The sequence below is a fragment of the Microbacterium sp. SA39 genome, assembly GCF_000967865.1.
Lineage (GTDB): Bacteria > Actinomycetota > Actinomycetes > Actinomycetales > Microbacteriaceae > Microbacterium.
In genome coordinates, this window is the sequence record NZ_JXRU01000025.1 from 57,089 (window position 1) to 105,545 (window position 48,457).

The window sequence follows — 48,457 nt, forward strand, 5'->3', positions numbered from 1 at the left end:
CATCATCGACATCGCGCTCGAGGGCGCCCGACTGTGCCGCAAGTTCGAGAAGACCATCCCCGACACGAAGGTCTACTACGAGTACTCGCCGGAGAGCTACACCGGCACCGAGCTCGAGTTCGCTCTCGACATCTGCAACCAGGTCATCGAGGTCTTCGAGCCGACGCCCGACCGCAAGGTGATCATCAACCTGCCGGCCACCGTCGAGATGGCTTCGCCGAACATCTACGCCGACTCGATCGAGTGGATGAGCCGTCGCCTCGCCCATCGCGAGAACGTCATCCTGTCGTTGCACCCGCACAATGACCGTGGCACCGCGATCGCTGCTGCGGAGCTCGGGTACATGGCCGGCGCCGACCGCATCGAAGGCTGCCTCTTCGGCAACGGCGAGCGCACCGGCAACGTCGATCTCGTCGCGCTGGGCATCAACATGTTCACTCAGGGCATCGACCCGCAGATCGACTTCAGCGACATCGACCAGGTCAAGCGCACGGTCGAGTACTGCAATCAGCTGCCGGTGCCCGAGCGCAGTCCCTGGGCCGGCGACCTCGTGTTCACGGCGTTCAGCGGGTCGCACCAGGACGCGATCAAGAAGGGCTTCGAGGCCATGGAGGCGCGCGCCGCCGCTGAGGGCGTCACGGTCGATGAGATCGAGTGGGCCGTGCCGTATCTGCCGGTCGACCCGAAGGACCTGGGGCGCTCGTACGAGGCTGTCATCCGCGTCAACTCGCAGTCCGGCAAGGGCGGCGTCGCCTACCTGCTGAAATCGGACCACGCGATCGATCTGCCGCGCAAGCTCCAGATCGAGTTCTCCGGCGTCGTGCAGGCCAAGACGGATGCCGAGGGCGGCGAGGTCACGAGCGACCAGATCTGGTCGATCTTCAACGACGAGTATCTGCCGGCCGACGACAGCGCCGCGAAGTGGGGCCGCTTCGAGCTGCTCGCGACCCAGACCCGCAGCGACATGTCGGGCGAGGTCGTGCTCGATGTCGTGCTGCGTGACGACGAGCAGCAGCTTGCGGTCGCCGGGTCGGGCAACGGGCCCGTCGCCGCGTTCGTCGAGGTACTGCGTGCGCAGGGCTTCGACATCACGGTCTACGACTACGTCGAGCACGCTCTCAGCGCAGGCGGCGACGCGCAGGCCGCGGCCTACGTCGAGCTGCAGGTCGGCGACCAGCGCCTGTGGGGCGTCGGCATCGACGGGGACATCTCGACGGCATCGCTCAAGGCGATCGTGTCGGGCGTGAATCGCTCGATCCGCACGCGTCAGCAGGAGCTGGCCGCGGTCTGACGGGTCGCCGCGTTTCGTCTCGCTGCGCTCGCTCAACGACCTTGGCCTCCGGGTGTCGGTCGTTGAGCGAGGAGCGAAGCGACGAGACGAAACGTCGTGGTCAGTCGCGCGGCTTGACGATCGGGATCGCGCCGGTCTCGGCGGCGACCTTGCGGCGGTAGATGCGTCGCTGCTCCGGCAGCGAGACGTCGAAGCTCACTGCGAGCACTCGGATGACTGCGGTCACCACGATCCCGAGGATCGCGGCGAGCGTGATCGGCATGCCGAAGCCGTTCGCGATCACGATGAACGTGCATCCCGCGCCGGCCGCCACGGCGTAGAGCGAACCGACGTGCATGATCGAGGTCGGCAGGCCCATCAGCATGTCGCGCAGCACGCTGCCGCCCACCGCCGCGCAGACCCCGATGAAGACGGCAGGGACGGGCGGGATGCCGAACCCGAGCGCCTTGCTCGTGCCGAAGGCGCCGAACATCCCGATCACGACGGCATCGAGCACGACGATGACCGTGTTCAGCCGGTTGAAGAGTCCGGCGAGCAGCATCCCCAGGAGCGCTGCTCCCGTGGCGGTCACGAGGTACCAGTTGCTCTGCAGCGTCGCCGGGGTCTGACCGAGCAGGATGTCGCGGATCAGGCCGCCGCCCATGCCGATCATGATGCCGATGATCGCGACACCCAGCCAATCCAGCCGACGCTGCCCCTGGAAGCCCGACGCGAACAGCGCGCCCTGCACCCCGCCGAGGCCGACGCCGAGGAGGTCCGCCCAGAGCGGAATGGTGAAGAGCGGTTCGGTCACCCGTTCATTCTCCCGCACGGAGGATAATCGGAGGGTGCCCACCTACCGAGACGAAGTGGTGATCCTGCGCACCCACAAACTGGGTGAGGCCGATCGCATCGTCACCATGCTGTCGCGACGGCACGGCAAGGTCCGCGCAGTGGCGAAGGGCGTGCGGCGCACCTCCTCGAAGTTCGGCTCGCGGCTGGAGCCCTTCATGGTCGCCGACGTGCAGCTGTACCAGGGTCGGTCGCTCGACATCGTGCAGCAGGCCGAGTCCCTGGGCTCCTACGGCACCGACATCGCCGCGCACTACGACCGCTTCACGTCTGCCAACGCCATGGTCGAGACGGCGGACCGGCTGAGCGACTCCGAGGCGACGCCCGAGCAGTACCTGCTGCTCGTCGGTGGCCTGCGCGCTCTCTCGCGCGGCGAGCACGTGCCGCGCAGCATCCTGGATTCGTATCTCCTCCGTGTGATGTCGCTCTCCGGCTGGGCACCTTCGCTCGACGATTGCGCGCGGTGCGCCGCGCCGGGCCCGCACAGGCATTTCGTCGGCCAGCTCGGTGGAATGGTATGCGCGAACGACGCACCGGCGGGCAGCCCTCGCATCGCCGAGCGCACTCTGACGCTGCTGCGCGCCCTGATCGAGGGCGACTGGGAGCTCATCGACGCCGCACCGCACGCCGACACGGCCGCCGCCTCCGGCCTGGTCGGGGCCTACGCCCAGTGGCATCTCGAGCGCGGCATCCGCTCGCTCTCGCACGTGACCGACATCCGAGGAGAAGTCCCGCGGTGACCCCGAAGCCCTACACGCACAAGGATGCCGTCGCGTATCGCCCGCTCGACTGGACGGGTGTGCATCCGCCGGCGTTCCGCGCGGTGCCCGAGCACGTCGCGATCGTGATGGACGGCAACGGCCGCTGGGCCAACCGTCGCGGACTCACCCGTGTCCAGGGACACAAGGCGGGCGAGGAAGTGCTGCTCGACGTGGTCGCCGGTGCCATCCAAGCGGGAGTGAAGCACCTGTCGGTGTACGCGTTCTCGACCGAGAACTGGGCGCGGTCGCCCGAGGAGGTCCGCTTCCTCATGGGCTACAACCGTGACGTGCTGCACCGTCGCCGTGATCAGCTCAACGAGTGGGGCGTGCGGGTGCGCTGGGCCGGTCGCAAGCCGCGCCTCTGGGGGAGCGTCATCAAAGAGCTGCAGTACGCCGAGCAGCTCACCCGCGGCAACGACGTGCTCACCCTCACGATGTGCGTGAATTACGGCGGACGGATCGAGCTCGTCGACGCGATGCGCGCGATCGCGGCGGATGTCGCCGTGGGCCGGGTGAAGCCGAACGCGATCAGCGAGAAGATGATCCGTCGCCACCTCTACGTGCCCGATATGCCCGATGTCGACCTGTTCGTGCGGAGCTCGGGGGAGCAGCGCACGTCGAACTTCCTGCTGTGGGAGTCGGCGTACGCCGAGATGGTGTTCCTCGACACGCTCTGGCCCGACTTCTCCCGCGAGGAGTTGTGGCGCGCGATCGACATCTACCTGTCGCGCGATCGTCGCTTCGGCGGTGCCGTCGACACCCCCGACGCGTCGGCCTGAGCTCGGAGCCACCGCTCGGCCTCGCGGGGGTGCCGCAGGCGCACGATCGTGAGATGCGGGAAGCGCTCGATGACACCCGGCATCCGCTCCGCCCACTTGTGAAGCGTGTTCGTCTGCCAGAGGAGGATGTTCTCCTCGGGGTCGCCGGTGAGCATGCGCCAGATCGGCTTCTCGACGTTCCCGTTCCATAGCGGAGTGCGGAGGATGCCGCGGCCGAGGGTGCGGCGCAGCAGCCGTGATCGGACCACCCGGTACGGATAGTCGAGCCAGACGACGAGCTGTGCGCGCGACGGGAGGATCTCGTCGGTCCCCTTGCTCGTGTACTGCCACTCGGTCACCCAGCGATCCTCTGCAGCGAACGCGCGCACGTCGTCGAGGAACTCCGGCCGCGGCGTCCAGTTCGATCCGTGGAACAGCGCGTCGATCTCCACATGCCGCAGGCCCCAGGCATCCCCGATGCGCGCGGAGAGGGTCGTCTTCCCCGACCCGGACACGCCCGCGACGAGCACCCGCTCGACGCGGAGGGGGAGCGGATCATCGGCGGAGAGCATCCGGAAATCCTATCGACGCAACTCTGCTCTATTGTCGGGAGATGCGGAGAATAGGGGCGACGATCGCTGGGCTCGGCGTCGGGGCGATCGGACTGACGGGCTGTGCCTTCGGCGACTACCTCGCGTACGCGCCCTGCGAAGGGTACTCCGAGGAGCTGGCTCAGGTGATAGAGGAGACAGTCGGCGAACGGCCCACTGTCGGAGACATCTGGGCGGACGGCGCCAACAACCCTCTTTGTTGGCTCACCTTCACGTTGGAGCGCGATCTCACGTCCGGCGACCCAGAACGCGAGGAGATGGGCAATGCCATCGATGACCTTCGGGCGGGATGGCAGGACGACGTGCGTCTTGAGGTGATCTCAGGCTCGGGTGAGAGCTTCATCTTCGGGTGAACCCGGAATAGCTCACAGAACCATGCGGTTGGATGATGATGTGAGCGAACCCATCTCCATCGACATCTGGTCCGACATCGCCTGCCCGTGGTGCTACATCGGCAAGCGCAATCTGGAGAAGGGCCTTGAGGCCGTCTCCGCCGACGACGACGCCCCCGAGGTGAACATCACCTTCCACTCCTTCGAGCTGTCGCCCGACACTCCCGTCGACTTCGACGGCGACGAGATCGATTTCCTCGCCGGGCACAAGGGGATGCCGCGCGCGCAGGTCGAGCAGATGCTGTCGAACGTGACGGGCGTCGCGGCGAACGCCGGACTCGAGTACCGCTTCGATCTGCTCCAGCACACCAACACCGTCAAAGCGCACGAGCTGCTGCACTTCGCGAAGGCGGAAGGCCTCCAGCATGCGATGGAGGAGCGCCTGATGTCGGCGTACTTCACCGAGGGCAAGCACGTCGGCCGCATCGACGACCTCGTCGAGCTCGCGGTGGAGGTCGGTCTGGACGCGGATCGCGCCCGCGACGCTCTCGAGACCGAGAAGTACCTCCCGGCCGTCCGCCAGGACCAGGCGCAGGCTCAGGCGTACGGCATCCAGGGCGTTCCGTTCTTCGTCATCGACGGCCAGTACGGCATCTCGGGCGCGCAGCCGCCCGCAGCGTTCGAAAACGTGCTCCGGGATCTCTGGGCCAAGCGCGGCGAGTCCGAGGAAGAGCCTGCGGCCGTCCAGGCCTGACCACAGCGCCTTCCAGACACACGAGGCGGCGGGAGCCCTGCTCCCGCCGCCTCGACCTGTCTCCGGGCGTCAGAGACGTTCCTGCTTCGGGGCGAGCGGAAGCGGCTCCATCGGCTGGTCGTTCGCGGTGAGGTCGATGCCGAGATCACGGGCGTAGACGTTGCGCGTCGCGATCGTCACGTCGTCACCCGACTCGGTGAGCTCGAACACGCGACCGCCGCGCATGCGGTTGCGCTCGGCCCCGTCCAGACCGTAGGCGCCGAAGCCTGTTCCAGGGGCGTACCCGAGCTGGACGCCGTAGTAGTCGCCCACATAGTCGTTGATGTGATCGTGCCCGACGAACACGCCCTTGACGTCGCCTCGCTCGAGGATCGCATTGAACATCCCCGAGTTGAAGGGACCGGGGCACTCGTCCTCGTTCCGCTCTCCGACGATGCCGTGGCGCACGCGGCCGCGTGCGGCGTCGGCCTCCGTGCGGGTGTCCACTCCGCCCCACCACATGAAGCGGTGCTCCCACAGCGCGATGTGCAGGAACATCAGGCCGGGCAGCTTCGCCCCGCGACGCTTCTCGAGCTCCTGGGACTGCTGTCGGTACCAGGCGACCTGATCCATGCGCAGCCAGTCCCAGGTCGGGTAGCCGGCGAAGTCCTGGCCGTTGATCGCCTCAGGGGCGTAGCGCCCGGAGTCCATCAGCCACAGCGCGAACGCCTCGCGGTTCTTCTTCGCCGACGAGGCGATCGTCGCGATCGTGTTGCTCGTGCCGGTCACGCCCTGCGTGTTCTCGGCGTTCAGGTTGTAGTCGTACGACCGATAGATCGCGAGCATCCCCGCCTCGTCCACGCCGGACTCCGGCAGCGAGTCCTCGTCGTGGTTGCCGAAGGTGACCGCCCACGGGATCTGACGGCTCTCCATCGGCCAGACGACGTTGTTGATGGCCTGCTTCACAGCGAGTCGGGTCTCGCACCCACCGGTGATCACGTCGCCGTTGATCACGACGAAGTCCGGCGCCTCCTGGTCGAGGACCTTCTCCATCAGCTCCACCGTGCGACGGTCGGTGAGTTCGTCGTCCTGCGTGTCGTTGAACTGCACCACCTTGAAGGTGCCGTCAGCGCGGAACTGCAGAGCCCTGGCCTTGCCGGGTTTGGTCTGCGACGAGGAAGCTGCGGTCGCGGACGACGCGGCGTTCGCCGGGGCGGCGCCGAGCGGCAGTGCAGTGCCCAGAGCGCCGAGCGCTCCGGCAGTGAGGACGGTTCGCCGGCTGATCGGCAGTCGGTCGGGCATGGTCGGTCTCCTTCGTCTTCGGGCGACAGTCGCCGCGGTGAGACTAAGGAGGCGGGGTGGCGTCGAACCGACCAGCAGGTGAACGGGCTGCGGTCGACGGTGCCCTCAGGGCGGGTGCGCGGTTGACGCGCAGGTGAACGACCCGCGGCGCGCTAACGGGTCAGAGCCGCTTCGATCGCGCTGACGATCTCCGGGGCGTCCGGCTTCTGCTTCGGACGGAAGCGCAGGACCTCGCCGTCGGGCAGCACGAGGAACTTCTCGAAGTTCCACTCCACGCGGCCGGCCTTGCCACTGGCATCCGGTGCCTCTTTCAGCGCCTTGTACAGGTCGGACGCGTTGCGGCCGTTGACCTTGACCTTCCCGTTCACCGGGAACGAGACGCCGTAGGTCGTCGAGCAGAACTCCATGATCTGCTCGACGGACCCGGGCTCCTGCAGGAACTGGTTGCTGGGGAACCCGACCACGCTGAACCCGCGGTCGCCGTAGAGCCGCTGCAGCTCTTCGAGCTGTTCGTACTGCGGGGTCAGGCCGCACTTCGAGGCGACGTTGACGACCAGCACCACGTCGGCGCCGAGGTCGTCGAGCGTCTTCTCGTTGCCCTGGGCGTCGGTGAACGGGATCGAACGGAGCGCGGAATCGGTCATACTTCACAGCTTAGGTCGCAGCATCCGCATCGGCTCCGCGTCTGGGAGAATGGAAAGGACATGACTCTCGCCACCGCCCCCGCCCGCCCCCTTCGCATCGGCCCGATCGATCTCGACGTGCCGGTCGTTCTCGCGCCCATGGCAGGCATCACGAACACCGCCTTCCGGCGGCTCTGCCGCGAGTACGGCGCCGGGCTCTACGTCAGCGAGATGATCACCTCGCGCGCGCTGGTCGAGCGCAACGAGACGACGATGCGCCTGATCCGCCACCACGAGTCCGAGACGCCGCGGTCGATCCAGCTGTACGGCGTCGACCCGAAGACGATCGCCGAGGCCGTGCGCATCATCGTCGCCGAGGACCACGCGGATCACATCGACCTGAACTTCGGATGCCCCGTGCCGAAGGTCACCCGACGCGGCGGGGGAGCAGCGCTGCCGTGGAAGTCGAAACTGTTCGCCGACATCGTCGATCAGGCGGTGAAGGCCGCGGGCGCGATCCCGCTGACGGTGAAGATGCGCAAGGGAATCGACCGCGACCACCTGACGTTCCTCGACGCCGGACGCGCTGCGGAGGATGCCGGGGCGGCTGCTGTCGCGCTGCACGCCCGCACGGCGAGCGAGTTCTACTCCGGCCACGCCGACTGGAACGCGATCGGCGAGCTCAAGCAGGCCGTCACCAGCATCCCGGTACTGGGCAACGGCGACATCTGGTCCGCCGAAGACGCGGTGCGCATGATGGAGCAGACGGACTGCGACGGCGTCGTCGTCGGACGCGGCTGCCTCGGTCGGCCGTGGCTCTTCGGCGAACTCGCGGCTGCTTTCGGAGGCCCTTCGATGAGCTCAGGGACCGGCCCCGTGGTCGACGCGACGCTCGGATTCGTGGCGAACGCCTTCCGCAGGCACGCCCAGCTCCTCGTGGAGTTCTTCGAGGATGAGGACCGCGGATGCCGCGACATCCGCAAGCACGTCTCCTGGTACTTCAAGGGCTACCCAGTCGGCGGAGACATCCGCACCGGTCTGGCCACCGCATCCAGCCTCGCTGAGATCGACGATCTGCTCGGGCAGCTCGATCACGACGCGCCGTACCCGGGAGCGGATGCCGAAGGTCAGCGCGGCCGCTCCGGCCACCCGAAACGCACCGCCCTGCCGGACAAGTGGCTGGATTCGCGGGACATCGAGTCGTCGGCCTCCGAGATGATGCGCGGAGCGGAGATCGAGAACAGTGGTGGCTGATCCTCTGACGGGCGCGCGGGTCGACGGCTACGACGCCCGCGACGCGGAGCGCTTCTTCGCGGAGACCCACCGCTCCGAGCGCGATGACTTCGCCCGAGACCGCGCCCGCGTGCTGCACTCGGCGGCGCTGCGTCGGCTCGCCGCCAAGACCCAGGTGCTCAGTCCCGCCAGCACCGCCGACTTCGCTCGCAACCGTTTGACGCACTCGCTCGAGGTGGCGCAGGTCGGCCGGGAGCTCGCGACTGCCCTCGGGGTCTCCGCCGACGTCGTCGACACCGCATGCCTCAGCCACGACCTCGGGCATCCGCCGTTCGGTCACAACGGGGAGCGCGCGCTCAACGAATGGGCCGAGCACATCGGCGGCTTCGAGGGCAACGCCCAGTCGCTGCGGATCCTGACCCGGCTCGAGGCCAAGGTGCTCGACGGCGACGACCACTCCGTCGGACTCAACCTCACCCGCGCCAGTCTCGACGCGACGTGCAAGTACCCCTGGACCGTGGACAGCCCTGTGCCGGATCCGGGCGGGCGCCTGAAGTTCGGCGTCTACCCCGAGGACGAGGCAGTCTTCCGATGGATGCGCGAGGGCGCGCCAGGGCGGCTCCGCTGCATCGAGGCAGAGATCATGGATCTCTCCGACGACATCGCCTACTCCGTGCATGACTTCGAGGACGCGATCGTCAACGGCTACGTCGACGTGGCCCAGCTCGCGGATCCGCGCGGACACGATGCCCTCGTCGGACGCATCCAGCAGTGGGTGGGCTACGACTTCACGCGCGATGAGCTCGCCGACGCGCTGTATCGTCTGGCGTCGCAGTCGATGTGGCTCGCATCGTTCGATCGCTCGCGTCAGGCGCTCGCCCGCCTGAAGAACCTGACCAGCGATCTGATCGGCCGGTTCGCGCGCGCCTCCGTGTCGGCGACGCGCCAGGCCTACGCCGGACCGGCACTCGTGCGGTACAACGCGCACGTGGTCGTGCCGCGGGTCGTAGAGGCCGAGATCGCGGTGCTCAAGGGCATCATGGGCCAGGCGATCGTCACGATCGATGCACGCAAGGGCGTCTACAAGGAGCAGCGGCGCGTCCTCAAACGACTGGCGGACTCGCTCTGGTCGACGGACGCCCTCTGGTCGGCGGGCGCAGACATCCTCGAGCCCGCCTTCGCCGCAGACTTCGTCGCCGCGACGGACGACGGGGAACGCGCGCGCGTCGTCGTCGACCAGATCGCGAGCCTCACCGATCAGAGCGCCATCGACTGGCACAACCGGCTGGTGGGCGAGATCGACCCCGCCGAGGTCGGCATCTGGACTCCCCGGCACGCGCGTGCGCGGGTCAACGCGCACGCCGAGAGGCGGCCCGTCGCCGAAGGGGCGGTCTGATGCCGCGCATCCGGCAGGCCGACGTCGACGAGGTGAAGGCGCGCACCAACATCGCCGACATCATCGGCGAGCGGGTGTCGCTCAAGTCGGCCGGCGTCGGGTCTCTCAAGGGACTCTGCCCGTTCCACGACGAGAAGAGCCCGAGCTTCCACGTGCGGCAGCAGGTCGGCTATTACCACTGCTTCGGCTGCGGGGAGTCGGGCGACGTCTACTCGTTCCTCCGCGAGATGGATCACGTCAGCTTCACCGAGGCTGTCGAGCGCCTCGCCGGCCGCATCGGCTACACCCTGCATTACGAGGACGGGGGAGCGGCACCGGAGACCAGTGGCCGCAGCCGCCTGTACGCCGCGAACACGGCGGCGGCGGAGTTCTTCCGTGCGCAGCTGCTGTCACCGGATGCCGAGGCGGGGCGGCGCTTCCTGGGCGAGCGGGGCTTCGACGCGGGCGCCGCCGCGCACTTCGGCGTCGGGTTCGCCCCGCGGGGCTGGGACGGGATGCTCAAGGCGCTTACCGCGCAGGGGTTCACGCGCGATGAGCTGGTGACGGCCGGACTCGTCTCGACCGGACAGCGCGGTGTCTACGACCGGTTCCGCGGTCGACTGGTCTGGCCGATCCGCGACGTGTCAGGGCAGACGATCGGCTTCGGAGCGCGCAAGCTCTTCGACGACGATCAGGGACCGAAGTACCTGAACACCCCGGAGACGCCGATCTACAAGAAGGCGCAGGTGCTCTACGGACTCGACCTCGCCAAGCGCGACATCGCACGGGGCGACCCGCGCCGCGTCGTGGTCGTCGAGGGCTACACCGACGTCATGGCGTGCCATCTCGCGGGCCTGACGACGGCGATCGCGACCTGCGGCACGGCGTTCGGCACCGACCACATCAAGGTGCTCCGCCGCGTGATGGGCGATGACAACGCCTCGGGCGAGGTCGTGTTCACGTTCGACGGCGATGAAGCAGGGCAGAAGGCAGCGCTGCGCGCGTTCACAGAGGACGACCGGTTCAACGCGCAGACGTTCGTCGCCGTCGCCCCCGACAGCCTCGACCCCTGCGATCTGCGTCTGCAGCGCGGCGATGCCGCTGTGCGGGGTCTCATGGATGCCAAGGTCCCGATGTTCGAGTTCGCGATCGACCGCAAGATGAGCGGCTTCGACCTCGCGACGGTAGAGGGTCGCGTGGGTGCGCTCCGCGCAGCGGCGCCGATCGTGGCCGAGATCCGCGACCAGCTCCTGCGCCCCGGGTACGAGCGTGTGCTGGCGCGCCGCCTCGGCATGGATCCGACCGAAGTCCGCAGCGAGGTGGAACGGGCCGCGCGCGGCGCCGCACAGCAGCCCGCTCCGCGTCGGGATACCGTGCAGGCCGACTCCGCGACCGGCGGAGCAGGTGTCGCCCCCGTGACTCTCGCGTCCCTTCCGCGCACGGCCGACGTCGCCGTCGAACGAGACGCGATGATGGGGGCGCTGCAGTACGGGCACCAGATCGATCAGACCCTGCTCGACCGCGCGCTGAGCGCGCCCTTCCGCACGCCGGGACTCGACGCGGTGCGAGAGGCCGTGGCATCCGCTCCTGACCGCACGAGGGCCGGGTGGGTGACGGATGCCGTGAACGGCGTGCGCGAGCCGTACCGGTCCCTGGCGGGTGAGTTGCTGATGACGCCGTTCCCGGCGAAGAACGAGGAGGGGGCGGTCGCCTCGGCGACCGATCTCGCGCGCCGACTGATCCTCCGGCAGCTGGAGCGCGAGAAGCAGGAGCTGCTCGGCGCCGTGCAACGGGTCCCGGCCGAGTCCGACGGCGGCCGTGCCCTGCGGATGCGTTTGCGTGATATCGACGCCGAGCGGCAGCGCTTCGCCGAGTCGTAACCCGACCCGCGGCCACGCAGAGGGCAGGATGGAGACATGTCCCGCAGGCCAGAGTCTCAGAACGCGATCGAGTGCTCGGATCTGGTGATCGACCGGATCGGACACGGCTCGCCGACCCGAGCGGTCGACGGCGTGACCTTTTCGCTCGCGCCGGGTGAGCTCATCTGCGTCGCCGGTCCCACCGGCTCCGGGAAGTCCACCCTGGTGGCCGCTCTCGCGGGGTCGACGGATCCGTCGGTGAAGGTCGTCGGCGGCAGCGCTGTGGTGTGCGGCGTCGATGTCAGACGGCCCGGCAGGAAGCATCGCATCCTGACGTACCGCACCGGCTTCGTGCCCCAGGGCGCGGGGGCCGATCTGCCGCCTCGTCTGACCGTGAACGAGGTGATCGCGGAGCCGATCCTGATCCGGGAGCGCCGGGTCAACACGAAAGCGCTGTCGATCCGCGTCGCGACCCTGCTCGACGAACTGCACCTGCCGCTCGGCACCGCGGCGAAATTCCCGTACGAGCTGAGCGCCGGCATGCGGCAGCGCGTGGCGATCGCGCGGTCGTTCGTGCTCGAGCCGAAGGTCCTCATCGCGGACGAGATCCTGGCCAATCTCGATCTCGAAGTGCGTCCGGTGGTGTTCGACGCCATCACACGCCGTCGGAAGGAGCAGTCGATGGCCGCTCTTCTCGTCACCAACGACGCGGCGTTCATCCGCGAGCTGAATGCCGAGACGCTCATGCTCCGCGGCGGGCACGTGGTCGCTCGCGGCGTCGGCAAGGACCTGCTCTGGGCGCCCAACGCCGAGGCTGATTCCGGGCACTGAACTCGACACGCCCGACCTGCGCCGACCCCGCCCCGGTGTCACGACTGAGGTCCGGAGTTTGCTAAGCTTGTCCAGTTGCCCGCGCAGCGGAGCACATTCCTCGGTAGCTCAATTGGCAGAGCAGCCGGCTGTTAACCGGCAGGTTCTTGGTTCGAGTCCAAGCCGGGGAGCCAAGAAGGCCCGGAACTCAGACGAGTTCCGGGCCTTTCCCTTTTCACGCTCCGAGTTCGAGCTGTTCGACGATCGCGGCCACCCGCGTTCGAGCATCCGCCCGCAGTCCGCGCACCGGTCGCGGAAGGCAATCGGGCGCGACGAGGCCCAGGTATTCGGCGATGGCAGCGGTCACACGGTAGCCGCCGTACTCGATGAACAGATCCCACAGCGGCTGGAGGCGTGCCGATTCGGCGCTGGCAGCCGCCTGATCGCCCCCCTGAGCTGCACGGGTGATGGTCAGCGCCGGGTCGGGAAGCGTGCCGCCGATCACCGAGTACCAGGCGTCGCACCCGGCATTCAAGGCTGTCGCCGCGAACCAATCGCCGGAGACACCGATCGACACGGGCTCGGGGACGCGTTCGCGAATCGTCTGCACTCGTGCGACAGCATCCCTGGGATCCACGGGCACGCCGGGGATCTTGATCGAGGCCACGTGCGGCAGCGCGGCGATGCGCGCGTAGAGGTCGTCGCTGAACGCGACGTGCGTCGTGCGGGGATTGTCGTAGACGACGAGGGGCACCGAGAGTCCCGCGGTGACATCTTCGAACAGGCCGAAGACCTCATCGGCGTCGAGCGCCTGGTACGTCACCGGGGCGAGCAGCACGGCGCTCGCTCCGGCATCCTGTGCGTCATCCGCGAGCCTCTGCACCTCAGAGGTGCGAAGCGCACCGATCCCCACCATCACCGGTACGTCGCCCGCGAGAGACACCGCTGCGCGTGCGACGCGTCGACGCTCGTCGCGGTCCAGGTACATGAAGGAGCCGGTCGATCCGAGGGCGGTGATGGAATGAACTCCGGCGATGACGAGTCGTTCGATGAGACGCGCGTAGGCGGCCTCATCGAACGCGTCGTCGCGCAGCGGAGTCAGGGGGAAGGCGCTCAAGCCGGTGAACATCGCAGATCCTCTCCCGCGGCACGACCCTCGTAGGGGATTGCCGCTTCTGCGAGCGTAATGCGGAAGGACGGATGCCTATGCGGAGACGTCGGAGCGTCTGATCCTCAGCACGGCGTCGACCAGAGTGATATCAGAGCCATCCCGCCAGACTGCGGACCGGTCTACGAGAGCGCTCGTCTCCGTGGTCCATCCGTCGGCGAGCTCCAGTGAGGCGAGCACCTCGTCTGGCGTGGGCAGCGGCGGCCCGCCGTGCTGTTCGTGACTGAGCTTCGCGCCGGGAGGAGGGGCGCCGTGCCCGACGACGAGCAGCCGCCCGCCCGGTGCGACAGCGGATGCCGCGCGCCGGAGCACCTCCTCGCGGGGAAGCTCGACGGGGGAGTGCAGGAACGCGGAGGCGACCAGGTCGAAGCTCGATGTCGGCCGCCAGGTGGAGAGGTCGGCGTGGACCCAGGCGATGCGGTCGGCAAGACCCTTCCGCTCTGCTTCCGCCGCGCCGACCGCCAGCGCCGTCGTCGAGATGTCGATCGCCGTCACGCTCCACCCGTGCGCGGCGAGCCACAGCGCATCACCGCCCTCGCCGCAGCCGAGCTCGAGCGCCGTTCCCGGCGTGAGCGCCGCGACCTCGTGCTCGACGGCGGCGTTGACCCGCCCGCTCCACACCTGACCGCTCTCGTCGCGACTCGATCGGTAGCGCTCTTCCCAGAACTCGGCCGGATCGGATGCCGCCATCGCGGAATGCTCCGCCCCCCTCACCGTGCGACTCCCTTCGCGGCGACTCGCTCCGCCGCTGCGGCGACGTCGAGCGCGACCAGTTCACCGTTGACAGCGAGAGCGGCGGTGGCCGCGGAACCGGCGGCGAGGGGTACGAGCGCGGCGGGATTCGCGCTGTTGCCGACAGCCCAGACTCCTTCGATGGTCGTCCGGCCCAGAGCGTCGACCGCGGTCCAGGGCCCGAAGGGCGTATCGATACGGTCGGCGCCGAGCTGACGCAGTGGCTCGTCGAGCGCGACGAGAGTGGGCTCAGCGAAGATCACATCGACGGTCGCGATCGATCCATCGTCGAGGCCGAGACCGGCGAGCTCACCGGCTTCGCTGACGACGTGCGTGACGACGCGACTCTCCACGCGCATGCCGCGCTCCTCGAGCACGAGCCTTTCCTCTTCGGGGATCGACCCCACGAGACCGGTGAACACCGTGACGTCGCTCGAGTACGACCGCAGCATGTGTGCCTTGTGCAGCCCGGCGACCGAGCCGACGAGCACGCCGATGCCGCGTCCCGTCGCCTCGTACCCGTCGCAGTAGGGGCATGCGACGACCCCGCGACCCCAGTGATCGGCAAGCCCCGGGATGTCGGGCAGCCGGTCGCGGGCTCCGGTGGCCACGATGAGGCGGCGAGCGGTGGCGTGCGCGCCCGATTCCGTGATGACCTCGAAACCATCGGCGATCGCGCGTGCCGTCGAGACGCGTGCGTCGACGATCACACCGTCCACGGCGCGGACCTCCCGGTAGCCGTCGGCGACGAGGTCGAGCGGCGAGTAGCCGTCGCGACTCAGGACGCCGTGCATGTGCGGTGCGAACCGGTTGCGCGGCTGCTGGGCATCGAGGACCAGTACCCGGCGCCGCGCTCGGGCCAGGATGAGCGCGGCACTGAGACCGGCGGCACCGCCGCCGATGATGATGACGTCCCAGTGCTCGGCGGAGATCGCGGAGCTCGACGGCTCGAGAGGGGGATGGGAGGGGGAGATGGTGTCGTCTGTCATGTCCCCAGCCTGGACACCTGCTACAGTTTCAGCAAATATCAGTGCCGAATCGGCAAGAAAGGTTCATCGTGTCCGAGGACTCGCTCGCCCTCATCGGTCCGCGCCTGAAGAGCTGGCGCGAGAAGCGCAGCATGACACTGACGGAGCTCTCCGCCCTCACCTCGATCTCGCCGAGCACGCTCTCCCGTCTGGAGGCGGGCAAGCGGGCGCCGAACCTCGAGCTGCTGGTGCCGATCGCGCGGGCGCTCGGTCTCGGACTCGACGACATCGTGCCGCGCGCCGTGCCCGATCCCCGGGTGTCGCGCACGACCAGGGATGTCGGCGGCATCCGCTACGAGTCCCTCTCCCCGGCATCGAGTCCGGTGCAGACCTACAAGGTCACTTTCCCTGCGCATCCGGTCGGCATCGCCGCGGTGCCGCAGCCCAAGGTGCACGACGGTCAGGAGTGGCTCTACGTCATGTCGGGCCGGCTCCGCCTGGTGCTCGGTGACCAGGACGTGACACTCGGGCCGGGGGAGGCGGCGGAGTTCGACACCCGCGTGCCGCACTGGCTGTCATCCGCCGGTCCGGGGCCGACCGAGATCCTGTCGATCTTCAGCAAAGAGGGCAAGCGCATCCATCTGCGAGCGCGACCCGCCGGCTCCTGACACACAGAAGGCCCCGCCGTAGGGCGGGGGCCTTCTCATGTCTGCGGTCGGGTCAGCGCCCGGCGCCTTCGAGCGATCCCGTGGTCTGACCTGCCGGGTCCACGATGACGCACTGCAGGATGCGATCGTCGCCCTGCTCCCACGATTTCTTCGTCGGAGTGATCGTCGTCACATCGAAGGCGGAGTCCGCGTACGCGACGCCGATGAAGGACGTGTACGCGTCACCGATGCAGTCTTCGGAGGCGGCGTTGATGGCGTCTTCCGAGAACTCGCCGTCCTCCATGATGATCTCGTGATAGATCTCCTGGTCGTGCGGGTCGGTGCAGGGCACGACGTTGGCGTCCGTGAGCGTCCCGGTTCCGGTGTCGAGCATGCAGTCGCCCACCTTGACCGAGAAGACATCGACATTCGCGCTCTCGGTGACCTGCCCGGTCTCCTCGTCGCGGTCGGCGTCTCCCGAACCGCTGCCGAGAATGCTGTTGATGGCGCTGCATCCGCTCAGCGCGATGGAGAGCGCCACCGCGGTACCTGCGAGCATCAGCGCGCGTCGATTGCGCATCTTCATCATGATTGTCTTCCCCTCGAGAACGGTCCGATGGCGCAGATATGCCGATATTCCGCATGCGCTCACTCACGCTATCCGGCACGGATTCTGTGACGCAACTCCGAGGATGCTGTGATCGCGCTGGGAACGGCTCAGCCCTCGAGGTCGTCGACGCCCGGCATCCAGCTGACGCCCGCACGGCCCCATCCGCGCTTGCGCGCGATCTTCTGTACGGTCTTCCAGTCGCCGTCGGAGAGGCGATCGACGTACAGGATGCCGTCGAGGTGGTCGAACTCGTGCTGCATGATCCGCGCACGCCATCCGTCGACGTCGATCGTGACCGGACGCCCTTCGAGGTCGGTCGCGGTGAGGTGCACGCGCTCCGAGCGACGCAGCGGGAACCGCTCGCCGGGGAAGGACAGGCACCCTTCGGATTCGAGATCGGGGTCGGGGTCGCCGGGCTCGATCGGCGCGATCCACAGCACCGGATTGATGAGCACGCCGCGCCACGGCTGATCGTCGTCGTCCACGTACGCATACGTGTAGATGCGGAGCGGCACGCCGACCTGGGGTGCCGCGAGCCCGACTCCCGGAGCCGCATCCATCGTCTCGAACATGTCGGCGACGAGTGTGCGGATGTCGTCTGAGATCTCTTCGACAGGAGAGGCGGGGGAGTGAAGAACGGGGTCGCCCATGATGCGAATCGGAAGTACAGCCACGTCACAACCCTACTGTGCAGGGCACGGCAGGTAGGGTCTTAGTGTGACTGCTGGGGTGTGGACGAATACGGCTGAAGAGGTCGGCGATCAGCTCGTCGGCGCCTTCCAGAATCCGGGATTGCTGCTCGGCATCCCGCTCGCCCTCGCCGGCGCGGTCTTCATGTCGCTCGGCGCGCAGTACCAGCACCGCGGCGTCGAGAAGGTCGAGCGCCTGAGCGGATCCGACGGCACGTCGGGGCTCACCGGCGGCCAGCTCAAGGCTCTGCTGACCCGGCCCTCGTGGATCGCCGGCACGCTCATGCTGGCACTCGCGATCGTCTGTCAGCTCGCGGCGCTGGTGAAGGCGCCGCTCATCGTCGTGCAGCCGCTCGGCGCGATCGCCCTGGTCATCACGACGCTCCTGAACGCCCGCATCTCGGGTCACTCGCCGACACGGAAATCCATTACCGCGATCATCTGCTGCGTGGGTGGCATCTTCCTCTTCGTGTTCTTCGCTGCCATCTTCGCCACCGAGAAAGAGGTCACCGAGCGCGAGCTCTTCGTGATCCTCGCGCTCCTCCTGGTCGTCATCATCATCCTCGGCGCCTGCTGGCTGGTTCTTCGTCACCGCATGCGGGCGCTCTTCTACGTGATCGGTGCGGGAATCCTCTACGGCTTCGTCGCGACGCTCGCCAAGGTGGTCATCAAGCGCATCGAAGCCGGCCAGTTCGAGTGGATCACGGGGATCTGCGTCGTCGCGTTGCTCGCCGCTGCCGGCGTCGGCGCATACTTCGTGCAGACGGCCTACAGCTCGGGTCCGCCCGACCTCGTCATCGCGGGCCTCACAGTGGTCGATCCCCTGATCGCTGTGCTGATCGGCATCATCGTGCTGGGCGAGGCTGCTGCTGCGCCGTGGTGGGTCTTCATCATCTTCGCCATCGCCGGCGCCATCGCCGTCTGGGGAGTCGTCAACCTCGCCCGCTATCACCCGCAGGTGATCAGCGACAGTCAGGATCTGCCGTTCGTGCGCGGAAGCGATTCGTCGGCCGCCTCGTCTGACGAACCGGACAACCGCACCTCGTCCTGATTCGGCGGTCGAGTACGCCGGATCGGGTCAGTACGCCTGATCGATCAGGTCGGGCGACACCTCGGAGGCGGCGGACTCGTCGACGAAGAACACCGTGCGTTTGCGGCCCTTCGCACCGGCGACCGGCACGCTCGAATAACTGGCGCCGGCGAGAGCAAGCCCGAGAGCCGACGCCTTGTCGGCGCCGGTCAGCACGAGCCAGACCCGCTTGGACGAGTTCAGCACCGGACGCGTCAGCGTCACGCGCTCGGGCGGCGGCTTGGGGGAGTTGCGCACGGGAAGAGCCGCGGCATCCGTCACCGTCACCTCTTCACGGTCGGGGAACAGCGAGGCGATGTGCCCGTCGGGACCGACCCCGAGGAAGCAGACGGCGAACGACGGCCAGGGGTGTTCATCCGTGCCGTACCGGGCCAGCTCGGCAGCGTACGCCGCGGCCGACTCGTCGAGAGACAGACCGCTGTCGGAAGCGGCCGCCTCGTGCACGTTCTCTTCCGGGACCGGGATGTGATCCAGCAGTGCGCGGCGGGACTGCAGCGCGTTCCGATCGGCGTCGTCACGCGGGACGTATCGCTCGTCGCCCCACCAGAAGTGCACCAGGGACCAATCGATCTCCTCGATGCGCGGATCTTCCGCTGCCGTTCGCAGAACCGCGCCGCCCATCGAACCGCCGGTCAGGGCGATATGGGCGATGCGACCGTTCCTCGTGCGGGCCCGGACGCGCGTGAGGAACCGGTCGGCGACGCGGGTGGCGACGGCGGCAGGCGTGGCTTCCACCACGACCCGCTTCTCTGCGGACGATACCTGCATCGACTTCACTCTCCAGTCTCGGGCGGACCCAGCTTCTCCCAGCCCTCCGTGATCACTCGACCGTACAGGACATCAGGGTCGAGGCGACGCAGCTCCTCCGCGAGGCATTCGCGGAGCGTCCGGCGCGGCAGATGCAGGTCGTGATTCGGCTGATCCGGCTGGGTCAGCACGGCGACGCCGGGCGTCGGCCGCTCCAGCACGATGTCGCCGGCCTCGCGCGTGAGGCGGACTGACTTGATGCCCTCCTGCCAGCGTTCGGGGTCCTCGTACGACCAGCGCACAGGCACCTCGAGGGCCATCTGGAGCCAGGCGGCGAGCAGAGCCGTCGACGGAGAGGCTGCCGCTCCGCGGACCTCGACCTCGGTGATGGGCTCGTACGGCGGCTGGTCGAGGACGGCGGCGAGCTGTTCGCGCCAGTGCGTGAGGCGCGTCCACGCGAGGTCGGTGTCGCCCGGGGCGTGCGTGCGGCCGAGGAGTGCGAGCCGATCGCGCACATCGGGCGCGGTGGCGGCATCCGTGATCCGTCGCTGCGCGATCTTCCCGAGCGGAGACGTCGCCGGGGACTCGGGGGCCTCTTCGGGCCACCACGCGACGACGGGAGCGTCGGGGAGGAGGAGCCCGGTGAGCAGGCTCTCCTCGTTGCTGGCCGCGTCACCGAAGGCGCGGAGGACGACGACCTCGCTCGCGCCGGCGTCGCCACCCACGCGGATCTGTGCGTCGAGGCGGGACTCGCCGTCACCCGTGGTGAGGACGATGACGCGCATCGGGTGCTCGCGGGAGGCGTCGTTCGCGGCGTCGATGGCGGCCTCGGCGACGCCGTTGCGCGCCGAGATGACCAGCGTCAGCACGCGACCGAGTGCGACGGCGCCGCCGTCTTCGCGCACCTTGACGAGCTGCTTCGCGACCTGGCTGACGGTCGTGTCGGGAAGGTCGATGATCACGGGCGTCTCCAGACTCGTCCGTCGCGGGCCAGCAGGTCATCGGCGGATGCCGGTCCCCACGAGCCCGGAGCGTACTGCTCGACCGGGCCGCCGACGGCAGCCCAGTACTTCTCCACGGGGTCGAGGATCTTCCAGGAGAGCTCGACCTCCTCGTGCCGCGGGAACAGCGGCGGGTCGCCCAGGAGGACGTCGAGGATGAGGCGCTCGTAGGCCTCGGGGCTGGCCTCGGTGAAGGCGTGGCCGTAGCCGAAGTCCATCGTGACGTCGCGCACATTCGATCCGCTGCCCGGCACCTTGGAGCCGAAGCGGATCGTGACGCCCTCGTCGGGCTGCACGCGGATGACCAGCGCGTTCTGACCGAGCTCGGAGGCGTTGCCGCGACCGAAGAGGTGCTGCGGGGCCCGGTTGAACACCACCGCGATCTCGGTGACCCGGCGGCCGAGGCGCTTGCCCGTGCGCAGGTAGAACGGCACCCCCGACCAGCGGCGCGTGTCGATCTCGAGCTTGATGGCCGCGTAGGTCTCGGTCGTCGACTCGGGATTCATCCCGTCCTCGGCGAGGAAGCCGGTGACCTGCTCGCCGCCCTGCCAGCCGCCGTCGTACTGACCGCGGGCGGTGGCGAGGGAAAGGTCCTCCGGCACGTGCACGGCCGCGAGGACCTTCTCCTTCTCGGCGCGCAGGTGCTCGGCGGAGAGACTGATCGGCTCTTCCATCGCGGTGAGCGCCAGCAGCTGGAGCAGGTGGTTCTGGATCACGTCGCGTGCCGCACCGATGCCGTCGTAGTAGCCGGCGCGGCCGCCCACTCCGATGTCCTCGGCCATCGTGATCTGCACGTGGTCGACGTAGTTGCGGTTCCAGATCGGCTCGTACAGCTCGTTGGCGAAGCGGAGCGCGAGGATGTTCTGCACCGTCTCCTTGCCGAGGTAGTGGTCGATGCGGAAGATCGAGTCGGCGGGGAACGCCACCTCGAGCGCGGCGTTGAGCGCACGAGCGGACTCGAGGTCGTGGCCGAACGGCTTCTCGATGACGACACGACGCCAGTTCTCGTCGTCGTCGGCATCCTCCCCGACGAGTCCTGACTCCTTCAGCTGCTTCGCGACGAGCGGGAAGTCCTTCGGCGGGATCGAGAGGTAGTAGGCGTGGTTTCCCATCGTCCCGCGTTCCACGTCGAGCTTCTCGACCGTCTCGCGGAGCTTGCGGAACGAATCGGGATTGTCGAACTCGCCCGAGACGAACCGGATGCCCTGCAGCAGCTGGGTCCAGGTCTCCTCGCGGAACGGCGTGCGCGCGTGCTGCTTGACGGCATCGTAGACGACCTGGGCGAAGTCCTGGTCCTCCCAGTCGCGACGGGCGAAGCCGACGAGGGCGAACCCCGGCGGCAGCAGCCCGCGGTTGGCGAGGTCGTACACGGCGGGCATCAACTTCTTGCGTGACAGGTCGCCGGTGACCCCGAAGATCACGAGGGCGCTGGGCCCCGCGATCCGGTTGAGGCGGCGATCATCGGGGTCACGCAGCGGGTTGTGCCCGCGCGAGATGGGAACAGACATCGGTGGGGGATTCTCCTGCTGTTACTTCTGAGCGGCTTCGAAGAGGGCGAGCACGTCGTCGGAGGACTCGGTGATCGTCAGCGAGACGACGGGTCGGCCGTGCTCCGCGAGAACGTTCGCGTCGCCGGCGGCCTGCGCCTGGATGAGCTGACCGAAGGTGAACGGCCGCTCCGGGATCTCGAGATCCACATCGGTGCGCTCGAGGATCTGCAGGAACACACCCTGGGCCGGTCCGCCCTTGTGGTACTGACCGGTCGAGTGCAGGAACCGGGGTCCCCAGCCGAAGGTCGTCGGACGACCCGAGTCCGCCGCGACGAGCTCGCGCAGACCCTGGAGCTGCGGAACCTCGAGGCGGTTGACGTACGCCTGGATCGACACGTAGCCGTCGGCCGGAAGCTGCGCCCAGAGAGCATCGAGCACGCCCTCGACCGTGCCGGAGGCGGCGAGGGCCGGGTCCGAGACACGCACTTCGACACCGTTCTCGGTGAACGCCGGAGTGGTGGGCTCCGGACGGGCGTCGAGCAGTCCGCGGGCGGCGATCTTGGCCGACTCGACGTCGGGCTGATCGAACGGGTTGATGCGGAGGAGGTGACCCGCGATCGCCGTGGCGTACTCCCACACGATCAGCTGCGCGCCGAGCGTTCCGCTGACGAGTATCTCGCCCTCGTGGCGCTCGTGCAGGTGGAACTCGTTGGCGTCGTCGACGAGGCGGACGATCTGCAGATCGGCGGGCTTCGAGTCGAGCTCGGGGGAGACGGGGAGCAGGACGACCGGAAGGATGCCGGTGCCGTCCTTGCCCGTGGACTCCGCGATGAGCTGCTCGATCCAGTCGGGCAGGCCGTTGATGTGCGTGCCGTCGGTGATCAGGCCGAGCTTGTCGCGGCGCGGATTCGTCGCCGCGATCGCGGCACCCAGGCGGAGCGCGGGGTTCTCGGCGGAGTCGACGGCGACCTCGAGCAGCGAGGCCTCGGCCTCGTTCAGCAGCTCGTCGATGTCGACGCCCGCGAGACCGGACGGCACGAGGCCGAACGCCGTGAGGGCCGAATAGCGACCGCCGACGTTCGGGTCGGCGTTGAAGACGCGGTAGCCGGCTTCGCGCGCGGAGGCGTCGAGCGGTGACCCGGGATCGGTGACCACGACGATGCGCTCGGTGGGGTCGATGCCCAGATCGCGGAAGGCGGCCTCGAACGTGCGGCGCTGCGAGTCGGTCTCGACCGTGGAGCCGGACTTCGACGACACGACCAGGGCGGTGTCCGTGAGGCCCTCGTCGAGAGCAGCCAGCACCTGACCGGGAGCGGTCGAGTCGAGGATCGTGAGCGGCACGCCGGCCGTCTGCGCGATGACCTCGGGAGCCAGCGACGATCCGCCCATGCCGGCGAGCACGACGCGGGTGACGCCCTTGGCGTGCAGCTCGGAGCGGAGTGCGGTGATCTCGGCCACGAGCGGGCGCGAGATCGAGACGGCTTCGACCCATCCGAGACGGACGGCCGCCTCGGCCTCGGCCGCTTCGCCCCAGAGCGTCGGGTCGCCGCTCGTGATGCGCGAGGCGACGAGATCGTGAACGAGGCTGGGCACCGTCTCGTCGATCGCGGCGCGCGCGGCACCGGAGGTGTGGATCGAGAAGGTCATCGCTGGCCCTCCAGGGCCTCGGCGACCTGGGTCAGCAGGTCGTGCCACGAGTCGATGAACTTCGATACGCCCTCGTCTTCGAGCACCTGGGTGACGTCGTCGAAGTCGACGCCGACATCGGCGAGACCGGCGAAGACGGCACGGGCCTCTTCATATCCGCCCGTGATCGTGTCGCCGGTGACGACGCCGTGGTCGAAGGTCGCCTCGAGCGTCTTCTCCGGCATCGTGTTGACGACGCCCTGGGCGACGAGCTCCGTGACGTAGAGGGTGTCGGGCAGAGCCGGGTCCTTGACGCCGGTCGACGCCCACAGCGGGCGCTGCACGTTCGCACCGGCATCCAGCAGCGCCTTCGCACGATCGCCGGCGAAGCTCTGCTCGAAGAGCTCGTATGCCAGTCGCGCGTTCGCGAGGCCCGCCTTGCTCTTCAGTGCCTCAGCGGCGTCCGTTCCGATGGCCGTGAGGCGCTTGTCGGTCTCGGTGTCGACGCGCGAGACGAAGAACGACGCGACGGATTCGATCGTCGACAGGTCGATGCCTGCGGCCTTGGCCGTCTCGAGTCCGGTGAGGTACGCGTCGATGACGGCGGCGTAGCGCTCCAGGCTGAAGATGAGGGTCACGTTGACGCTGATTCCGGCGCCGATGGCTTCTGCGATGGCGGGCAGGCCGGCCTTCGTCGCGGGGATCTTGACCAGGAGATTCGGACGGTCGATCTTCGCCCAGAGCTCCTTGGCCTGCGCGACGGTGCCTGCCGTGTCGTGCGCGAGGTCGGGGGAGACCTCGATCGACACGCGGCCGTCGACGTGACCGGACTTCTCCCACACGGGACGGAAGATGTCGAGAGCGGCGCCGACGTCCTGCGTGGTGGCGGCGAAGACCGCCTCCTCCGCGCTGGCACCGGACGCAGCGAGCTCGGTGACCTGCGCGTCGTACGAGGTGTCGTTCTTGTCGGTGATCGCGTTCGCGAAGATCGTCGGGTTCGTGGTGACGCCCACGACGTTGCGCGATTCGATCAGCTCGGCGAGGTTGCCGGAGGAGATGCGGGTGCGGGACAGATCGTCGAGCCAGATGCTGACACCTGCGGCGGCGAGCTCTGCGGTGGGGGTGCTCATGCGTTCTCCTTGGTGCTGTGTGCGGCGATGGTCTCGCGAGCGGCCGCGATGACGGCCTCGGTGGTGATGCCGAACTTCTCGAACAGGGTCTTGTAGTCGGCGGATGCGCCGAAGTGGTCGATGCCGACCGAGCGTCCGCGATCGCCGACGATTCCGCGCCAGCTGAGCACGGAGCCCGCCTCGACCGAGACACGCGCGGTGACGGATGCCGGCAGGACGCTCTCGCGGTACGCCTCGTCCTGCTCGTCGAACCACTCGAGCGACGGGGCCGACACGACGCGGACGTTCACGCCTTCGGCTGCGAGCGCCTCGCGGGCGTTCACCGCGAGCTGGACCTCGGAGCCGGTGGCGATGATGATCACGTCGGGCGTGCCGTTCGGAGCCTCGGCCAGGACGTACGCGCCCTTGACCGCGCCTGTGGCAGCAGCGAACTCGTCGCCGGATGCCGCGCCCTCGCCGCGCTCGAACACCGGGATGTTCTGGCGGGTCAGTGCGATGCCCGTCGGGCCCGCCTGGCGCCGGAGGATCTCGAGCCAGGTGACGGACGTCTCGTTGGCGTCTGCGGGACGCACCACCGCGAAGTTCGGGATGGCGCGGAGCGTGGCGAGCTGCTCGACCGGCTGGTGGGTCGGGCCGTCCTCGCCGAGCGCCACCGAGTCGTGCGTCCAGACGAAGATGCTCGGCACGTTCATCAGAGCGGCAAGACGCACCGAGGGGCGCATGTAGTCGCTGAAGATCAGGAAGGTGCCGCCGAAGGCGCGGGTCTTGCCGTGCAGGACGATGCCGTTGACGATCGCGCCCATCGCGTGCTCGCGGATGCCGAAGTGCAGCACGCGGCCGTAGGGGTTGCCGGACCACTCGTGCGTGGACCACTCGGCGGGGATGAAGGACGGAGCGTCCTTGATCGTGGTGAGGTTCGACTCGGCGAGGTCGGCCGAACCGCCCCAGAGCTCGGGGAGCTCGGCGGCGAGGGCGTTGATGACCTGGCCGGATGCTGCGCGGGTCGAGACCTCCTTGCCGCCCTCGAACACGGGGAGTGCGGCGTCGATGTCGACCGGCAGCTCACCTGCCTCGAGGCGGTCGAGCAGGGCCTTGCGCTCCGGGTTCGCTGCGGCCCACGCGTCGAAGGACTCCTGCCAGGCGGCGCGCGCCTCGGCGGCGCGGTCGGCGAGGGCGCGGGTGTGGGCGATCACGTCGTCGGCGACGGCGAAGGTCTGCTCGGGGTCGAAGCCGAGCACCTTCTTGGTCGCCGCCAGCTCATCGGCGCCGAGAGCGGAGCCGTGGATCTTGCCGGAGTTCTGCTTGCCGGGCGACGGCCAGCCGATGATGGTCTTGAGGATGATGAGCGACGGCCTGTCGGTCTCACCCTTCGCGGCCTCGATCGCGGCGTAGAGCTCGGCGACGTCCTCGACGTACTCGCCGGACTTCTTCCAGTCGACGACCTGCACCTGCCAGCCGTACGCCTCGTACCGCTTGGCGACGTCTTCGGTGAAGGCGACGTTGGTGTCGTCCTCGATCGAGATCTGGTTGGAGTCGTAGATCGCGATGAGGTTGCCGAGCTGCTGGTGACCGGCCAGCGAGGAGGCCTCGCTGGTGACGCCCTCCTGCAGGTCGCCGTCGCCGGCGATCACGTAGACGAAGTGGTCGAACGGGCTCGTGCCCGCGGCGGCATCCGGATCGAACAGGCCGCGCTCGTATCGGGCGGCGTACGCGAAGCCCACGGCGGAGGCGAGTCCCTGGCCGAGCGGGCCGGTGGTGATCTCGACGCCCTTGGTGTGGCCGTACTCCGGGTGGCCCGGAGTGAGGGAGCCCCACGTACGCAGCGCCTTGAGGTCATCGAGCTCGAGACCGAACCCGCCGAGGTAGAGCTCGACGTACTGCGTGAGGGAGGAGTGACCGACCGACAGGATGAAGCGGTCGCGGCCGAGCCAGTCGACGTCGTTCGGGTCGTGGCGGAGCACACGCTGGTACAGGAGATACGCGGCCGGAGCCAGGCTCATCGCGGTGCCGGGGTGGCCGTTGCCGACCTTCTCCACAGCATCCGCCGCCAGGATCCGTGCGGTGTCCACCGCACGCCGATCGATCTCATCCCACTGCAATTCCGACACGGTGAAGCCCTTCTCAGACGGTTCGAGAGCACCCGGGACGCAGAATCGCGGTCCGCAACTTTACGGAAGAGGTGGATGAGCGCCGGGCGCGCGAGTGATTTCAGCATAGCCCCGTGGGTCGTCCCGTTACCCCTTTTTACGGTGCTTCACATCGCCCGGAGAGCAGGTGTGAGAAGGCCCGCGACGAAGGCTCGGGGTGGGGTGCCATAGACTGGAAGGGCTGTCGTGACGCGTGCGGAGGAGGCGATCGAAATCTCGACGATGTCTGATCAGACCGTTGTGAGGAAACCCCTCGGTCGCACGGTGAAGGCGTATATCGCCCTCACCAAGCCTCGCGTCCTCGAGCTGCTGCTGGTGTCGACCGTTCCGGTGATGTTCCTCGCGCAGGGCGGGCTCCCGAACCTGTGGCTCGTGCTCGCCACCGTCGTCGGTGGCTCCCTGAGTGCCGGTTCGGCGGCGGCGTTCAACATGTATCTCGACCGCGACATCGACGCCCATATGCACCGCACCGAGAAGCGGCCGCTGGTGACGGGTGAGGTCACTCCGCGCGGGGCGCTCATCTTCTCGTGGACGCTCGCGATCACGTCGACGGTCTGGCTCTTGCTGACCACGAACTGGCTGGCGGCGACGCTGTCGGCCGTCGCCATCTTCTTCTACGTCGTCATCTACACGATGATCCTCAAGCGGCGCACCGAGCAGAACATCATCTGGGGCGGCATCGCCGGATGCTTCCCGGTGCTCATCGGCTGGTCCGCCGTCACCGGTTCGCTCGACTGGCCGGCCTTCATCCTGTTCCTGCTCGTGTTCCTCTGGACGCCGCCGCACTACTGGCCGCTGTCGATGAAGTACAAGGGCGACTACGATGACGTCGACGTTCCGATGCTCGGCGTCACCCGCAACGCCTCCCAGGTCGGTCTCCAGGTCATCCTGTACGCGTGGGCCACGGTGGCGTGCTCGCTGCTGCTGGTACCGATCGCCGGAATGGGCGTCGTCTACACGGTCTCGGCGCTGGTGTTCGGCGGCTGGTTCATCTACGAGTCGCACCGCCTCTACAACCGGGCCGTTCACGGTACCGAGGCGCGGCCGATGCGCGTGTTCCACGCCTCGATCACCTACTTGACGTTGATCTTCGTCGCGGTCGCACTCGACCCGCTGCTCCCGTTCTGATCGCCACAGGAGAACGACGAAGCGGCGCCGATCTCTCGACGCCGCTCCGTGTGAGTCCGATCAGCGGGTGACCGCCGGTGCGGATTCGATGGTCTCCGCGTCGTCCGTCTTCTTCTGCTCGGAGTCGGGCGTGACGCCGTCAGCGACCTCGTCAGCAGCATCCGTCGCCGGAGCCGCCTCGGCCGGGGTGGGCGTCGCCTCCGGCTCGGCCGACCAGTCGATGGCCTCGACGTCGGAAGTAGCGGGGGAGCGCACGAGCGACCGTGCCGCGACGAGGCCGAGCGCCAGCAGGATGCCGATGATGCCGGCCGCGAGCACTCCCGCCCCCACGACGACGAGCGACTGCCCGACGTAGACCTCGACGCCGGTGGCCGTGCCATCGAGCAGAGTGGTTGTCATCGTGCCGATCTGGCTGGAGATGAGCCAGCCGCCGACCGCCGTGGTGACGAGGGACACGACCAGGAGGAGCCAGAATCCGATGCTTCGTGAGAGTGAGGTGTTCATACGGCTCACCCTTGCCGACGGGCTGATGAGACGTCGATGCGGACGCTATGGATCGGCTGTGCCCGTCAGCGGTCAGCGAGCGCCGAGCTCTCGGCCGGCACGGTGCGCTTCAGGTGCAGCACGACGACCGTGTACGCGGCGGCCGACAGTGAGGCGAGCACCATGTGGATGCCGACGAGCAGCGGGGGGAGCCCCTCGCGCGCCTGCCAGACTCCGACGCCCACCTGCACCGCGATCGCGATGACGAGGACCAGCAGCCAGCGACGCGGGGGCAGACGCAGCGCCCAGGCGGCGATGGTCAGTGCCAGCACGAGTCCGGCGAGGATGTAGCCCGGCCAGGAGTGCACGTGCGCGAGCACGGTGGCGTCGAATCCGCGTCGGAACACCTCGGCGTCGCCGGAGTGCGGTCCTGAGCCCGTGGTCAGGACCCCGAACACGATCGTGACGGCGAGGGCGAGCCCGGTGAGGTGACTCAGCGCGGCGAACCACGCGGGCACGGCGCGCTCACGCGGTCCGGGGGCCGCGTACAGACGCACGAGGAAGGCGGCGGTCACGCAGACGAGCAGCAGCGACGACGTGTAGTGGAAGCCGACGATGTACGGGTTGAGGCCGGTGAGCACGGTGATGCCGCCGACGAATGCCTGGGCCACGACTCCGACGAGGGTGATCCACGCGAGAATGAGGAGGTCGCGACGCTCGGTGGTCTTCCGCACCGAGGACACGGCGGCGGCGATGACGACGAGCAGCAGCACCGCAACCGCGACGGGGAATGCGAGGTCCTTGGACAGGGGCCGGACGATGGAGAAGGCGACAGCGGCCGCGGCGATACCGCCTGCGGCGAACCAGAGCGAGGAGACCAGCGCCCGGCGTCCGCCGATGCGCTGGAGAACGAGCAGCACGACCGCGATCGCGATGAGCCCTACGACGCCGGTCATCAGCCGGTTGCCGAACTCGATGACGCCGTGGATGCCCTGCTCCGGCGTCGGCACGAGCGACTCCGGCGTGCACAGCGGCCATTCCGAGCATCCGAGTCCCGAGCCGGTGAGGCGCACGGCGCCGCCGGTTCCGATGATGATCGTCTCCGCCAGGAACGAGAGCCACGCCAGGATGCGGATGGCACGTCCCCACTCGGCCGGTCGCTGCGGTGCCCGGCTCCGGTCGCCGCCGCCGGTGGTCGCGGGGGCGGCGGGCATCTTCGTGTCGGGCATGGGTCCTCCGGACCGCGGCTGACTCGGCGGGCACGGCCCGGTTGTCAGGCGAAACCTGTAGAATCGGATTGTTGCGATGAGCGCTGACAGCGCTGAAGCATCGACAACAGTTTAGGCGCGATGAATGCGCCGGTGATGAGGGCCCACCAACGGCACACACTCCCGCAGACTCGACGGGGATCAGGTGTGCCGGGGCGGATGACACCGTTTCGGGACCTGTTGAGGAGAGTGTGAGATGTCGGATGTGCTGATCGACCGCCCAGAGCTGGACAGCCTGGGGGTGTACGAATTCGGCTGGCACGATGAAGATGCCGCCGGAGCCATTGCGAAACGCGGAATCTCCGAGGACGTCGTGCGCGGCATCTCGGCCCTCAAGAACGAGCCGGAATGGATGCTGAAGACCCGTCTCAAGGGTTACCAGCTCTTCGGCAAGAAGCCGATGCCGACCTGGGGCGCCGACCTCAGCGCGATCGACTTCGACAACATCAAGTACTTCGTCCGCTCCACCGAGAAGCAGGCGCAGACCTGGGAAGACCTCCCGGTCGAGATCCGCGAGACCTACGAACGCCTCGGCATCCCTGAAGCGGAGCGTCAGCGTCTCGTGTCCGGTGTCGCCGCGCAGTACGAGTCCGAGGTGGTCTACCACCAGATCCGCGAGGACCTCGAGCAGCAGGGTGTCATCTTCATGGACACCGACACCGCCCTGCGCGAGCACCCGGAGATCTTCCAGGAGTATTTCGGCACCGTCATCCCCGCCGGTGACAACAAGTTCGCGGCCCTCAACACCGCCGTGTGGTCGGGCGGTTCCTTCGTCTACGTCCCCAAGGGCGTGCACGTCGAGATCCCGCTGCAGGCGTACTTCCGCATCAACACCGAGAACATGGGCCAGTTCGAGCGGACCCTGATCATCGCCGACGAAGACAGCTACATCCACTACATCGAGGGCTGCACGGCTCCGATCTACAAGTCGGACTCGCTGCACTCGGCCGTGGTCGAGATCATCGTGAAGAAGAACGCCCGCGTGCGCTACACGACGATCCAGAACTGGTCGAACAACGTGTACAATCTCGTCACCAAGCGCGCCGTCGCCCACGAGGGCGCGACCATGGAGTGGGTCGACGGCAACATCGGCTCCAAGGTGACGATGAAGTACCCCTCCATCTATCTGATGGGCGAGCACGCCAAGGGCGAGACGCTGTCCGTCGCCTTCGCCGGTCCCGGCCAGCACCAGGACGCCGGCGCGAAGATGATCCACATGGCGCCCTACACGCAGTCGTCGATCGTCTCCAAGTCGATCGCCCGAGGCGGCGGTCGCGCCGGATACCGCGGTGAGGTCAGGGTGGATGCCAACGCGCACCACTCCGCGAACACCGTGCGGTGCGACGCGCTGCTGGTCGACACGAAGTCGCGCTCCGACACGTACCCCTCGATCGACATCCGCGTCGACGACGTGCAGCTCGGACACGAGGCCACCGTCTCGAAGGTCAGCGAAGAGCAGCTGTTCTACCTGCAGTCCCGCGGTATGCCGGAGGACGAGGCGATGGCGATGATCGTGCGCGGCTTCATCGAGCCGATCGCCCGCGAGTTGCCGATGGAGTACGCGATGGAGTTGAACAAGCTCATCGAGATGGGCATGGAAGGCAGTGTCGGCTAGATGACGGCTCAGGCTACGGCGTCCGCAGGGACGCAGGATACGAACGCGCACATCGACCCGGCAGCCCAGGTCGCCGCCGCGGGCTTCGTGCCGGTGCAGACCCGCTCCGAGCGGCCGCATTCCTTCGAACCGTCCGACTTCGGTGCTCCGAACGGTCGAGAGGTCAACTGGAAGCACACGCCCGTCGCGAAGCTCACCGGGCTCTTCGCCGTCGCACCGTCGAACGACGGTGTCCGGTACGAGTTCAGCTCGGGAGAGCAGTACGTCTCAGCTCCCCTCGTAGCCGGCGACACCCCCCGCGGCGAGGTCTTCCTCGCCGAGGACGTCACGGCGGCCGTCGCATGGCAGGGTTCCCCTGAGGCACTGCACGTGCGCATCCCGCGCGAGGAGGAGGTCGCCGAGCCGATCTTCGTCTCGATCACCGGTCTCGGCGCGGATCGTCGTGCCGACGCGCACATCGTGATCGAGGCGCTCGAGCACAGCTCCGCCACGATCGTGCTCCAGCACACCGGGTCCGCGCAGTACGCGCAGAACGTCGAGATCATCGTGCGCGACGGCGCGACGCTCACCGTGATCAGCCTGCAGCAGTGGCAGGATGACGCCGTTCACGCCGCGGCCCACCAGGCCAGGGTCGGCGCGGATGCGACTCTGAAGCACTTCGTCGTCAGCTTCGGCGGCGGCGTCGTGCGGGTGAACCCGAACGTCGAGCTCGCGGGCGCGGGTTCCGAGGGGTACCTCTACGGCCTGTCGTATGCGGATGCCGGGCAGCACCTCGAGAGTCAGGTCTACCTGCACCACAAGGGCCCGCACACCAAGGGTGACGTGCTCTACAAGGGCGCGCTGCAGGGTCAGGGCGCGCACAGCGTCTGGATCGGCGATGTGCTGATCGGCGCGAATGCCAACGGCACCGACTCGTACGAGGCGAACCGCAACCTGGTGCTCACCGAAGGCGCACGCGCCGACTCGATCCCGAACCTCGAGATCGAGACGGGCGACATCCTTGGCGCCGGCCACGCGAGCGCCACCGGACGCTTCGACGACGAGCAGCTGTTCTACCTGCAGGCTCGCGGCATCAGTGAGGAGGAGGCGCGTCGACTCGTCGTGCTCGGCTTCCTCACCGACATCGTGCAACGCCTCGGCATCCCCGCCCTCGAAGCGGAGCTGCTGGACGCCATCGAGACCGAGCTCGCGGCGGTGAACTCGTGACCGCCGAGCGCGTGTGCGGCGTGGCCGACCTCGAACAGGACATGCCCCTGCGGGTCGACCCCGCCGGTGTGCCCATCACCGTCATCAAGGACGCCGACGGCGTCATCCACGCCATCGGCGACACCTGCACGCACGGCGAGATCTCGCTGTCCGAGGGATTCGTCGAAGACGGTGCAGTGGAGTGCTGGGCTCACGGCTCCGCATTCTCGCTGACCACCGGCGTGCCCCAGAACCTCCCCGCTTATGAGCCCGTCCCGGTCTACGTCGTCGAGATCGACGGCGATGACGTGCTCATCGACCCGACCGTGACGAAGGAAGTCTGAATGTCTGTTCTCGAGATCCGCGACCTGTTTGTGACGGTCGAGACCGAGTCGGGGACCACCCCGATCCTCAACGGAATCACCCTCACCATGAACACCGGTGAGACCCACGCGATCATGGGCCCCAACGGCTCCGGCAAGTCGACACTCGCGTACACGATCGCGGGTCACCCGAAGTACACCGTGACCTCCGGCTCCATCACGTTCGACGGCGAAGACGTCCTCGCGATGAGCGTCGACGAGCGTGCCCGCGCCGGCCTGTTCCTCGCGATGCAGTACCCGGTCGAGATTCCGGGTGTCACCGTGACGAACTTCCTCCGCACGGCCAAGACGGCTCTCGACGGCGAGGCGCCGGCGATCCGCGGCTGGACCAAGGACGTCAAGGCCGCCATGTCGAATCTCCGCATGGACCCGAAGTTCGCGCAGCGCAACGTCAACGAGGGCTTCTCGGGCGGCGAGAAGAAGCGCCACGAGATCCTGCAGCTCGAGGTGCTGAAGCCGAAGTTCGCGATCCTCGACGAGACCGACTCCGGCCTCGACGTCGACGCGCTGAAGATCGTGTCCGAGGGCGTCAACCGTGCGAAGGAGAACACCGGGCTCGGTGTCCTCCTCATCACGCACTACACGCGCATCCTCCGGTACATCCGTCCCGACTTCGTGCACGTCATCGTCAGCGGGAAGATCGTCGAAGAGGGTGGACCCGAGCTCGCCGACCGGCTCGAGGACGAGGGATACGACCGTTTCCTCGACCCCGCGGCCCCCATCGAGGCGTAGGCTGACCGCATGACCGCGACGCTCACCGACCAGAAGTACGACGAGGTCACCGAGGCTCTGAAAGACGTCATGGACCCCGAACTGGGGATCAACGTCGTCGACCTCGGCCTCATCTACGATCTCGCCTGGGATGACGAGAACGACGCCCTCGTCATCCACATGACGCTCACCAGCGCCGGCTGCCCGCTCACCGATGTTCTCGAGGAGCAGACCGCCGAGGCGCTGGACAAGGTCGTGGATCGCTTCCGCATCAACTGGGTGTGGATGCCGCCGTGGGGTCCGGAGAAGATCACCGACGACGGGCGCGACATGATGCGCGCCCTCGGCTTCGCGATCTGAGGATGCTGCGGGTCACGGCTCTGTCGCTGGCTGAGCTCCGCGAGCGCAGCAGCGAGAAGTGGCGGGAGTATCCCGCCGACGTCCTGCCGCTGTTCGTCGCGGAGACCGACTTCCCGCTGGCGCCCGCGATCACGACCGCGCTGCAGCGTGCCCTCGACACGGGCGACACCGGCTATGTCGCCTCGCGCACTCCGCTCGCGGAGTCGTTCGCCGCGTTCGCCGAGCGGCGCTTCGGGTGGGCGCCGGATCCTGCGCGCATGCGGAGCACCGCCGACGTGAGCATGGGGATCGTGGAGATCCTCCGCCGTGTCACGCAGCCCGGTGACCGTGTCGTCGTGACGCCTCCGGCGTATCCGCCGTTCTACGAGCTCGTGTCGGAGGCGGGCGCCGAGGTGTCGCGCGTTCCGCTGCGCGACACCGGGACGGCGTGGGAACTGGATCTCGACGGCATCCGCGCAGCCTTCGAAGACGGCGCGACCGCCATCTTGCTGTGCAACCCGCACAACCCCACCGGCACCGTCCACGATCGCGACACGCTCGTCGCCCTGGCAGAGCTCGCCGAGGAGTTCGGTGCCGCCGTCGTCTCCGACGAGATCCATGGGCCCCTCGCGCAGCCGGGCACGGGATTCACCCCCTTCCTCGATGCGGGCGACGCCGCCCGCCGCGTCGGCTACGCGGTCGTGAGCGCCAGCAAGGCGTTCAACCTGGCCGGTCTCAAGTGCGCGCTGATGGTCACCGCTGACGACGAGACGACCGCAGTCGTGCGCGGCCTTCCCGTCGAGGTCGAGTGGCGCACCGGACAGTTCGGCCTGCTCGCGGCTGTCGCCGCGTTCGCCGAGGAGAGCGACGAGTGGCTCGACGGCCTGCTGCGCACTCTCGACGAGAACCGAGTCCTGTTGGAGGATATCCTCGCCTCGCGCCTTCCTGGTGCGCGCTACCGCATCCCCGATGCCGGGTACCTCGCGTGGATCGACCTCTCGGCCCTCGGCTGGGGCGAGAACCCCGCGCGGCGCATCCTGAAGGAAGCCAAGGTCGCGCTGCACTACGGTCCTGCCTTCGGGGCAGAGGGTGCGGGGCATGTGCGCCTGAACTTCGGGACAAGTCCCGAGATCATCACCGAGGCCATCGAGCGCATCGCGGCGCTCGTGGGCCGATGACCCTGCCGGAGGCCGCTGCGTCGATCTGGGATCGCCACCGCATCTGGGTCAGTCTCGGAGCCGTCGCGCTGATCTTCCTTGCCGCGATCGAAGCGCTTGCGGTCACCACGGTCATGCCGATCGTCAGCGAAGCGCTCAACGGAGAAGCCCTGTTCGCGGTCGCCTTCGCGGGAACGCTCGCGACGAGCGTGATCGGCATGGTCGCCGCCGGTGCGTGGTCGGATGCCCGCGGTCCGCGGGGCGCCCTCTACGCCGCGGTCGCCCTGTTCGTCGCGGGTCTCCTCCTCTCGGGTTTCGCGGTGACGATGCACCAGTTCCTGATCGGTCGACTGGTTCAAGGGCTCGGCTCGGGCGGGCAGACCGTCGCGCTGTACGTGGTGGTCGCGCGGCTGTATCCGCCGCACCTGCACGGGCGGATCTTCGCGGCGTTCGCGGCGGCGTGGGTCGTGCCCTCGATGATCGGGCCGTTCCTCGCCGGGGCCGTCGCGGAGTACCTCGACTGGCGCTGGGCGTTCCTCGGCGTCGCCGTGCTCACTGCTGCCGCCTTCCTCATGATCGCGGTCCGCCTGCGGGGAGTCTCCCTGGGTGGCGGCGAGCCGCAGGACCGACGCGCCCTGCTCACCCGGCTGCTCCTCGCCGTCGTCGTGGCCGTGCTGGCCGTGGTCATCGGGTTCTCCGCCGACATGGCGCCGGCGATCGGATGGCCTCTCGCCGTCGGCTCGGTAGTGATCATCGCTTTCGCGGTGCTTCCGCTGCTTCCTCGGCGCACCCTCCGGGCGGGGGACGGACTGCCCAGTGTCGTACTGATGCGTGGCATCGTCGCAGGTGCGTTCTTCTCGACCGAGGCCTACATCCCCTACCTCCTCATGGAGAAGTTCGACTTCACCGCGACCTGGGCCGGCATCGCGCTGATGCTGGCGGCGTTCGCGTGGGCGGGAGCATCCGCTGTGCAGGGGCGGTACGGCGAGCGGCTGGGCAACCATCGGATCACTCTGATCAGCCTGAGCCTGATCCTCATCGCGATGGTCGGCGTTCTGCTGACCGCTCTGTTCGACATCTCTCCGGTGATCGTCATCATCGGCTGGGCGTTCGCCGGCGGTGGCATGGGGCTGCTCTACCCCCGACTCACCGTGCTGACACTCGCCTACTCCACCGACGCGAATCAGGGGTTCAACTCGTCGGCGCTGTCGATCTCGGATGCCGCCGGGTCAGCCGTCGCGATCGCCTTCGCCGGACTCGGGGTCGCCACGCTCGGTGGGGGAGCCGGGGCCTTCGGTGCGGTCTTCGCCTTCGGTGTCGGGCTCGTGCTGCTGGCTTTGGTGCCAGGACTCAGGCTCGGCCACGCGGCGGAGTCGCAGGCCCGCTGACCGACTCGGCCAAGGCGGCGACGCCGAGGTCGAAGATGCGGTCGAAACCTGCGGTGACGTCGGTCGGTCCTTCGCCGAGCAGCGCGCCGTGACTGTCGGCGTGCATGCGCTGCTGCACGAGTGTCGCGTGTCCGAGGACGAAGTGCAGGATCGCCACCGCACGCTCCGAACCCCCGGGAGAGCGCTCCGCACCGAGAGCGTCCTCGAGGGCCGCCTGCGCCGGAGAGGACCCCAGGCGCAACGCGTAGGTGCTGAGCACGAGCTCTGCACCGTCGCGGTGGGCGAAGAGCGCGTCTCGGATGCGGCGAGCTGTTGTGAGCACGTCTGCTCCGTCGACGAGGACGTCGGCGGTGATCCGGTCGGCGAGGTCGGCGAGCAGCTCCTGCTTGCTGGAGAAGTGCCAGTAGAGGGCGCTGGGCTGCAGGTCGAGTCGAGCGGCGATGCGGCGCATCGAGAGGTCGGCGAACCCCACCTCGTCGAGCAGGGCGAGGGCGGTGCGGGCGACGCTCTCGCGGTCGTGCCGGGCCGGATTGGGTTCGGGGCTCATCTGCTCACTATAGTGAACAGCGTTCAGGTGAACGGTGTTCAGGAGGGTCATGGAAAAGGTCGCGACGACCGCGCTTCGCTCGATCGTCACCGAGCGTGTCTCCGTCGACCTCGACGGCAGAACGGTGCTCGACGACGTGACCCTCGATCTCGCCGCTCCTACGATCGCCGTGATCGGTGCGAACGGCTCGGGGAAGTCGACTTTCGCCCGTCTGCTGAACGGGCTCGTCTCGCCATCGTCGGGGCGGGTGAGCGTGCACGGGAAGGACACGGTGCGCGACCGGACAGCCGTGCGAAGAGGTGTCGGTTTCGTGTTCGCGAATCCGGACGCGCAGATCCTGATGCCCACCCCCGCCGAGGACCTCGCGCTGTCGCTCCGCGGTCGCCCACGTGTCGAGATCGCCCGTCGGGTCGCGGAGACGCTCGACGCGCACGGACTCGCAGGGCACGCCGATGCGCCCGCGTCGACGCTGTCCGGCGGGCAGAAGCAGATGCTCGCCCTGGCATCCGTCCTGATCACCGAGCCGGACCTGATCGTCGCGGATGAGCCCACGACGCTGCTCGACCTCCGCAACGCGCGCCGCATCGGCGACCTCCTGCTCGCGCAGGCAGCGCAGGTGGTTCTCGTCACCCACGATCTCGATCTCGCCGCACGGTGCGACATGGCGGTGCTGTTCGATGACGGGCGCATGGTGGACACCGGCCCGCCGGCGCAGGTCATCGCCGAGTACCGACGGCGAAGCGCATGATCCAGCTCTACCGACCCGGCACGAGCATCCTTCATCGTGCTTCGCCGGGCGTCAAGCTCGGATGCCTCGCGGCAGTCGCGCTGGTCCTGTCGATGTATCCACATGATGCGCTGAGCATCGGGATCGTCCTGCTCGCCGTGGCGTGCCTGTACCTCGTCGGCGGTCTGGGGGTGCGTGTGCTCGCGGTGGAGCTGTGGCGCCTGCGCGCGATCATCGTGGTGCTCGGCGCGGCGCTGGCCGTCTTCGTCTCGCCCGTCGCTGCGTGGATCAACACCGGTCGCGTCGTGGCTTTGCTGCTGCTCGCGAGTCTGTTGACTCTCACCACGCGGATGGCAGCACTCCTCGATGTGCTGCGACGGCTGCTGCACCCGCTGCGCCGGGTGGGTATCGACCCTGAGGTCGTCGCGATGACCTTCTCTCTCACGCTCACGATGATCCCGGTCATCGCCGGCTTCGCGGCGCGCGTGCGGGAGGCGGGGCTCGCACGCGGCGTGCGGCTGGGGCCGAGGGCCGTGGTCCCGCTGCTGGTGATGACGCTCCGCCACGCGGATGATGTCGGCGAGGCGCTGACGGCACGAGGCATCGTCTGACGCTCAGGTGATTGCGAAAGAGGACCGTTGCGGAGCACAAGCCTCGGGCGAGCGACGTGCCAGGCGGAGGGCCACGGCGAGCAGGGCGACCGCGATCACTGCGGTGGCGACCGACGTGCCGAGGACCAGCAGCAACACGATTCCGATGAGGCCCAGGAACGCGCCCAGCACGAGAACGCGTCCGGACTTCGTCGCCTCAGGGGCCGGCTGCGTCTCGAATCGCGTGAAGGCCAGGGCCACGACAGCGGTGAGGGCGAGGGCTGTCACGAGCCACAGCGGACGACCCGCCCACCAGTCCATGCTGCCCAGCGCGGGAAGGGCTGCTCCGGTGATCAGCGAGAACGTCGCGGAGAGCCCGGCCATCGAGAGCAGGACCGGCATGTGCCAGAGGTAGATGCTCATGGCGCGTCGCGTGACGAAGTCGGTGAAGGCTGCAGCCAGGGGACGACGGCTGAACCGCTCGATCCGCTCCCGGTGCAACGAGAGCAACCCGGTGTGCACGATGCCGACGAGCAGCAGTGCGGCCGTGGGCGGATTGATGTTCGCGATGAGGTCGGGCGAGTACACGCCGGTGACGAACGTGGCCGCCAGGAGCGCCGCTGCTCCGGAGACCGCGACGATGCGGGTGCGTCTGCCCAGTGCGTCGATGCGGCCGTCTGCGAGGAAGAACCCGAGCTGCTGGAGCGTCATCCAGACGAAGGCGAGGTTCAGGAACCCCAGGCCGTCGATGCCGCTGGCGGCACGCAGGGAGTCGACGAGCACGGATGCCGCCGCGAGGGCGCCGATCGTGGCGAACGGTGCGCGTTCGTGCGCGGCGGCCAACAGGGGCAGGAGCGCCTGGCAGAGGACGAAGACCCCGAGGAACCACAGCGGCTGGCCGTAGCGGAACCCGGCTGTGGCGATGAGGTCGGCCGGGACGCCGATCACCGTCAGCACCGCAAGCGCTAAGCCGACGACCGCGACCGTGAGGACAGCGGGGCGGAGGAGGCGATGCAGGCGCCCGGCGACGAAGCCCGTGGCGGTGCCGCCGCGCTGCCGCAGCCGGCGGTGCGCGAGGAGACCGGAGAAACCGCCGATCACGAAGAACAGCGGCATCACCTGGAGGACCCAGCTGAGCGGCGTGATCCACCAGCTGCCGTCGCTGGCGTTCTCGAACAGGGGTCCGGCGTCGGTGACCGTGACCCCGACCATGATCGCGTGCAGCAGCACGACGCCCAGGACGCAGAGCGCCCGGACGAGGTCGATCCCGGTGTCGCGCAACGGGCGCTGCGGGGGTGTGGGAGTCGCGGTGCGCGGCGCCGGGGCGATGGTCATGGGTCCTCCTCGGGAGCGGTGTTCCCGAAGACTATGGACGCGGTGCCCGGCGGGACATCACTCCCGAGTGCCGTTCCCGACCCCTACCGGAGGATGAGTCAGGAGGAAGGTTCGACGAGGCCGGTGTCGTAGGCGAGGATCACGGCGTGCACGCGGTCGCGCAGGCTCAGCTTCGCGAGCACCTTGCCGACATGCGTCTTCACGGTCTGCTCGGCGATGAAGAGGTCGCTCGCGATCTCGGTGTTCGACCGGCCCTTGCCGATCAGCACCAGCACTTCGCGTTCGCGCTCGGTGAGCTCCGCCAGCGCGGTGGCGGCCCGCGGAGAGCGGGGTCGCCGGCCGGCGAACTGCTCGATCATGCGGCGTGTGACGCTGGGCGCGAGCAGCGCGTCGCCCCCGGCGACCACCCGCACCGCGTGCACGAGCTCCTCGGGCAGGGCGTCCTTCAGCAGGAACCCGCTGGCACCGGCTTCGAGCGCGTCGTAGACGTAGTCGTCGATGTCGAAGGTCGTGAGCATCAGGATCCGCGGCACGTGGGCGGCGGGATAAGTCGGACCGAGGATGCGGCGGGTCGCCTGGATACCGTCGAGTTCCGGCATCCGCACGTCCATCAGGATGACGTCGGGATCGACGCGCGCCGCCAGCGTGACCGCCTCTGCGCCGTTCGCCGCCTGTCCTACCACGCGGATGCCTTCGTGGGCATCCAGCAGGGCGGCGAAGCCGGCGCGGACCATTGCCTGGTCATCGGCGATGAGGACGCTGATCGTCACGTGGACTCCTTCTCAGGGGTGCGGGCGGGGAGGGGGAGGTCGCTCAATGGGAGAGAAGCCTCGACGGTCCAGCCGCCGTCGGCGTCCGGCCCGGCGGAGAGGTTGCCGCCCAGCAACTCGGAGCGCTCGCGCATGCCGCGAAGTCCGTAACCGGCGCTGTGCTTCTCGGAAGTGTGCGGGGGAGCAGCGTTGTGCACGCGGATGCGGATCGTGTCGGCATCCGCGTGCAGACGCACTTCCACGCGCGCGCCCGGGGCGTGACGCGCGGCATTGCTCAGCGCCTCCTGGATGATGCGGAAGGTGGCGATCTGCACCGCGGGATTCGCGCCGGAGGCTGCGTCTCCGCCCTCGATCACGAGACCCACTTCGGCGCCGGCACGGCGGATGCTGTCGACCAGCGCCGGCACGTCGTCAATGCCCTGCTGCGGGGCGAGCTCGGCGCTCTGGTCCTCGGTGCGGAGCACGCCGAGCAGTCGGCGCATCTCGGTGAGGGAGGCGCGCGCCGTCGCGGCGATGTCTTCGAGCTCGGCGGTTGCCGCATCGCCGATGTCCGGGATGCGGTAGCGGGCTGTCGAGGCCTGCACCTGGATGACCGACATGCTGTGGGCGATGACGTCGTGCAGCTCTCGGGCGATGCGGGTGCGCTCCTCGACGAGGGCTCGCCGCGACTCTTCCAGGGCGCTGTGCTCCTTCTCCTTCGTCAGCTCCGCCGAGACCCGCAGGCGGCCGGCCACGAGAGCGGCGACGAGGAACATCGCGGCGGCGATCGAGGAGGTGACGATGAGATCCGCGGTGGCGCTGCCCGAGGTGGCGGCCGTCGCAACCATGTCGGGGCGCAGGAGCGGCGCCGCGAGCGACACGATCACACCGATGATCAGCGGGGCGACCCCGACGCGCGCGCCGTGGACGAACGTCACCACGCCGACGAACAGGACGAAGGTCAGCAGCGCGGGAACCGACCACGGCCAGGGAGCCTGAGTCGCAAGCTCCGGCACGACGAGCAGCGGCAGCGCGAACGCCGCCCCGCTGAAGAGCGCGATGGCCCACCGGGGACGCGAGATGGCCAGCAGCGGTGCGCCACAGAGCGCCGCGCCGAGGATGAACGACAACGGCAGCGATGTGCCGTAGAGGACGGTCTGGATCGGTACGAGATTCGAATACAGCACGATCGCCGCGCCCCAGAGCGCGATGAGCGCAGCGGTGCGCGGATTGATCCGCGTGAGTCGCGGGGTGCGCTCTCGGCGACGGGCCATGTCTGTCATCCTGCCAGTTGAGGGACGACCACGCGCCGACGGCGGGCGGCGGCGATGCGGTCGATCACGAGGCCGATCACGAGAGCGATGACGATGCCCAGCCCTGCGCTCAGCAGCGGCTGGTCCTTGATCCACGCACCGGCGAGCAGACCTATCGCGAGGCTGAAGACGCTCCAGCTGGCGCCGGCGATGATGCTCAGCGGCAGGAAGCGGCGCCACGAGAAGCCGAGCGCGCCGGCGGACATGTTCACGGCCACTCGGCCGACGGGGATGTAGCGGGCGCCGAGGATCAGGGTGGCGCTGCGCCTGTCGAGCGCGGTCTGCGCATGCGCGAAGGCCGCGGCCACTCGGGGGCGTCGCATCCAGGCGAACCGGGTCGTTCCGAGCCGCCGCCCGATCGCGAACGCGATGTTGTCGCCGATCGCCGCCCCGGCCGCGCCGACGACGCCGAGCAGCAGCAGGTTGCCGTCCCCGGTGGATGCCGCGACCGCCGCGGCTGCGACCAGCACCGTCTCGCTCGGCACCGGCGGGAAGAACCCATCGACGACCGTGACGACGAACAGCACGAGATACAGCCAGGGGGAGGCGATCGCCTGCATGATGAGCTCATTGAGGATGTCCACTCCTGCACGTTACGAACCGCGTGCCCATGACGGCATCCCTCCGCAGTATCGTCCCCCTCACTCTCAGGAGTGATCTTGCTGACAGCGACCTCGCGGCCGCGCCGCTTATACTGGGAGGCTGGCCCCTCGGCCGACTCTCTCCCGCTGAACGAACGGACATCCGCTGTGCTTGCCGTGCACGACCTCGAGATCCGCGTTGGCGCGCGCATGCTGATGGAAAACGTCTCGTTCCGCGTCGCCGACGGAGACAAGATCGGACTCGTCGGACGCAACGGCGCCGGTAAGACCACGCTGACCAAGGTGCTCGCCGGTGACGTGCTCCCGTCGAACGGCACCGTGACGCGCTCCGGTGAGCTCGGCTATCTGCCGCAGGACCCGCGCACCGGCAACCCGGAGGACCTCGCGCGCACCCGCATCCTCGATGCTAGGGGGCTCGGGCAGCTGAACCTCGGGATGACCGAGGCGTCGCTCGCGATGGGATCGGAAGACCCCGCTGTCGCCGAGAAGGCGATGAAGCGCTACGCCACGCTGACGGAGCAGTTCGAGGCGCAGGGCGGGTACGCCGCAGAGGCGCAGGCGGCCTCGATCGCGCACAACCTGTCGCTGCCCGACCGCATCCTCGACCAACCGCTGTCGACGCTCTCCGGTGGACAGCGCCGTCGCATCGAGCTCGCCCGCATCCTGTTCTCCGACGCGCAGACGATGATCCTCGATGAGCCGACCAACCACCTCGACGCCGACAGCGTCGTGTGGCTGCGCGAGTTCCTCAAGAACTACAAGGGCGGGCTGATCGTGATCAGTCACGACGTCGAGCTCGTCGGCGAGACCGTGAACCGCGTGTTCTACCTCGATGCGAACCGTCAGGTCATCGACACGTACAACATGAACTGGAAGAACTACCTCCGCCAGCGCGTCGCCGACGAGGAGCGCCGCAAGAAGGAGCGCGCGAACGTCGAGAAGAAGGCGACGACCCTGCAGCTGCAGGCGGCTCGCTTCGGTGCGAAGGCGTCGAAGGCGGCGGCAGCGCACCAGATGGTCGCCCGTGCGGAGAAGATGCTCGCCGGACTCGACGACGTGCGCCAGGAAGACCGCGTGGCGAAGCTGCGGTTCCCGAAGCCCGCTCCGTGCGGCAAGACGCCGCTCATGGCGACCGGACTGTCGAAGTCATACGGCTCGCTCGAGATCTTCACCGACGTCGACCTCGCGATCGATCGCGGTTCGAAGGTCGTCATCCTCGGTCTCAACGGTGCCGGCAAGACGACGCTGCTGCGCATGTTGGCGGGCGTCGATCAGCCCGACACCGGACAGCTCGAGCCCGGTCACGGACTCAAGGTCGGCTATTACGCCCAGGAGCACGAGAATCTCGACGTCGGCCGGTCGGTGCTGCAGAACATGGTGTCCGCAGCCCCGCACATCACCGAGACCGAGGCACGCAGGGTTCTCGGCTCGTTCCTGTTCACCGGCGACGACGTGCTGAAGCCCGCCGGTGTGCTCTCCGGCGGCGAGAAGACCCGCCTGTCGCTGGCGACGCTGGTCGTGTCGTCGGCGAACCTGCTGCTCCTCGACGAGCCGACGAACAACCTCGACCCGGCGTCGCGCGAGGAGATCCTCGACGCGCTCGCGCACTACGAGGGTGCTGTGGTGCTCGTGTCGCACGACCCGGGCGCCGTGCAGTCGCTCAACCCGGAGCGTGTCCTGATCCTCCCGGACGGTGTCGAAGACATCTGGAGCCAGGAGTACCAGGACCTGATCGAGCTGGCATAGCCGCACCGCGGCACGGCACGGATGCTCCGCGGCGTGGAAAAGTCGAGAGCGTGATGCTCGACGATCAGGATCGCCGGATCCCCACTCTGAACGACTGGCTCCGTGGCCGCCACGCCTTGACTGGCGTCGCCCCGGAGTGGGATCTCGACGCGCTGCCGGCGGAGCCGACGGTCCTCTTCCACGAATGGATGCTGCGCGCAGCCGCCGACGGCGTCGCCGAGCCGCACACGGCGACTCTCGCGACCGTGGACGCCGAGGGAGTCCCGGACGCGCGGACCTTGATCCTGAAGGGGATCGACGGGAGCGGGTGGGCTTTCGCCAGCACCCGATCGTCCCGCAAGGGAGCCCAGGTCGCCCAGGCCCCGGCGGCCGCCTTGAACTTCTGGTGGCAGCCGCAGGTGCGCGCTGTCCGCGTGCGCGGTCGAGTCGAGGAGGCATCCGCCGAGGAGAGCGCGGCAGATCTCGCCGCGCGATCTCGCGCGGCACAGGAGGGCATCGCGCCCGGTGATTGGGTGCGCTGGCGGATCATTCCCTCGCGGATCGAGTTCTGGCAGGGGTCTCGTGACCGTCGGCACACGCGGGTGGTCTACGAGCCGCTCGGTGATGGCTGGTCGCATTCGGTGTCCGGCGACTGATCCCTGGGCGTGCTCCGCGCCGTCTGTCGGGGGCTGGCGGTAGCGTGACCGGATGGACCTCGCCCACATCCGCGCCGTCTGCTGGGACTGGAACGGCACGCTGCTCGACGACGCGGAGATCTGCCGCCAGGTGATGAACGCGGTGCTCATCGATCATGGGCACGAACCGCTGGTCGACCTGGAGGCCTATCGATCTGTCTTCCGGTTCCCGATCCGCGACTTCTACCGCTCCGTCGGAATCGACGACGATCGTTTCATCGCCGCCGCGACTACCTATCTCGACCGGCTCGCGTCTCGGGTCGGAGAGGCGCGGCTCCACGTCGGAGCGCGTGACACGATCGCCGCGCTGAACGAACTCGGGGTTCGGCAGATCCTCGCGTCGGCCACGGTTTCGAATGCGTTGGAACGGCAGATGGCGCCGCACGATCTGACGCTCCTGTTCGAGACCGTGCTCGCGATCGACGATCCCTATCGGGCGTCGAAGCACGAGGTGATCCGAGGCTGGCTGACCGCATCCGACCTGGACCCGCAGGACGTGCTGCTCGTCGGGGATACCAATCACGATCGAGAGATCGCCGATGATCTGGGCGCCTCGTTCATTCACTTCCGTGCGGGGCACCAGGTGCATCTCGACGATGCTGAGAGCATCTCGGCGCTCGATGAGCTGCCCGTTCTGTTCGGTCTGCCACGCGAAAAGCGCCGGATGTCCGCCTGATCCGATCCCTCGACAAAGCGTAGCCTTTCGGTTACGTTTCCGGCATGGACGGAGCTCGCGCGATCGCAGACCCGGTGCGACGGGAGATCCTCGCGCTCGTTCGCACCTCGCCGCTCCCTGCGGGAACCATCGCCGCGCACTTCTCGATCAGTCGTCCCGCGGTGAGCAAGCATCTGCGGGTGCTCATCGAATGCGGTGTGGTCGAGGCGACGTCAGCCGGACGGCAGCGGATCTATTCGCTGCGTACCGAGCCGCTCGTCGACGTGGCGGCGTATCTCGAACGACTGCTCAGCCCTTCCCTCGCGATGCACCTGGACGCGCTCGAGACCGAGGTCGCCCGTGCCAGACGCGAACGCCGTGCCGAGCCGGCATCCGTATCGATCATCGAAGGAGAGTCAGCATGAGCCCACCCACGCCGACAGGCCGCCTGATTCCAGGCGCGGGAGGACGCGACCTGGTCTTCACCCGCACGCTGCCGGGGTCCGTGCAGGATTCCTGGGCGAGCATCACGGAGCCCGAACGCACGGCGCGATGGATCGGCGCCTGGGAGGGCGACGGAGTCGTCGGCTCGACCATCCGGCTGCGACTCGGCTTCGAAGACGATGCGCCCTGGGCCGATGTGCAGATCACCGAGTGCGATCGACCTCAACGGCTTCGGGTCGTGTCGATCGATGAGGCCGGAACCTGGGACGTGTCGATGGAGCTGACGCCCGTCGACGAGGGCACGGAGTTGCGCTTCACGATGCACGCCGTGGACCCGGCGACCATCGGAGGTGTGGGCCCGGGATGGGAGTGGTATCTCGACCAGCTGGTCGCGGCGATGTCCGACGCCCCGCTGCCCCGCTTCGAGGACTACTTCCCCGCCCAGCGAGAGTACTTCGACGGGCTCGCCCGGTGACCGGGCGGGGCGGCAGTGAGGAAGGGAACAGCGTGAGCGGATACCAGGTGGTCGAGATCGGCGCGCTCGACGAGTGGCGCTCGCACCACGGCGGTTTCGACGCGTCGCGGTCGCGCGACGGGCGGAGGGTGGTCGACCACGAGCTGACGATGCAGTACATCGGCATGACGGCCAACGCCCTCGAACCCGGGGAGGAGGCCGGCTACTGGCACGTGCACCGGAAGATCGAGGAGGTCTACGTCTTCCTCGCCGGTCGGGGGCAGATGGGACTGGATGACGATGTCGTCGAAGTGGGGCCCGGAACGGTGATCCGGGTCGGACCGGGCGTGTACCGCACCTGGCGGGCGCGTCCCGACAGCGCGGGCGAGCTGCGCTGGCTCTGCCTGCGCGCCGCCGGCGAGGAGTTGCCTCATCTCCCGGACGACAGCTCACGCCTTCCGGACAAGCCCATGCCGTGGGTCGACTGAGCGTCCGAAGCGTGTCAGCGCGCGTCGAGCAGTTCGTCCTCGATGGCAGCGTCGCTGTCACGGCGGCGAGGCTTCTTCGGCTCCACCGGGGCGCCCTCGAGGTCTTCGCGATGCTTCACGATCTCGGTGCGGATGATGTAGCCGATGAAGATGAACCCCATCAGGGCGAACAGGATCCATTGGATCGCGTAGGAGAGATGCGGGCCCGGGTCGTCGGTGGGGGAGTCGAAGCCGCCGAGCGCGACCTCGCCTGACGGGTTCTCTTCGACCAGCCGCCCGTAAGCACTCGTGATCACATCGCCCTCGACGATGGCGTCGATCGCCGGCAGGTTGATCGTCGGAACCTGACCCTCGGGGGCGCCACGACCTGATGGCGGGAGCTTCTCGCCTGGACGGAGACGCACCGTCACCTCGACCTCGCCGGTGGGCGGAGCCGGCACGGCATCCGGCGCGTCGCCGTCACCCGGCGGCACCCATCCGCGGTTCACGATGAACACGCGCCCGTCGACATCGCGGAAGGGAACCAGCACCTCGAAGGCACTCGTGCCGCCATGCGGACGATTGCGGACCAGCACCTGCTGATCCGCGAGGTACTCGCCCTGAAGGATCACCGGGTGCCACTGATCCTCGGGATCGAGTGCGCCGTCTTCGCCGATGAGCTCGGCGAGCGGCACGGGTTCCGCGTCGTAGTTCTGCTCGACGAGTTCGATCTGCTCGGCGCGAGACTCGTTCCGTTCGAACTGCCAGTTCGACAGGAAGGCGCAGGCGACCGCGAACCCGATCGCGATGAGGACGTACACGGCCCAGCGGGTCAATCTGTTGCTCATGCGGGAAGACCCTCTCGCACGGTGACCGGAAAGTCACGAGCCGCAAGGTAGTCGCGGAGAAAACCGACGTGCTCATCGCACGCGAGCCAGATCTTCTCCCGGTCGGCGGCGTGAATGCGCGGGTTCCGCCAGACCACGCGTTTGGTCGCCGCGCTCCGGCAGCCGGCGCGCGAGCACTCGTAATCGGTCACGATCCGTCCTGGCGGCTTTCGCGAATGATGAGAACGGTGGGATCGCCCGTGTCGATGACGGGCGCCGGAGGCCTAGGCGCCTCCAGTTCCTGCACGGGGGACTCCGCGATCGTCTCGGTGCTGTCGCTTCCAGCGTTCGCGAAGACGACCGCGATGTACGGCAGCACGGCCGCTGCGATGCCGAAGACCCAGGTGTACCAGCCGTAGGGCTGCACGAGCACCATCAGCGCGAAGCACACGATGCGGATGGTCATCGTGAGGGCGTATCGGCGCACACGATGGTCAGCCTCATCCTGCGGGGCCTGCGGCAGGGAGGTGACAGCCGGAACCTGACGTGCGTTCTTCACGATGAGTCCAGCCTACGCCGGTGCGGCGCGCGCTGGGCGCCATCGGAGGATGCTCAGCCGGCGAACAGGAAGGGCAGCGTGAAGGCTCCGAAGAAGATCGCGCCGATGACGGTCGACACGATCGTGAACGCCAGGAGTGCGACGACGACGTAGCCCGTGATCAGACCCGCGAAAGCCATGCCGCGGCCGCCGAGAGCGGGGTTCCGCTTGGTCTGGCCGAGTGCCATGTGCCCCGTGATCACCGCGACGATGGACGCCAGCATGGGGACCACAGCCCAGAAGAGGACGATCCCGGCGATGCCGCAGACCAGCGAGGTGATCGCGAGACCGCTCGTCGGTCGTGCGGCCGGAGCAGGGTAGCCGGAGGTCACGTAGGGGTTGTACGCGGCCTGCTGCGGAGGCTGGGGAGGGGCATATCCCGGCGGCACCGGGGCCACGCCGTATCCCGGCTGGGGAGGAGCGGCCTGACCATACGCCGGCGCGGCACCCGGATAGGCCTGAACGGGTTGCGCGGGCGCCGGTCCCGGGTGGAACGGTGCGGGGGGAG

53 protein-coding genes and 1 tRNA gene (1 of these 54 only partly in view) are annotated in these 48,457 nt (G+C 68.3%); 28 read left to right on the top strand and 26 right to left on the bottom strand.

All coding sequences use genetic code 11. From position 1 onward, the window contains the following. On the top strand, positions 1-1,291 hold the 3' portion of the coding sequence (leuA, locus tag RS85_RS03020) for a 2-isopropylmalate synthase (RefSeq protein WP_046011945.1). It extends 464 nt beyond the left edge of the window; 1,291 of the gene's 1,755 nt are visible here — the last part of the coding sequence; its start codon lies beyond the left edge, outside the window; it ends in the stop codon at positions 1,289-1,291. 100 nt (positions 1,292-1,391) lie between these two features. On the opposite strand, the gene RS85_RS03025 is transcribed toward leuA, so the two are convergent. Next, positions 1,392-2,084: a trimeric intracellular cation channel family protein gene (locus tag RS85_RS03025; protein ID WP_046011946.1), complete on the bottom strand. Its 693-nt coding sequence runs from the start codon at positions 2,082-2,084 to the stop codon at positions 1,392-1,394. A 34-nt stretch (positions 2,085-2,118) separates the two neighbouring features. Here RS85_RS03025 and recO point away from each other — a divergent pair, with 34 nt between their 5' ends. Then, complete coding sequence (gene recO, locus RS85_RS03030) at positions 2,119-2,862, top strand: DNA repair protein RecO (protein ID WP_046011947.1); 744 nt, start codon at positions 2,119-2,121, stop codon at positions 2,860-2,862. After that, entirely contained in the window at positions 2,859-3,662 is an 804-nt protein-coding gene (locus RS85_RS03035) for an isoprenyl transferase (RefSeq protein ID WP_046011948.1), read from the top strand. The genes recO and RS85_RS03035 overlap by 4 nt, the downstream gene beginning before the upstream one ends. Here the strand turns inward: RS85_RS03035 and RS85_RS03040 are convergent. Then, positions 3,602-4,213, bottom strand: a complete 612-nt coding sequence (locus RS85_RS03040; protein WP_046011949.1) for an ATPase AAA — start codon at positions 4,211-4,213, stop codon at positions 3,602-3,604. The genes RS85_RS03035 and RS85_RS03040 overlap by 61 nt on opposite strands. A 41-nt stretch (positions 4,214-4,254) precedes the next feature. Here RS85_RS03040 and RS85_RS03045 point away from each other — a divergent pair, with 41 nt between their 5' ends. Both RS85_RS03045 and RS85_RS03050 read left to right on the top strand, forming a co-directional pair. Continuing rightward, entirely contained in the window at positions 4,255-4,605 is a 351-nt protein-coding gene (locus tag RS85_RS03045; RefSeq protein WP_046011950.1) for a hypothetical protein, read from the top strand. A 40-nt stretch (positions 4,606-4,645) separates the two neighbouring features. Beyond that, positions 4,646-5,338 (top strand): DsbA family oxidoreductase, encoded by a 693-nt coding sequence (locus tag RS85_RS03050; RefSeq protein ID WP_046011951.1) that lies wholly within the window; start codon positions 4,646-4,648, stop codon positions 5,336-5,338. Positions 5,339-5,407: 69 nt separating this feature from the next. Here the strand turns inward: RS85_RS03050 and RS85_RS03055 are convergent, their stop codons facing one another. Both RS85_RS03055 and RS85_RS03060 read right to left on the bottom strand, forming a co-directional pair. Continuing rightward, positions 5,408-6,619, bottom strand: coding sequence for a metallophosphoesterase family protein (locus RS85_RS03055; protein ID WP_046011952.1), 1,212 nt, complete (start codon positions 6,617-6,619; stop codon positions 5,408-5,410). A gap of 152 nt (positions 6,620-6,771) precedes the next feature. Next, complete coding sequence (locus tag RS85_RS03060; protein ID WP_046011953.1) at positions 6,772-7,263, bottom strand: glutathione peroxidase; 492 nt, start codon at positions 7,261-7,263, stop codon at positions 6,772-6,774. Positions 7,264-7,323: 60 nt separating this feature from the next. Here RS85_RS03060 and dusB point away from each other — a divergent pair, with 60 nt between their 5' ends. The 5 genes from dusB to RS85_RS03085 all read left to right on the top strand — a co-directional run bounded on the left by dusB (position 7,324) and on the right by RS85_RS03085 (position 12,713). Next, a complete protein-coding gene (dusB, locus tag RS85_RS03065; RefSeq protein WP_046011954.1) occupies positions 7,324-8,496 on the top strand; it encodes a tRNA dihydrouridine synthase DusB in 1,173 nt (390 codons plus the stop codon). Beyond that, positions 8,486-9,871: a deoxyguanosinetriphosphate triphosphohydrolase gene (locus tag RS85_RS03070; protein WP_046011955.1), complete on the top strand. Its 1,386-nt coding sequence runs from the start codon at positions 8,486-8,488 to the stop codon at positions 9,869-9,871. The genes dusB and RS85_RS03070 overlap by 11 nt, the downstream gene beginning before the upstream one ends. Next, positions 9,871-11,730, top strand: coding sequence for a DNA primase (dnaG, locus tag RS85_RS03075; RefSeq protein WP_046011956.1), 1,860 nt, complete (start codon positions 9,871-9,873; stop codon positions 11,728-11,730). Before RS85_RS03070 ends, dnaG begins: the two co-directional genes overlap by 1 nt. A gap of 36 nt (positions 11,731-11,766) precedes the next feature. Beyond that, positions 11,767-12,540: an ATP-binding cassette domain-containing protein gene (locus tag RS85_RS03080; protein ID WP_046011957.1), complete on the top strand. Its 774-nt coding sequence runs from the start codon at positions 11,767-11,769 to the stop codon at positions 12,538-12,540. 97 nt (positions 12,541-12,637) lie between these two features. After that, positions 12,638-12,713, top strand: a tRNA-Asn gene (locus tag RS85_RS03085). Positions 12,714-12,754: 41 nt separating this feature from the next. Here RS85_RS03085 and RS85_RS03090 read toward each other — a convergent pair. The 3 genes from RS85_RS03090 to RS85_RS03100 all read right to left on the bottom strand — a co-directional run bounded on the left by RS85_RS03090 (position 12,755) and on the right by RS85_RS03100 (position 15,408). Further along, a complete protein-coding gene (locus tag RS85_RS03090) occupies positions 12,755-13,648 on the bottom strand; it encodes a dihydrodipicolinate synthase family protein (RefSeq protein ID WP_046011958.1) in 894 nt (297 codons plus the stop codon). 75 nt (positions 13,649-13,723) lie between these two features. Next, the gene (locus RS85_RS03095; RefSeq protein ID WP_046011959.1) at positions 13,724-14,377 is read right to left on the bottom strand and encodes an SAM-dependent methyltransferase; all 654 of its coding nucleotides are present in this window, start codon (positions 14,375-14,377) and stop codon (positions 13,724-13,726) included. 20 nt (positions 14,378-14,397) lie between these two features. Then, on the bottom strand, positions 14,398-15,408 hold the full coding sequence (locus tag RS85_RS03100; RefSeq protein WP_046011960.1) for an NAD(P)/FAD-dependent oxidoreductase: 1,011 nt from the start codon (positions 15,406-15,408) through the stop codon (positions 14,398-14,400). A 68-nt stretch (positions 15,409-15,476) separates the two neighbouring features. On the opposite strand from RS85_RS03100, the gene RS85_RS03105 reads away from it, so the two are divergent. Beyond that, complete coding sequence (locus RS85_RS03105; protein ID WP_235282314.1) at positions 15,477-16,055, top strand: helix-turn-helix domain-containing protein; 579 nt, start codon at positions 15,477-15,479, stop codon at positions 16,053-16,055. Positions 16,056-16,107: 52 nt separating this feature from the next. Here RS85_RS03105 and RS85_RS03110 read toward each other — a convergent pair whose 3' ends face one another. Next, the gene (locus tag RS85_RS03110) at positions 16,108-16,614 is read right to left on the bottom strand and encodes a septum formation family protein (protein ID WP_235282315.1); all 507 of its coding nucleotides are present in this window, start codon (positions 16,612-16,614) and stop codon (positions 16,108-16,110) included. Between the two features lie 137 nt (positions 16,615-16,751). Continuing rightward, positions 16,752-17,318, bottom strand: a complete 567-nt coding sequence (gene def / locus RS85_RS03115; RefSeq protein WP_082087458.1) for a peptide deformylase — start codon at positions 17,316-17,318, stop codon at positions 16,752-16,754. 43 nt (positions 17,319-17,361) lie between these two features. On the opposite strand from def, the gene RS85_RS03120 reads away from it, so the two are divergent. Beyond that, complete coding sequence (locus RS85_RS03120; RefSeq protein ID WP_235282316.1) at positions 17,362-18,384, top strand: DMT family transporter; 1,023 nt, start codon at positions 17,362-17,364, stop codon at positions 18,382-18,384. 27 nt (positions 18,385-18,411) lie between these two features. Here the strand turns inward: RS85_RS03120 and pgl are convergent, their stop codons facing one another. From pgl to tkt, 6 genes are read right to left on the bottom strand one after another with little or no spacing between them, the layout of a single operon-like run. Then, positions 18,412-19,191: a 6-phosphogluconolactonase gene (pgl, locus tag RS85_RS03125; RefSeq protein ID WP_046012002.1), complete on the bottom strand. Its 780-nt coding sequence runs from the start codon at positions 19,189-19,191 to the stop codon at positions 18,412-18,414. A 5-nt stretch (positions 19,192-19,196) separates the two neighbouring features. Then, on the bottom strand, positions 19,197-20,132 hold the full coding sequence (locus RS85_RS03130; protein ID WP_046011964.1) for a glucose-6-phosphate dehydrogenase assembly protein OpcA: 936 nt from the start codon (positions 20,130-20,132) through the stop codon (positions 19,197-19,199). Beyond that, complete coding sequence (gene zwf, locus RS85_RS03135) at positions 20,129-21,679, bottom strand: glucose-6-phosphate dehydrogenase (RefSeq protein WP_046011965.1); 1,551 nt, start codon at positions 21,677-21,679, stop codon at positions 20,129-20,131. Before zwf ends, RS85_RS03130 begins: the two co-directional genes overlap by 4 nt. Positions 21,680-21,700: 21 nt before the next feature. Beyond that, a complete protein-coding gene (locus RS85_RS03140) occupies positions 21,701-23,308 on the bottom strand; it encodes a glucose-6-phosphate isomerase (RefSeq protein WP_046011966.1) in 1,608 nt (535 codons plus the stop codon). Beyond that, the gene (gene tal / locus RS85_RS03145) at positions 23,305-24,417 is read right to left on the bottom strand and encodes a transaldolase (RefSeq protein WP_046011967.1); all 1,113 of its coding nucleotides are present in this window, start codon (positions 24,415-24,417) and stop codon (positions 23,305-23,307) included. The genes RS85_RS03140 and tal overlap by 4 nt, the downstream gene beginning before the upstream one ends. Beyond that, positions 24,414-26,525, bottom strand: coding sequence for a transketolase (gene tkt / locus RS85_RS03150; RefSeq protein WP_046011968.1), 2,112 nt, complete (start codon positions 26,523-26,525; stop codon positions 24,414-24,416). Before tkt ends, tal begins: the two co-directional genes overlap by 4 nt. A gap of 252 nt (positions 26,526-26,777) precedes the next feature. Here tkt and RS85_RS03155 point away from each other — a divergent pair, with 252 nt between their 5' ends. Next, complete coding sequence (locus RS85_RS03155; protein ID WP_442921921.1) at positions 26,778-27,692, top strand: heme o synthase; 915 nt, start codon at positions 26,778-26,780, stop codon at positions 27,690-27,692. 60 nt (positions 27,693-27,752) lie between these two features. On the opposite strand, the gene RS85_RS03160 is transcribed toward RS85_RS03155, so the two are convergent. Further along, positions 27,753-28,196, bottom strand: a complete 444-nt coding sequence (locus RS85_RS03160; protein WP_046011969.1) for a hypothetical protein — start codon at positions 28,194-28,196, stop codon at positions 27,753-27,755. Positions 28,197-28,261: 65 nt separating this feature from the next. Then, complete coding sequence (locus tag RS85_RS03165; protein ID WP_082087460.1) at positions 28,262-29,404, bottom strand: COX15/CtaA family protein; 1,143 nt, start codon at positions 29,402-29,404, stop codon at positions 28,262-28,264. 235 nt (positions 29,405-29,639) lie between these two features. Here RS85_RS03165 and sufB point away from each other — a divergent pair, with 235 nt between their 5' ends. Genes sufB through RS85_RS03200 form a run of 7 tightly spaced genes read left to right on the top strand, consistent with a single transcriptional unit; the run spans position 29,640 to position 36,221 of the window. After that, the gene (gene sufB, locus RS85_RS03170; protein ID WP_046011970.1) at positions 29,640-31,058 is read left to right on the top strand and encodes a Fe-S cluster assembly protein SufB; all 1,419 of its coding nucleotides are present in this window, start codon (positions 29,640-29,642) and stop codon (positions 31,056-31,058) included. Next, complete coding sequence (gene sufD, locus RS85_RS03175) at positions 31,059-32,264, top strand: Fe-S cluster assembly protein SufD (protein ID WP_046011971.1); 1,206 nt, start codon at positions 31,059-31,061, stop codon at positions 32,262-32,264. Further along, complete coding sequence (locus RS85_RS03180) at positions 32,261-32,587, top strand: non-heme iron oxygenase ferredoxin subunit (protein WP_046011972.1); 327 nt, start codon at positions 32,261-32,263, stop codon at positions 32,585-32,587. Before sufD ends, RS85_RS03180 begins: the two co-directional genes overlap by 4 nt. Next, complete coding sequence (sufC, locus tag RS85_RS03185; RefSeq protein WP_046011973.1) at positions 32,588-33,358, top strand: Fe-S cluster assembly ATPase SufC; 771 nt, start codon at positions 32,588-32,590, stop codon at positions 33,356-33,358. A 9-nt stretch (positions 33,359-33,367) separates the two neighbouring features. Then, positions 33,368-33,697 (top strand): metal-sulfur cluster assembly factor, encoded by a 330-nt coding sequence (locus tag RS85_RS03190; RefSeq protein ID WP_046011974.1) that lies wholly within the window; start codon positions 33,368-33,370, stop codon positions 33,695-33,697. A 2-nt stretch (positions 33,698-33,699) separates the two neighbouring features. Beyond that, positions 33,700-34,854, top strand: a complete 1,155-nt coding sequence (locus RS85_RS03195; RefSeq protein WP_046011975.1) for a MalY/PatB family protein — start codon at positions 33,700-33,702, stop codon at positions 34,852-34,854. After that, entirely contained in the window at positions 34,851-36,221 is a 1,371-nt protein-coding gene (locus RS85_RS03200) for an MFS transporter (RefSeq protein WP_046011976.1), read from the top strand. Before RS85_RS03195 ends, RS85_RS03200 begins: the two co-directional genes overlap by 4 nt. Here RS85_RS03200 and RS85_RS03205 read toward each other — a convergent pair. Continuing rightward, positions 36,184-36,768 carry a TetR family transcriptional regulator gene (locus RS85_RS03205; protein ID WP_046012005.1) on the bottom strand — a complete coding sequence of 195 codons (585 nt, stop codon included), beginning with the start codon at positions 36,766-36,768 and terminating at the stop codon, positions 36,184-36,186. The genes RS85_RS03200 and RS85_RS03205 overlap by 38 nt on opposite strands. A 49-nt stretch (positions 36,769-36,817) precedes the next feature. On the opposite strand from RS85_RS03205, the gene RS85_RS03210 reads away from it, so the two are divergent. Both RS85_RS03210 and RS85_RS03215 read left to right on the top strand, forming a co-directional pair. Then, positions 36,818-37,516 carry an energy-coupling factor ABC transporter ATP-binding protein gene (locus tag RS85_RS03210; protein ID WP_046011977.1) on the top strand — a complete coding sequence of 233 codons (699 nt, stop codon included), beginning with the start codon at positions 36,818-36,820 and terminating at the stop codon, positions 37,514-37,516. Next, the gene (locus tag RS85_RS03215) at positions 37,513-38,106 is read left to right on the top strand and encodes an energy-coupling factor transporter transmembrane component T family protein (RefSeq protein ID WP_046011978.1); all 594 of its coding nucleotides are present in this window, start codon (positions 37,513-37,515) and stop codon (positions 38,104-38,106) included. The genes RS85_RS03210 and RS85_RS03215 overlap by 4 nt, the downstream gene beginning before the upstream one ends. A gap of 3 nt (positions 38,107-38,109) precedes the next feature. On the opposite strand, the gene RS85_RS03220 is transcribed toward RS85_RS03215, so the two are convergent. From RS85_RS03220 to RS85_RS03235, 4 genes are all read right to left on the bottom strand, one after another. After that, entirely contained in the window at positions 38,110-39,420 is a 1,311-nt protein-coding gene (locus RS85_RS03220) for an acyltransferase family protein (protein ID WP_052703336.1), read from the bottom strand. A 98-nt stretch (positions 39,421-39,518) separates the two neighbouring features. Beyond that, entirely contained in the window at positions 39,519-40,190 is a 672-nt protein-coding gene (locus tag RS85_RS03225) for a response regulator (protein ID WP_046011979.1), read from the bottom strand. Next, on the bottom strand, positions 40,187-41,443 hold the full coding sequence (locus RS85_RS03230) for a sensor histidine kinase (protein WP_046011980.1): 1,257 nt from the start codon (positions 41,441-41,443) through the stop codon (positions 40,187-40,189). The genes RS85_RS03225 and RS85_RS03230 overlap by 4 nt, the downstream gene beginning before the upstream one ends. 5 nt (positions 41,444-41,448) lie before the next feature. Next, positions 41,449-42,066, bottom strand: coding sequence for a DedA family protein (locus tag RS85_RS03235; RefSeq protein ID WP_046011981.1), 618 nt, complete (start codon positions 42,064-42,066; stop codon positions 41,449-41,451). A gap of 165 nt (positions 42,067-42,231) precedes the next feature. Between RS85_RS03235 and RS85_RS03240 the strand changes: the two genes are divergently transcribed. From RS85_RS03240 to RS85_RS03265, 6 genes are read left to right on the top strand one after another with little or no spacing between them, the layout of a single operon-like run. After that, complete coding sequence (locus tag RS85_RS03240) at positions 42,232-43,830, top strand: ABC-F family ATP-binding cassette domain-containing protein (protein WP_046011982.1); 1,599 nt, start codon at positions 42,232-42,234, stop codon at positions 43,828-43,830. A gap of 53 nt (positions 43,831-43,883) precedes the next feature. Next, complete coding sequence (locus tag RS85_RS03245) at positions 43,884-44,465, top strand: pyridoxamine 5'-phosphate oxidase family protein (protein ID WP_046011983.1); 582 nt, start codon at positions 43,884-43,886, stop codon at positions 44,463-44,465. A 52-nt stretch (positions 44,466-44,517) separates the two neighbouring features. Next, complete coding sequence (locus RS85_RS03250; protein WP_052703338.1) at positions 44,518-45,180, top strand: HAD family hydrolase; 663 nt, start codon at positions 44,518-44,520, stop codon at positions 45,178-45,180. Positions 45,181-45,224: 44 nt separating this feature from the next. Then, on the top strand, positions 45,225-45,584 hold the full coding sequence (locus RS85_RS03255; protein WP_046011984.1) for an ArsR/SmtB family transcription factor: 360 nt from the start codon (positions 45,225-45,227) through the stop codon (positions 45,582-45,584). Beyond that, the gene (locus tag RS85_RS03260) at positions 45,581-46,078 is read left to right on the top strand and encodes an SRPBCC family protein (protein ID WP_046011985.1); all 498 of its coding nucleotides are present in this window, start codon (positions 45,581-45,583) and stop codon (positions 46,076-46,078) included. Before RS85_RS03255 ends, RS85_RS03260 begins: the two co-directional genes overlap by 4 nt. A 32-nt stretch (positions 46,079-46,110) precedes the next feature. Beyond that, positions 46,111-46,545, top strand: a complete 435-nt coding sequence (locus RS85_RS03265) for a cupin domain-containing protein (protein WP_046011986.1) — start codon at positions 46,111-46,113, stop codon at positions 46,543-46,545. Positions 46,546-46,559: 14 nt separating this feature from the next. Here the strand turns inward: RS85_RS03265 and RS85_RS03270 are convergent, their stop codons facing one another. The 4 genes from RS85_RS03270 to RS85_RS19865 all read right to left on the bottom strand — a co-directional run. Continuing rightward, positions 46,560-47,372 carry an SURF1 family cytochrome oxidase biogenesis protein gene (locus RS85_RS03270; RefSeq protein ID WP_046011987.1) on the bottom strand — a complete coding sequence of 271 codons (813 nt, stop codon included), beginning with the start codon at positions 47,370-47,372 and terminating at the stop codon, positions 46,560-46,562. Beyond that, entirely contained in the window at positions 47,369-47,563 is a 195-nt protein-coding gene (locus RS85_RS03275) for a hypothetical protein (RefSeq protein ID WP_046011988.1), read from the bottom strand. Before RS85_RS03275 ends, RS85_RS03270 begins: the two co-directional genes overlap by 4 nt. Further along, positions 47,560-47,910 carry a DUF3099 domain-containing protein gene (locus RS85_RS03280; RefSeq protein ID WP_046011989.1) on the bottom strand — a complete coding sequence of 117 codons (351 nt, stop codon included), beginning with the start codon at positions 47,908-47,910 and terminating at the stop codon, positions 47,560-47,562. Before RS85_RS03280 ends, RS85_RS03275 begins: the two co-directional genes overlap by 4 nt. Before the next feature lie 53 nt (positions 47,911-47,963). Then, on the bottom strand, positions 47,964-48,457 hold a 494-nt coding region (locus RS85_RS19865; protein WP_200894784.1), incomplete at its 5' end, for a DUF4190 domain-containing protein.

Excerpts from the sequence above, each read along its gene's own strand:
- RS85_RS03190 (WP_046011974.1), top strand. The coding sequence starts at position 33,368 with ATGACCGCGACGCTCACCGACCAGAAGTACGACGAGGTCACCGAGGCT.
- RS85_RS03040 (WP_046011949.1), bottom strand. The coding sequence starts at position 4,213 with ATGCTCTCCGCCGATGATCCGCTCCCCCTCCGCGTCGAGCGGGTGCTC.
- RS85_RS03200 (WP_046011976.1), top strand. The coding sequence starts at position 34,851 with ATGACCCTGCCGGAGGCCGCTGCGTCGATCTGGGATCGCCACCGCATC.
- RS85_RS03215 (WP_046011978.1), top strand. The coding sequence starts at position 37,513 with ATGATCCAGCTCTACCGACCCGGCACGAGCATCCTTCATCGTGCTTCG.
- RS85_RS03080 (WP_046011957.1), top strand. The coding sequence starts at position 11,767 with ATGTCCCGCAGGCCAGAGTCTCAGAACGCGATCGAGTGCTCGGATCTG.
- RS85_RS03110 (WP_235282315.1), bottom strand. The coding sequence starts at position 16,614 with ATGCGCAATCGACGCGCGCTGATGCTCGCAGGTACCGCGGTGGCGCTC.
- pgl (WP_046012002.1), bottom strand. The coding sequence starts at position 19,191 with ATGCAGGTATCGTCCGCAGAGAAGCGGGTCGTGGTGGAAGCCACGCCT.
- RS85_RS03250 (WP_052703338.1), top strand. The coding sequence starts at position 44,518 with ATGGACCTCGCCCACATCCGCGCCGTCTGCTGGGACTGGAACGGCACG.
- dusB (WP_046011954.1), top strand. The coding sequence starts at position 7,324 with ATGACTCTCGCCACCGCCCCCGCCCGCCCCCTTCGCATCGGCCCGATC.
- RS85_RS03260 (WP_046011985.1), top strand. The coding sequence starts at position 45,581 with ATGAGCCCACCCACGCCGACAGGCCGCCTGATTCCAGGCGCGGGAGGA.
- RS85_RS03210 (WP_046011977.1), top strand. The coding sequence starts at position 36,818 with ATGGAAAAGGTCGCGACGACCGCGCTTCGCTCGATCGTCACCGAGCGT.
- RS85_RS03060 (WP_046011953.1), bottom strand. The coding sequence starts at position 7,263 with ATGACCGATTCCGCGCTCCGTTCGATCCCGTTCACCGACGCCCAGGGC.
- sufD (WP_046011971.1), top strand. The coding sequence starts at position 31,059 with ATGACGGCTCAGGCTACGGCGTCCGCAGGGACGCAGGATACGAACGCG.
- sufB (WP_046011970.1), top strand. The coding sequence starts at position 29,640 with ATGTCGGATGTGCTGATCGACCGCCCAGAGCTGGACAGCCTGGGGGTG.
- RS85_RS03195 (WP_046011975.1), top strand. The coding sequence starts at position 33,700 with ATGCTGCGGGTCACGGCTCTGTCGCTGGCTGAGCTCCGCGAGCGCAGC.
- RS85_RS03090 (WP_046011958.1), bottom strand. The coding sequence starts at position 13,648 with ATGTTCACCGGCTTGAGCGCCTTCCCCCTGACTCCGCTGCGCGACGAC.
- RS85_RS03045 (WP_046011950.1), top strand. The coding sequence starts at position 4,255 with ATGCGGAGAATAGGGGCGACGATCGCTGGGCTCGGCGTCGGGGCGATC.
- RS85_RS03245 (WP_046011983.1), top strand. The coding sequence starts at position 43,884 with ATGCTCGACGATCAGGATCGCCGGATCCCCACTCTGAACGACTGGCTC.
- RS85_RS03205 (WP_046012005.1), bottom strand. The coding sequence starts at position 36,768 with ATGAGCCCCGAACCCAATCCGGCCCGGCACGACCGCGAGAGCGTCGCC.
- RS85_RS03220 (WP_052703336.1), bottom strand. The coding sequence starts at position 39,420 with ATGACCATCGCCCCGGCGCCGCGCACCGCGACTCCCACACCCCCGCAG.
- RS85_RS03140 (WP_046011966.1), bottom strand. The coding sequence starts at position 23,308 with ATGACCTTCTCGATCCACACCTCCGGTGCCGCGCGCGCCGCGATCGAC.
- RS85_RS03230 (WP_046011980.1), bottom strand. The coding sequence starts at position 41,443 with ATGGCCCGTCGCCGAGAGCGCACCCCGCGACTCACGCGGATCAATCCG.
- zwf (WP_046011965.1), bottom strand. The coding sequence starts at position 21,679 with ATGTCTGTTCCCATCTCGCGCGGGCACAACCCGCTGCGTGACCCCGAT.
- RS85_RS03100 (WP_046011960.1), bottom strand. The coding sequence starts at position 15,408 with ATGACAGACGACACCATCTCCCCCTCCCATCCCCCTCTCGAGCCGTCG.
- sufC (WP_046011973.1), top strand. The coding sequence starts at position 32,588 with ATGTCTGTTCTCGAGATCCGCGACCTGTTTGTGACGGTCGAGACCGAG.
- RS85_RS03165 (WP_082087460.1), bottom strand. The coding sequence starts at position 29,404 with ATGCCCGACACGAAGATGCCCGCCGCCCCCGCGACCACCGGCGGCGGC.
- RS85_RS03160 (WP_046011969.1), bottom strand. The coding sequence starts at position 28,196 with ATGAACACCTCACTCTCACGAAGCATCGGATTCTGGCTCCTCCTGGTC.
- tal (WP_046011967.1), bottom strand. The coding sequence starts at position 24,417 with ATGAGCACCCCCACCGCAGAGCTCGCCGCCGCAGGTGTCAGCATCTGG.
- RS85_RS03255 (WP_046011984.1), top strand. The coding sequence starts at position 45,225 with ATGGACGGAGCTCGCGCGATCGCAGACCCGGTGCGACGGGAGATCCTC.
- RS85_RS03055 (WP_046011952.1), bottom strand. The coding sequence starts at position 6,619 with ATGCCCGACCGACTGCCGATCAGCCGGCGAACCGTCCTCACTGCCGGA.
- RS85_RS03270 (WP_046011987.1), bottom strand. The coding sequence starts at position 47,372 with ATGAGCAACAGATTGACCCGCTGGGCCGTGTACGTCCTCATCGCGATC.
- RS85_RS03095 (WP_046011959.1), bottom strand. The coding sequence starts at position 14,377 with ATGGCGGCATCCGATCCGGCCGAGTTCTGGGAAGAGCGCTACCGATCG.
- dnaG (WP_046011956.1), top strand. The coding sequence starts at position 9,871 with ATGCCGCGCATCCGGCAGGCCGACGTCGACGAGGTGAAGGCGCGCACC.